The organism is Lysinibacillus sp. TE18511, from assembly GCF_054062295.1.
Window position 1 is genome coordinate 57,672 of record NZ_JBSSFD010000013.1, and the last position, 42,890, is coordinate 100,561.

Here is a 42,890-nt window from a genome sequence, read left to right on the forward strand (position 1 = left end):
GTAGATACCTATAAAAATATCATTATTACGGTAAACTAATACGCGATAAGGAGGAATCAGGCTATGAGTACTACGAAATTGGAGACAAATGATAAGGTTCAAAATCTCGACCCGGTAACATTTGAAGTGTTAAAAAACGGCTTTGTGAACTTAGTCGATCAAATGGCTGAACAAATGCTGCGTACGTGCTACTCGTTTGTTATTTATAATCGAGACTTCAGTTGTGCATTATGCGATGCACAGGGCAATACGGTGATGCAAGGAACACAAGATATTTCCGTACACGTAGGGACATTGCATTTAACTGCAAAGGCGGTATTAGAAGATTTCGCTGATGATATTCATCCAGGAGACGTATTTTTAGTAAATGATCCTTATCGTGGAGGAACGCATTTCAGTGATGTACGTGTAATTTTACCAGTGTTCCATGATGACAAACTGATTGCACTGATGCAAACAAATGGGCACTGGGCGGATGTCGGCGGTTCTAACCCAGGTTCTTTTGATATCACAGCAAAGGAACATTACGGGGAAGGACTACGTATCCCACCTGTCCGTATTTATAGTAAAGGTCAATATTTAACAGATGTTGTGAAAATTATTGTCATGAACATGCGTATTCCGGAAGAACGTATAGGAGATTTACGTTCTCAAGTTGAAGCGGCGAAAGTGGGAGAGAAGCAACTCAAGGAAATGATTGAGAAGTACGGTATTCACACGGTGCTAACAGCTTTTGAAGAAGTCCAAAATTACGTTGAACGATTAATGAGAGCGAAAATTAAAGCTTTACCTAAAGGACAATGGGAGACAGTGGACTATATCGATATGGACCCACAATTAGGAGATGGCCTCATCCCAATTCGTGTGAAAATGACTATTACGGAGGATGAAATAGCTTATGATTTAAGCGATTCACATCCTTATATCAGTTGTTTTTTAAATGCGGGCTTTGGCTCAGCACTTTCTGGTACCTATGCAGGAACCAAAACATTTTTCCCAGATATTCCGCTTAACTCGGGGTTTTATCGTGTTGTGAAAATATTTCTTCCTGAAAACTCTGTCGTCAACGCACCTAGCCCAGTGGCTGTCTCTGGCTATTGTTCAGGCGCATTTGAAAAAATTATGAATGCCTGCTTCGAATTATGGTCAAATATTATGCCGGAACGCGCTATCGCATGTTCATTTAATTTAGAGTATTTACTAATAGGCGGTTATGATCAACGACGAGATAGTAGTGAATATTTTATGTGGTATGACTGGATGGCGGGTGGTCATGGTGGACGTATTGACCGCGATGGTGCGAATACAACGTCACCAGTGTTCGGAGTAGGATTGAGTGTTCAGCCATGTGAGGGGCAAGAGCGTTTGTCACCAGTTGTTACAACAAAGCATGAAATTATTATAGATTCTGCAGGTCCTGGGAAATATCGTGGTGGTTGTGGTGTAGAAAAGGGCGGTATTTTAACAGATGTCAATCAAACCGTGATGTCCTATTGCTGTGATCGTTCTCGCTCTATTACATGGGGGATTATGGGCGGCTTACCTTCTATCGCACAAGGGGCTATTTTAAATCCAAACAAAGAGAGTGAAGAATTTTTAGGCACGATTTTCTCCAATATTGAATTAAAGAAAGGCGATACCTTTACACGTCCTTCAGCTGGAGGAGGCGGTTTAGGCGACCCATTAGCACGAGATGTCAAAGCTGTTTTAGAGGACGTTATTGATGAATATGTTTCGATTGAACGTGCGAAGCTTGATTATGGTGTAATCATCCATGAAATTGACCGCGATTTGGATGCTTTCGAAATTGATATGGCTGCTACATTAAAAGAACGTGATTATATTCGCAAAAATCGTCATAGATGGCTGGGGACAGATCCGATAGAAGTTGAACATATGTACAACAAAGGTGAAATTAATCAAATGGATGTTGTTCGAAAATATGGGGTTATTATGGATTACCAAACAAATAAAGCATTGCCAATTTCAACAGAACAATACCGAGAAGCGATGAAGAAACGTTCTTTGGCATATTGGGGATAGATATAACGTTCTACTGTATTAAGTATCAACTAACTTTATTCAGAAATAAGAGAGTAGTTCACACTACTCTCTCTGTGAAATAAGGGTATACAAATTTTTAATGTCAAGTAATGCATAAACTATGAAAAATATTACGACATATCTTTTAACTGGGTCAACTGACAGTTCGAAATCCTTATGGAACCGTATTTCCTTCGATTTTCCGAAGCCAAATACGTGCCGGTTTCCATAGTGTTGCTTTTAAGTATCTACTAATTTGTAAGTACGTCCGTGAACTGTCTGTGTGAAGCTGTGCTAGCACCTTTAAGCAGTAAACGATTTACTATCCACAAATTGTTAATGTAGCCCCTGTGCAACCTATTTAATTGGTTAATAGCAGTGGTTTTAGCTAATTCCTTATAATCAGCAGTCGTTTTTACTTCCTTTAAAATATTTTTGAATTCTTTATCTGTCACATTTGAAGTAGGAGCTTCTAAACATTTCCTATCTTTCTCACACATCGCAGCTTTTGCATCTATACTATTAAAAGAAAGAGACATAACAATTAATAAAAACGAAAGCAATAAAAGTATATTTTTCTTAATTTTATCATGGTTTACTAAATTCCTCATATTATTCTCTCCTCCTAAAGTTTTTACTAAAGGTAAACGCCATATTTCAATGAAAAATCATTTTTAATTGAATATCTATCTTCTTAAATTTTTTTGGTTATTAAAGTCCCTATTCCTAACAACAAATATATACAGAATAAGTATATTAGAAGTAGATTAGTTTCAATAGACTTTATTCCCATAGCATATAAACAAATTAAAAATATACCACTTAAGATTAAGATCATGTAAAGAGCTACAATTAAATATTTTTGAATTAAGACTATATTACGCTCATCATATTCAGGGACATTACCTTCCCTTTTATGTTTGACCCTAGATAAAACCATAAATATGATGAATGCAAAAATTGCACCTAGAACTATCGGTAACACTACTTCAAATCTAAAATGCCCTGTTTCTGTACCAATTACATAGCTCCCTAAAAACCCACCAATCAACATAGCCCCTATCACTACAAACCAAGTTGTGAATTGTAACTTATGTTCTTTGATGTAGCCTCACCTCCGTTTTTTAAATAAAATTACATGTGCTGCTTATAAGACGGGATTTCTATTAACCTTCTATACTATATTTAACATTACTAGCGTTGTATAAAAACGGAATTTTCTGTCTTTTTAAGGAAGGTTTCTAATCTCTATTTAACTCGTTGTCACTAGTGAAATTAGATATTAATGTAAACTTAAATTTAAAATATTTACCAATATCTTATGTTTTATTCTATCATGCTATCATATCTTCATGACCACAAATAAACCACAATACGGCCACAATATTGTTATCGGTTAGCACTGTGTTTTTTGCGGCTTTATAAATAGAAAAGACACCTGATCATTAGATAATTTACCTTTTATAGCAATCCTATTTTTATAATTTTTTCAACAGCTTCTTTTCTTGAATGTACTTGTAGTTTTTTGAAAATCTTTGTTAAACGATATTCGACTGTGCGTAAACTGACAAATAAATTTTCTGCTATTTCTTTATTTGTTTTTCCAACAGCCACTAATTGAAGCACTGCTAGTTCATTTTTTTTGAGGTCATATTGAATTAACTGATTCATTATTTCCATTTTATTCTTTTGGCTTTCTACTATTTTTAATTGTCGTAATAACTTCACTGGGATTATGGCATTCCCATCTAGAGCGGAGCGTATTGCCGCAATAAGATTTTCCGTAGAGACTGTTTTACTAACAAAGCTAGAAACACCTGATTCTACTAATACATTGAAAAAAGGTTCAATATTATAGCCCGTGTAGATAATTTTGATTACTTCAGGATTCAATTGTTGCACTCTTTTTAGTAATTCTAAATCATTTAAAAAATGCATATTTACGTCAAATAAAAACATATCGAATGTTTGCTGTAAGAGGATATTCAACGTTTCTTCACCAGAATTTACTACAGTAACATGGAGATCGCCTTCTTGTTCTAATAATAATTTTATACCTTCACCAATGGCCTCGTGATCATCTAGTACCAAAATGTTTATCAACTTTCTACCTCCTTGCTTATAATGGACTATTATTTTAAAACGTCAATTATAATGAATTATACCTAATTTTAAGTTGCTAAGGGGATGTTGGTTTGCAAAGCATCATAATTAAGAAAATGCACAACTCTTCTTATAAAAATAGGAGAGTTGTGCATCGAGTTTAAAAGCTATTTCACACTAGGTAATATTTTATTTAAAACGATGGCTACTATAGCAGCAGTTGCTATTGGAGAGCCGAATAAATATTGAACTGTTGTTGGTAATGAGTATAAGAAATCTTTAGGAAGTAATGTTAGGGCTAATGTTAAAATCACTGGTATTGCGATTACATACATTTCCTTTTCACCAATGTGTTCATTTTTCATTACTTGTAAACCACTGATCGCAATAATGCCACAAACGATAACGAATACACCACCGATAACTGCTGATGGAATTGCAGAAATAAGAGCAGCTAATTTACCAGAGAAGCCGAATAACACAAACCAAAAACCTGCAGCAATAAAAACACGGCGACTTGCGATACCTGTGATCGATATCACACCTGCATTTGTTGAATAGCCAGTGACAGGAGTTGAGCCTAGTAAGGAAGCAATGAAACAGCCAATTCCTTCCCCGATAACGCCTCGATTAATTTGTTTATCTGTTAATGGTTTGTCGATGACGTTACTCACTGCAAACCATGTACCTGTTGTTTCTGCCATTAAGACGATATAAATAATAACCATTGTAATGATGGCTGAAAAATTGAACGTAAAGCCGAAATCTGCAAATGGAATTTGAGGCATACTAAACCATTTTGCTTGTGATACCGCTGATAAATCTAAGACACCCATAATATTCGCGGCAATACTACCTGCGATTAAAGCAATGATTACGGAAGTGATACGAAATACGCGACCTTTTTTATGAAAGACTGCACCTAGCATAACGCAAACAATAAGAACGGTAGCTGAAATGAGAGCCAAATAAATGTTTTGGTTAATAGATGCACCCGCTGCGTTAAAAATGTTATTACTTAAACCTACAGGCATTAATGAAAGACCGACAACAAAGATAATTGTCCCTCCGACAAGTGGAGGAATGAAAGTATTGACGATTTTATTGAATATACCTGTATAACCTAAAATAATGACTAAAATGGCGCCGATTAAGCTTGCTCCTAGCACAGTGCTCCAGCCAAGATTTCCACCACCACTTGTAGCATAAATACCTACAATGGCCCCAAGAGGAACATATGAAGGACCTTGTGCTATCGGTAGCTTCATACAAAAATGAGTTTGGATAATCGTTGCGATCCCTGCCGCAATAAATGTCGATTGAATCAATGCGCTTGATTGACCTGATTGTAAACCGATTAACATGGCAATTAAGAAAGGTACTACATAGACGTCCATTGCCATAACGTGCTGTAAACCAAGTAAGGCTGATTGACCGAATGACACCTTTTCATCTGGTAAAACTGTTAATTGCTGAGTTTTCATTTTATCGTTAGCTAATTTGTTCTGTTGCGTTTCCACTAAGATGTACACCTCAAAATTGTAATTTTAGAATTTTTATTTATGCTCTAGCGTGAACCTTATTTCCTTGTACCCAAACTTCACGGATATTTTCTGGGCACACAAGATACATAATTTTTTGGAAGATATCCTGTAAATCTTCCTTGCTATCAAATATAGGAAGTTTTGCAGATGGTAGGTTAGTATCGATGATTTGTACATCCCACGTGTAGTTTTCTTGTAATCGACCAATTGGTAGGCTCAAGCTTTCTCCGCCCCCTGCTGTTGCTAAATAAAATGCTTCATTAATCGTGATACGTGAATTTGGGACACCGCGTTTTTCAGCAGAAAGAGATGGATCGACACCGTCTTCTAGCATTCTAGATGACATGACTGCTTGTCTAGCATTATCGAATAGGCTAGGGGAGAAACCGCCTGAAATATCTGATCCTAATCCGATATCAACGCCTTTTGCATGGAAGTGGGCAATTGGAATGACACTATTTGCAAAATAAGCATTGGAAATTGGACAATGACCAATTGCTGTGCCTGTTTCAGCAAATAACTGGGCATCGTCATCATTTAAAAAATTACAATGTGCCATCACAGATTTATCGCCCAGTAGACCAAAATCATGTAAGGCAAAGGCATCATTTTTCTTAAATCGTTCCTTTACGTAGCCATGCTCCCAATCACTTTCACTACAGTGTGACTGGATATGTGTATCGTATTTAGCAGCTAACTCTCCCAAACCTTTTAAAGCATCGTCTGTACAGCTTGGGATAAAGCGTGGTGTTACAACTGGATAAACACCTTGTTTCGTTGATTTTGCTAATTCTTTTACAGCTACAATAAATTCTTCTGTATCTTTTAATGCAGTTTGCGTAGTTGCATCGCGATAATAGTCTGGATTTTGTTCAGGATCATCCATCACAACTTTCCCAACTAGACCTCGTTGTCCTTTTTCAGCACAAATTTTCGCTAATAGTAGGCTTGCTTCTTTATGGACAGTGGCAAAATAAAGTGATGTAGTAGTTCCATTTGCAAGAAGCGTGCTTACTAAATCTCCATAGACCTCTTGTGCAAACTCTAAATCGGAGAATTTTGATTCGATAGGGAATGTGTATGTATTTAGCCAGTCATAAAGTGGAATATCTAATGCAGTTCCAGCTTGTGCCCATTGCGGTGCATGTACATGCAAATCGACAAAGCCTGGTAAGAAATATTGACCGTCAGCTAATTGATGGAAATTTTCTTGATGTTGATATGTAGTTAGTAGATTTTGATAGTCTGCTTGCTCAGGAGCTACAGCCTTTTCAATCATCCCGTCAGCATTAATGAAGAATAGATGATCCTTTAAAATTTGTACTTCAGTAGGAGACTTACTTGAAAAAGCTGTCCCCTTGAAAATTAACGTATAATCAGTCATAAAAACCACCTTAATGTTCGTGTATTGATGTATGTATGGATTATTATAGGTCATTAAAACTGTTTAGTCTATATAAAAACGAATATTAATGGGGCTGTTATAGGCTTTTTAAATAGATTTAACTATTTTTTTACAGCTTTAACAAGTGTTGAGCTAATCGCTGTAATGTGTGGTTGATTTCTGTTCCGACTGGGCGCTTTGTCGCTTTCGCGCAGATAAAACATCGTTGCTGTCGCTTCGCTTTCGCACAGAGCAAAGCTTCCTGGGGGCGCCCGATGAGCCGCTTGGTCCAAAAGGATGTTGGTCACCTAGGACATGATGCACTTAGCCTTCGTTCTTCTGTTGATGACCCCCGAGGAATCGCCCAGTTTCCGCTCCAATCAACTTATATACAAAGCATACGTTTTAACAAATTTAATACCTAACTTTTGGTAATGAGCAATTGAGATATAGTTAGTTACAAATTTTTGCAAAAAAAGACTACACTTCAATTCGTTGTTGTACAAATTTTGTGTAGTTCAAGCTTTAAAAAATGACTGTTATGAAATGGAGTCATTTACGATGTTAATAAAAGTATTAAAGGTCGAGGAGGTATTTTGTTCATTTTTCCGTGTGCATAGATAAATAGGACGCTGAATGTCGATGTCTTTTATAAAAACTCGGGCTACTTGCTGCCGTTGAATAAAGCTGGAAGATGCTATGGATGGGGCTAGCATCGTACCATATCCAGCAGCAATGGCGTGAATTGATTCATTGATACCATCCAGTTGCAGCCCTACTCTTGGTGGTGGGATTTTATGCACCTTACATAAAGCGTTTAAATATTCTTTTGTAGAGCTACCATCTTCTCGTGAAACAAATGGCTCTTGCATTAATTCCGCTAAAGTCACTTTTTGATCTGCCAACGGATGTCCATATGGGACGATAAACCAATAATCGAGATTCATGAGGAATTGATAATTAATATCTGGATGATGACCGTCCTCTTTTACGATAAAAGCAATATCAGCCTTATAGTGAAGTAATTCTTCAATAACTTGTTGGGAATTAGCCGATTTTATGTGGATATTAGTTGCCGGATAGGCATGCTTATATTTTGCGAGCCATTTCGGTAATAAAAAATGGGATGGAACATGGGTAGAAGCAATTTGTAATTCTTCATTACCGGTGTTTTTTAATTGCTCTAATTTGTGTTCAATATCCAATTCTAAATCAAATAATCGCTGAGCCTGTTGAAATAAAAACTCCCCATTTTGTGTTAAGGTAATTCCTCTACCTTTCGATTCTAAAAGAGTTAAGTCTAGTTCTTTTTCTAAATTTTTAATTTGAATGGTAACGGCAGGCTGACTAATCATTAGAGCTTGTGCTGCCTTTGAAACACTTTTGAGTTCAGCTACTTTTGTGAATAATCTAAGAGCATGTAAATTCATTAAGTATCCACCTTTTATAAAAAATTTTTATCCTTTTATATAAATTATATATTAGATTTATTAATTTTCCCTCTGTATCCTTTTAATTACAAAAAGTTTTTAGGGGGTGGGGACGAGATGAATCGACAGCATGTTGGAATTTTATTTGGAGGGGTGCTATTACTTGTAGTGGCAATGGGGATTAGCCGATTTGCATTCACACCAATTTTGCCATTTATGCGTAATGATGTCGGGTTTTCGTTTGAAGTTGCAGGATTTTTGGCATCAAGTAATTATATTGGCTATTTTATTGGCGCGTTGTGGGCAGGATTTATCAATCGCCAAAAAAAGAACTTTTTATTGTTAAGTGTTATTTTGAATGTCCTTTCTATTGTTCTTATGGGAATCATTGAAATATATAGTGTTTGGCTTGCACTTCGTCTGATTGCAGGCATCACAGGGGGACTTATTTTTGTCTTAACATCGAGCATTATTATGGATTATTTAGCTAAGCATTCCCTTACACGATGGTCAGGCTATTTATTTGGTGGTATTGGATTAGGAATTGCTATTTCAGGTTTATTCGTACCTGCTTTTGAAGCGCGTTTTGCTTGGCAAGGTACATGGATCGGCTTAGGGGTTTTATCTGCTGTGTTTTTAGTGATGACATTTATACTTTGGAGAGATTTGGATGTACAGGATAGTGTGAGGACCGCAAAATCCTCTGATGCAAAAATGACAACGGGCTTTATGCCATGGCTGATTGTCGCATATGGCTTAGAGGGGTTAGGCTATATTATCACAGGTACTTTTTTAGTGGATATCATTCATAATATTCCTTCACTGCAAGAGTACTCTTCGTATAGCTGGGTCATTGTTGGGGTAGCGGCCATACCGTCAGCACCTGTTTGGACTGTATTATTAGAGAAATTCTCAGCAATTAAAATTTTGTTTGTGGCATACATATTGCAAGTTTTAGGTATCTTGTTACCAGTATTTTCACAAACAGCATGGAGCGTATTATTATCGTCCTTTTTATTCGGCTTAACATTTGTAGGAATTGTGACGTTAACAACATCTTATGCACGTCAGCTATTCCCAACGCAAAGCGGTCCAGTAGTATCATTGTTAACAACGTTTTATGCATTTGGACAAATTATTGGTCCTATCATCGCTGGTCAGCTTGTGGCCGTTTATAATAGCTATAAGGCAGCGCTTATCTTTGCGGGAGTCATTGTATTTTTTGCATTGATTGTGATGGTATGTGGAAGATGGATTACTGTTAAACGACAGGCGACTTTAGATCATGCATTGCCTATCAAAACTCAATCTAGTCCTTAAATTAGAAAAGCCAGAAATCCAATCAGGATTTCTGGCTTGAATATTTACCTAAAGATGGCGTGCCTCTATCTACATGATATAAAAAAATAAAATATAAGTCTATATCTTTTTTTACATATATGAAAAAATATTGATGTGCACAAAAGACGTAACGTTACGATTCTATAAAGAAATGAGGAAATAGAATGAAAAGAACAGTAACAACGGAAGAGGCGATTAGACGCTGGAATCAAAATGCAGAAAGGTTTACAGCAGACTATGATGAGCATGGTGGTATTCACCGTGAAGTATTATTGAACCCAGCTATTTTTTCATTATTGGAAGAGGTGAAAGGGAAAAGTCTATTAGATGCAGGATGCGGAGAAGGTTATCTAAGTAGAATACTTGCTCAAAAAGGAGCTATTGTCACAGCTGTTGATTATTCAGAAAATATGCTGGAAATTGCTAGGGCAAGAACACGTGGGGAAGTCACTATACAATATGAATATGGAAATTGTGAAAAACTAAATTTTTTAGCAGATGAACAGTTCGATTGTATTGTTTCCAATATGGTTCTGCAAGATTTAGAGAATTATCAGGCAGCTTTGAGTGAGATGTATCGCCTGTTAAAGCCAAATAGCACATTCATCTTTTCGATTCTTCATCCTTGCTTTATTACGCCTAATAGCGGATGGATCAGAAATGAAAAACTTGACCAACAGTATTGGAAAGTTCAGCGATATTTTTATGAAGGCGTATATGATCAAAAGCTTCCGCTAGATTCTGATGAAAAAATTGTCTTTTATCATCGAACATTAACGAGCTATATGAAAGCAATTATTCAAGCAGGATTTACGATAGAAGACGTTATCGAACCGATGCCTTCAAAAGAGATGCTTACAAAGTATCCACAATTCGAGGAAGATTTACATTGTGCAGATTTTATCGTATTTAAATTAAGAAAATAAAGGAGGGAAACATGTGCGAATATTTCATGTCAGTGAGGAAAATGATATTACAGTGTTTCATCCCCGATTACCTGATCGACTAGATTTAGATCCAGAAAAAGGTCTAGTATGGGCAATCAACGAAAAATGCTTGCCTAATTTCTTAACACCAAGAGATTGTCCCCGAGTTTGTTATCATATTGGTGCTACTACTACGGAACAGGATAAACGAGCTTTTATAGCATCGACACAATGTTCACACGTTATTGTTATTGAAAGCAAGTGGTTTGAGACGATGAAAAATACGAAACTTTACTTATATGAATTTGATCGTAATGGATTCACACTACAAGATCAAAATGCTGGCTACTATGTAAGTGAAACAACACAATTTCCTATTGCTAAATTTGAAGTGGAAAATTTATTTGAGGAACTGTTTAAGCGCAATGTTGAATTGCGAGTAGTCGATAATTTATGGGATATTTATGATGAAATTCAAAAAACATCATTTAACTGGTCGATGTGTAGAATGCGATTTGCACAGCCAAGAAAATAACAGCCAAGCCTCGTAAACGTTACAGTCGCGTTTACGAGGCTTGTTGTATCTAAACAATAATTGTTTGTGCTAATGGAGTAGTAGTCACGTCAATCAATTTACTTTCTTTATATGTAAATATATATTCATAGTTGTTTGTTTCTTCTAGCATTTTCGGTAAGTAATATTTAAGATCTGCTATTCCTACATTTTGAGGGTGGAAAATCCATGAGAGATCTTTCCAATCGAGAATACCTTCTGCGACTTTAATCGGTGTCACATATGAATAGGATTCTGGTAATGCCGCAATAAAGGCATACATGCAGCCAAAGTTGATGGTGCCGTCAGTCCACGTTATTTTTCCTTTGTATGTAATATCCTGAAGTGCAATGCCTGTTTCTTCTTTAATTTCTCGTAATGCACCAGCCAGTGGAGTTTCATTTTTCTCAATCTTTCCCCCTACACCATTCCAAGCCCCCATCCATTCTGGAAAATCCCTATTTAGCAATAATATTTGGTCACCCTTTTTAAGAAAACAGATTGTAAATTCAACCAAGTCTTTTTCCTCCTTTTGAAATGGCAAAGCGAAAATTTCAAGCATCTGAATTTAGTAGATCCCAGTCAGTATGCTTCCTCCATTAATCCGCTTTTTAATAAATCATATTTGCATTTTTGATAACTTCTCGTTTTTGTCATGCATAGTATTACTAGTTCAAAAAATCTAGATAAAGAAATAGTAGCACAAATCAGTGAAATGAATGTGCTACTTAAATAATAAAAGTCATTTAAAAGAATCAATATCGCTTATTAAAAATGAATAGAGGGGCAAGGAAGCAATTTAAGTCATTGTAAGAGCTGTTGACGGAATTTTCTAATGAGTTATAGTGATACTTATACGAAATTGCTAAAAAATGAGGTGCGCACATGATTTTAATAAGCTCCTGCTTAGCAGGATTAAAGGTACGCTATAACGGAACAGATAGTTTAGACGAAAGAATTCAACAGCTTGTGTTAGAAAATAAGGCGGTAACTGTGTGCCCTGAACTTATGGGCGGTTTTTCGACGCCTCGTGAGCCAGCAGAAATAGTTGGCGGAGATGGTGAAGACGTACTTGCTGGAAAAGCGAGAGTGGTTGAAAAATCTGGCAGTGATGTAACGGAGCTTTATTTAAAAGGTGCATATGCAACATTACAGAAAGCACTTGAACTAGGTGCAACTAAGGTTATATTAAAAGAGCATAGTCCATCCTGTGGCAGTGCAATGATTTACAATGGAGATTTCAATGGTACAAAATTAGTTGGCGTAGGCGTAACGACTGCATTGCTAAGAAGAAATAATATTGAAGTCTTTTCTGAAGAAGATTTTTTCTCAGATATCAAATAATTAAATCGTTGTAAAGTTATGAAAAGTTGAATTCCTTTCGATACAAAAAGGAATTCATTTTTTTGAGAGAAATGCAAAGTATTTTCGTTGTATAGGGTGATCTATTGAAATCGTTTGTTTTATCTCCTTACCTGTTCTGGAGGTTGGATTGAATAAATTAAAAGACTAGCTTGATTAATGACAATCCTTATACGAAAATGATTGCCCCCACTACCTAAGTAGATCGGGGGCATTTTTTAGTCAACAAGCAAAATGCGAGGTGAGGTTTTGGCGATTATTTTCGTTATCAGTAAAAAATAAAATTGCTAGTACGGACAAGAGTACATCTTGACCAATGAGGAAAATAGCGTTACATACTTAAAAATCTTATTTCCTTTTTCGATTTGACAGGAGAAAGAACAACGCTATAACTAGGCTTGCATAGATAAATACCCAAGCAAATTGCCAATAAAAGTTGTTCGGTATTGTTTTAATAGAATCCTCTGAACTCATTATTTCCAATGACAGGTGGACAGGTGGAAGCAGCCAAATCAGTCCCTTTATCTGAAGAATCGACTCTTTTAAGGTAGCGATCACAACAGAAACAATTAAGATGCTAAGTACACCCCACCAAGTATTTTGATTGTTTTTGACGAGTTCTCTTGTAAAGATAGCTGAAAGTGCAATGGCTAGTACAGATAAACTAAAATGTGAGAGGATTCCTAGTAATTGATGTAGAAATCTTGGCTCTTCTCCAAAGGCACCGATTAGAGTAGGGTAGATTACTGATACACAGCTTAAGCCTAAACCGATTAGGCCACAGATTATAAAAATCCCTAAATTGTACTGTTTTCGGCTTTTTGCATGAAGCGTGGTAATTACTTTTTGCTCTTCATCTTCTGCGTGAAATAGTGTGATTGTAAACCATCCCATTAGAAAAAAGAGAATGATAGCTGTAAACGAATAGCTATCTAAAATTGGATTTGGGACAAAGGTATAGTTTACAACAAGGCATAAAATGAAAATTGAAAAGGGTGGAACATATTTATAGGTTCTTAAATAATTGATAAATTGATAGCGTAATAAACTAGTCATGTCGGCGTCTATTCTTCCTCATTAAAAATGGGTATAGAATTGTTCCTCCTTTTCATTTATCGGGATTAATTGTTTAATTGAGGCTTTTTTATGTAGTAGCTCTAATAATACTGGGTCTGTATCCTGTGCCTTAATAAAGGTGATTACCTCAAAACAACCGTTGTTTAAAAGACTTTGTTGTTGAATTTCAAGAATAGGTAATAGGTTATCTAATAATTCCTCACTTGAAATTTCAAAAATTAATTTATTTTTCGATGTAATCCTCTTATGTGTTGAATCACTTTGAATGACCTTGTTATTTTGAATAACAAGGACGGTATCAACTAGATGTTGAAGTAATTTTGTTTCATGACAGGTTAAAACGATACTTAACCCTCTGTCCTTTAAAATAGAGAGGGTTTCTTCTAAATCGCTCTGTGCTTTAGGATCGAGTCCTGACAATGGTTCATCTAAGATTAGCAGATCTGTATCTTCAAGCATTGCCTGCATGATCATAACCTTTTGCTTCATACCTTTGGAAAAATTATCAATCCGGATATTCCGTGCATCCTGTAAGTGAAATAATTCAAGTAAGTCATCTATTCTTTGCTGTAGTTGTTTTTTGGTCATACCTCGAATGCTGCCCATATGATAAAGATATTCTTCAGGTGTAAACAGAATATGTGAAGGCGTCACTTCTGGCACATATCCAATTTTTAATGATTGTCGATGTTTCACAATAGAACCACTGTCAGCATCGACTAATTCTGCAATGATCTTTAGAAGGGTACTCTTACCTGACCCATTCTTTCCTACAAGAGCTATTATTTGATTGGCACAAATAGAAAATGTAGCATTCTCTAAAATTTGCTTACCTCTATACTGTTTAGAGATGTTCTTGATTTCCATAATCGTATTCATCTTTACACACCTTTATTTTTAAGCATTCTTATTCTAAATCACTGTTATTTCTATATATGTATACTTACGATGTACAAAGTCCACGACCAATAACTGTAAATTTAGTATAGATGAATAGTAGTTCTATTGCTAATAGAAAGTTGGGGTAATTTTCTATTTTTGTGTGTTTGTGACCTGCCGTCAATACGTGGGGTTGATTTCCGTTCCAGGCTACTCGCTTTCCAGTGGGCGAGCGTCGAGCCGCTTCCTCCGCTAAAGGAACGAAGGCTAAGTACGTCACGTCCTGTGACAATGCCTTCGTGACCAACATCGTGTTGGCCTCAGGGTCTCGCCTGTCTCGCTTTCCCGCGGGAGTCGAGTAGCCTTCCGCTCCAATCAGCAATAGTGTAGAACTTTTATATAATTTATGCATTTTAAAAGTGAACGCTATGGTTACTCAGAATAGACTTATTAAGTTCCAGCTGATTGTACATCTGTTGTTACTAATTCTTTACTTTCGCACAGATAAAATTTTATGTTGAAGTTTCGTATTATTATAATAAAAAGGTTCTGCCCATTTTTGAGCAGAACCCTTTTGATTATAATGATCGATATTTTTTTAGACTTACAATATTTAATGTAATAAACACAAGAGCGAAGGAAGCGAGAATTGCTAAGTCCGGTAAAATGTCACTAAAGGAATATCCTTTATACATAACCCCATTCAACGCGTCAGCTGCATAATATAATGGCATGATTCGACCTATATTTTGTAGCCACTCAACCATATTATCGAGTGGGAAAATACCTGAAAAGAAAATTTGCGGTACAATGACAAGCGGGATAAATTGCATCATTTGAAACTCTGAAGCAGCAAAGCTTGATAAGAGAGCTCCTAATGATAATGAAACAAGCGCAACGATAATATTGATTAGTAGAACGAGCCAGATGGAGCCAACGTGCACGATATCCAGGACATAAATCCCGAATAGAACAATAATAGTCGTTTGAAGTAAGGCAAACGATCCATAACCAATCATATAGCCAGCAACAATTTCAGAACGTTTAATCGGCGTAGCTAGTAAACGTTCCAATGTCCCTGAAGTTCGTTCTTTTAACAAGGCTATACCTGTGATTAAAAAGACGAAGAAGAAAACAAAGAAACCTATAAGCATCGGGCTAAAAATATCAAAAATAGCAGTATTTTCATCGCCGTATACATAGTCAGTCGTCAACTTCATCTTTGAAGATTGCTCTGGCTGCAAAACCTGAGAAAGCTTCATCTTTAAAGCTTTGGCTGTAGATGGATCATCATTTAATAATGTGAGCTTCAATTGAGTTTGATCGAAAGCTAACCAGCCATCATATTCTTCTTCTTTTAAGTTGGTAATAGTAAAATCATTGTTTTCGATGACATGAAAATCTGCAGCCTCAAGTTTTTCAATTAGCTGTACAGGACCATTTGAAACAACTAGTGTTACTTCAGGCTCATCACTATTAAAAACAAAATACATTAGCGAAAGTACAAGAAGTGGTGCCAAAAATAATAAGGCAAGTGTACGTTTATCACGAACCATTTGCTGAAAAATTCTTGTAACAATTGCGTTGATTCTCATAGTGCTTCACCTCCAGCCTTTAAAAACACTTCATCAAAATCTTTTGCTTGATAATGAGCTTTCAAATCAAGTGGTGTTCCATGTGCGATGATGCGGCCATTGCGTAGCATAGCCAACTGGTCGCAGCGCTCTGCTTCATCCATTGCATGTGTCGTTACTAAAATGGTTTTATGCTCATCGTTTTTTAAACGAATTAACTCCTGCCAAATTTCTTTTTTCAATACGGGATCAATACCAACAGTTGGTTCATCTAAAATTAACAACTTTGGATTTTGAATAAGGGCAATTGCAAGGGATAATCTCCGTTTCATCCCTCCAGAATAATTCATCACCTTACTATTTAAATCATCCGTTAAATGAACAAGGTTTGCAGCATAATTTACACGTTCAGCTCGCTCCTTTTTCGATAATCGATATAGCTTTGCAAAAAAATGGAGGTTTTCATGACCTGTTAAGTCTAGATACAGTGCATCAGATTGTGCCATATAGCCAATATCCATCAGCAACTGCTTATGAGGAACGACTAAATCTAATACATGAATACTACCGTTATCCGGTTTGATCATGCCCATAATCATTTTAATCAATGTCGTTTTCCCACAGCCAGAGGGACCAAGTAAACCAATAAGTTGCCCCTTTGGAATTTCTAAGGAAAGCGGGGCAATTACTTGTTTTTGATGAAACTTTTTTTCAATCGAGTTTAGTGAAATTGCGTTGTTTCCCATGTATTCATCTCTCCTTTTACTGAACACAGTGTTGATAACTGAAATTGTAAGGCAATGATTAAGCGATTACAATAAACAGAATAACAAAAAGTGTTCATTGATTACGTTTTCGAGTTAAGAGTAATCATCCCGCCTAACTTAAACAGAAATGGAATAAGCGTTAACAAACTTAAACCTACCAGAATCGTTGAAAATACTAGCTCTGTCCATCCAATTAAATGAGTCTCGAACATCCTATGAATGATTAGGGAGTTGATTGGAATATTAAGTAGTAATGCTGTTACAAGTCCAGGTGCATATTTTTTCATTACTAATGTTGCTAGAAGATGCGGAAAAATAGCATTGATCATCATCGCGCCTAAAAATCCAATGAAAAACCATTTCGCAAAATTAGATTGGGGCAAAAAGATAAAGAAAAATGCCGATAAATAAGCTAAAGCTGTAATCACAAACACTGCGAAATGAAATTCATTTGGCGTCACAGCTTTTTGAAACTTTGAACCGTGCTTTGACCATTGAGGTAACCATATAGCTTCTTCAATATTGTGTAGGGTAATGGCTAAACAAAAGAAAACGGCTAAAGCTTCCATAAATTTTCCTCTCCTTTACTGAACACAGTGTTGATACTAATGAAATTTTACGTTAGCATATTGGCAATTACAATGAACAAGTTGGTATAAAGTGTCAATAGAACGGAGGGTATACATGTCTATCCATAAAATGATGAATTTTGAAACAAAGTCAACTATAAAAAATGCATTAATTATACAAATAGAGGAGGTAGGCTTTGAACGAGTAACCGTTAAAAATCTGGCTTCTACTGCAAACATTAATCGAGGAACGTTTTATTTACATTATAAGGATAAGTTTGAAGTAATGGAGGATTTGCAGCAGGAGCTATTAAATGAACTAGAAAGTTATGTTAAACATGTGCAACCATTAGAAGCCTTCCAAATATTAAAAACTGGGCAGCTTTATCAACCATTTGTTGAAGTCATTACATGCATTAAAGAGCATGCCACAGCTTTTCGAGTTATCTTAGGGGAGCAGGGAAGCCCAGCATTTAGCAAAAGGATGAAGGAAGTCTTTAGTAATCAAATATTAGACAGACTATCCGTTATTGGAGAGGAATTACAAGATTCGGAATTCCGGCAATATTTAAAGGCTTTTTTAGCTTCTGCAATTTTAGGGGTTATTCAGGAATGGCTAGACAGAGGAAATGAGGATGTAAGTGTGGAGGAATTGGCAACAATTCATTCTCGTTTATTGCGATTTATTGGTAATTTAACGCAGTATTGAATGTTAACACAGGTTTCACGTGTATTAGCTATAAAAATCTGCTTGTTCAGAGAAAGCAAGCAGATTTTTACATTATAAATACAAATCCCTTTTAACAAAAACACGAATAGCCAACATATAACATAGCATCCCGATTAAAAATAATGCCCCTAGCATCCAAATGGACGAGCTATCTTGAGCCATTAATTTTTCTGAGTCAAACAACGAATAAATCGTAAAGTACTGAAGCTTTTCTAAAGAGCCCCCCATATTGCCAAGTGCCTCAATTAAGTAAAACAGTATGGGCACTCCGGTACTATACGCGTAAGAAGTTCTTAAATCCTTGCTACTGCACGAAACAAGAAAACAGTAGCCACTAATGGCAAAGTGTAAGAAAAAAAGACCGATATTTAATGTCAGAAAAGCAGTGATATCCAATTCATTTGGAAATAAAATCTCGGAAAATATAATTGTAGCCAAAGTTGTCGTCGAGAGAAGTATAAAGATGCTAGCAACTAGAAAGAAAGTTTGTGTGAAGACAATTTTAAAACGTGTATTCGGTGTTGCAATTAAGTATGCCATAGAACCATTATCGATATAGCCCATTATGAGCTTATTTGCTAACATGATCATGAAAACTAACGGAAGAATTAGTAATAAAAATCCATACAGATAGGTAGATAGAAACTCAATTAATGAATCACCTATATTACTCATACCAAAAGCCGCCATCATTTCGGGCATCGTTGCAGTAAGTTGTTTAAGGGTATTGCTCATTTCAGGGTTATACATATAGACAATACTAATGATATATAGCATTAATACAGCGAGTATAATACTAAATAGTTTTACAGTAGCTAGCATTTCATGTTTTAGCAAAGTAAAGTTCATGATTCTGTACCTCCTTTTTCGTAGTAATGCATGAATATATCTTCAAGAGATTGAGAAATCACATCAAGGTCAATAATTTGATAGTTTGATAATGTTGGAAGTAATGTTTGGACATTACCTTGAACTTTTACAATGGCTTGTGTTGGCCCGATTTGTTCAATTTTAAATGGTTCTTCTAGGAAACGAGATAGCTCCTGCCCGTTGTGAAATTCGATTAAAAACTTTTTTGATTTGCGTTTTTTTAAGTCAGCAATTGTTTCGGTTGCAACAATCTTCCCAGCATTAATTATGCCTACACGGTCACAAGTTTTTTCGATTTCTTCAATCATATGAGAGGACATGAAGATCGTCGTTCCTTTTTCTTTTTCAGCTAAAATAAATTCAATAAATTTTGTTTGCATTAGAGGGTCTAAGCCACTTGTTGGTTCATCTAGAATGACGATCTCAGGGTTATGCATAAACGCACAAACTAAGCCAACTTTTTGTTTCATCCCTTTTGACATTTTTTTTATAAGCCCTGTAGCATTTAATTCAAAGTATTGCATGAGATCATGTGCTCTTGTTAAATCGTTTAATCCTCGCATTTGCGCAATAAATTTAATAAATTGTTGACCCGTCATTTTATCAATAAAAGCTATTTCACCTGGTAAATAGCCAATAAATTTTTGTATTTCAGCCGTAGATTGACGGCAATCTAATCCTTTAATGAAACAACGTCCTTCTGTTGGTTGTAAAAAGCCCATCAAATGCCGGATTGTTGTGGATTTACCTGCACCATTGGGACCTAAAAATCCGAACACCTCACCTTTATTAATTTGTAAGTCCACATTTTGTATGCTATAAAATTCTCCAAATTTTTTAGTCAAATTATTGACCTCAATCATTGTCATACAATTCACCTCTTTGTGTTTTTGTATACTAATTGCTTTAAAAATTGAAAATAATCGTTTGCTTCCTCCATGCATTGTTCTAAAAGTTGGTTAAAGGCCTCACTGTTATCTACATTACTTTTTAATTGTTCTTCATATCGATCACTTATTCCATCCGTAACCCACCGAATGGTATCTATTGCTTTTTTACTATCTATATTTTTATGAAACAAATCGTAATCAATTCCTGCAAACACACTTTCATAGGAACTATTTTGTAAAGTTACATTATATTGATCGAGCTCACTTCTTACTTCTAAACTTGTTTCGATATACGTCTTTTTAAGAAAATCAAATAAAGTATGGTACTGCATAATTAATTCCAATTTTATTTTCATGATTTGTTCATAGCGTTTAAATATGTCAGGCTCTTCTAAATCTAAGCGGCTATTGATTGCATCAATGAAAATCGTTGTAACGTATTCATATAAGTAAAGATATAAATTTTTTTTACTACCAAAATAGTGATATAAAATACCTTTTGAAATTTTGGCATCTTTAATGATCTTATTTGTTGAAGCGGTATCGTAATTATTGATGGAAAATTCTTTGAGTGCAGAGTTGATAATTTTATGTTGTTTTTCAACCTCTAAATTAAGAAATGTTCGATACAAGTTTTTTCTCCCTTCAGTTTATTATAAACACGATTATATATGAGTTGACCATGGTGGTCAATTGAAGAGATGGATATTTTTTCAAAGTGGTTAGGGAATGATCGAATTTTAGGGTGGGGTGCCTTGTGTGTAACAGATAGGGGAGAGAGGGAAGGAAAAAATCGTGATATTCTTCGAAAATAAGGAGAAATGCAGAAGGGGTGACGAGTCCTGTAGTTGAAGTAAACAATTTCCGATACAATGTTTTTCGGGAGACCCCTCAGGTAGGATTAAAAGTAACTGTCACTTCCTATGACAACGCCTTCGTGACCAACATCACGTTACCTGAGGAGGCTCATTATTTTCTTACGAAAAACTTCTGACTGGAATCAAATGTCTTCTAGGTCAAATGCTTTTAAGTATTTAAAGAATGATGATTTGGAAAAAATCATGTGATTTCTAAAGAACAGGTATTTAATTTCCATAATAATTATGCAGTGCTACCTCTAAACGTTCTTCCAGGTGCTTCGAAATATAGCTCAACACAAATTGCTCTTTTTCCATCTCAATTTGTGAGGAGCGGAAAATTTTTGTAAAGAAACTTACCTTGTTTTCCGTAGAAAATTGCTGTAATGCTTCTGTCCGCAATGTCGACACAATTTCATTTTCAATATGACGCTCACGAATTTTTTGGACAATATCCTTTACGCTATCCTCTTGCAGCTCTGAAATTTGCCTTTGTAGATTTTCGTTTTCTTCTTTAAGTTCAGCTGTTTCCTTTTGAATTTCTTCAACTTGAAGACTAGATTCGGAGGATAGTAATTGAAATTTTTGCGCAAGAAAATCTTGATTAATCGTTACTTGTAATGCTCCGTGCTCTTCAGTTGGAAAGATATTAAAGAGTCCTGTTTGTATCATTTGCTGTAGCACGTTTCCGAGAACATCGACTTTGTTGGTTAAATCATCAGTACCTAAAGTTGTTGCAGTTATTTGATGGTTAATGAGTTGAGCATGATCATCAAGACCAAGTAAAAGCTTCAAACCTTTGACGCGGTGTTCATCCTTTAGCAGTAATATCATACGAAGTCTTAAAATGGAAGGAAGGTTCAAACGAATATTGGTGTTTGGGCTATTCGTAGCATTATCAAAAATATATTGTTCAAATGGTCTAATATAATAACGAAGCTTCGCATCAGTTATTTCAAACCAACCAGCGACATCTGAAGTAGAATAATAATTTGATTCCTCAATATGAGCTAAATAGTCGTCATTATAAAGTGTTTCTTCTAGAGGCGGCGTATTTTGTATTACGACAAATAATGGGTCATGTTGCACAATTCTGAGTACCATTTCTTTTGCATCATTTACTTTAAGCATCCTTTCACACCCCACTTTATTTTTCCGTAAATGTTTCTATATAGGTTTCTATTCCATTGGAAGCCATTGTATGCCTATTTTCTTGAGGAAAATATTATTAGAACTAGTGACCTTTTATGACTCTTAAGAAAAAGTTAAGAAATTCCCTCGCAATTCTTTAAGAAATGCTCGGTATATTTAAAACATTCAAATATTACTCATGAGCGGGGAGAAAAATGTAATGCAATTTATAACGTTTCTTACTGAATTTATAAAAAATCCAAAAAATATAGGCGCAATTTCACCTAGTTCTAAAAAATTAGCAAAAAAAATGGTTGAAACGATTTGCTTTGAAAAAGCCCAATGTATTGTTGAACTTGGTCCAGGCACAGGCTCTTTTACGAAAGAGTTAATGAAAAGAAAAGAGCAGTCAACAAAGCTAATTCTTATTGAATATAATGAGATTTTTTGTGAAAGGCTCCGTCAACAATTTGAGCATGAGCCAAGTGTAATCGTTATACATGGATCAGCTGAGAATTTATGCATGTATATGGCAGCATTAAATATCGAAAAAATTGACTATGTCGTATCTGGGTTACCTTTTACATCGTTGAATCCAGCCGTTTCATCACGAATTTTACATAATGTAAAGGATTGCTTAGAGGATGGAGAATTTATTACATTCCAATATTCGCTTATAAGAAAATCCTATATTCAACAATTTTTTGAGAACATTTCACATGAAAAAGTGTGGGTTAATCTTCCGCCAGCTTATGTGTTGAGCTGTAAACTAGGAAATAAGAGGGCTAGCTAATGGGGTTACAGGATCTTTTATCATTTATTGAGCAGTATGGTTATTTTGCTTTGTTTTTTAGCTTATGGCTAGGAATCGTGGGTATGCCGCTTCCTGATGAGATGATCGTTATGAGTGGTGGATTTCTATCATCATTAGAAAAAATGAGTGTGATTAAAGCATTTATATTAACGTATTTAGGTGTAGTGTCAGGACTTTCTTTAGGTTATATCCTAGGTAAAGTATTTGGTCATAAAATACTTGATAAATTGGTGAAGAAGAAAAATGCTAAACATTTATTGAAGTCAAAAGAACTAATAGATAGGTACGGGCATTTTGCTTTAGTCGTAAGCTATTTTATACCATTCGTAAGACATATCATTCCTTACTTAGTGGGTATGAATAACATGTCATTTAAAAAATATGCGATGTATTCCTACACAACAGGTTTTGTTTGGACATTGATTTACTTTACACTTGGTTTGTTCTTTGGAAAACATATGGAATATATTTCTGCGCTAGCTACGAGATATGGAATATATTTTGGGGTTTTCGTCGCTATTGTAGGGTGTTTTTATTATTTTTATATACGAAAATTAAAAAAATAGTTAAAATTAGGAACGGAAATTATTGTAAAGGAAATAGTTTAACAGGTAAAAAGCGCTCAGTCGGAACGGAAATCAACGTTATGGTGATGCGCCTGGTTAACACATTTGATAGTTTAATCTATTTTGAAATTGGTGGGATTAGATGAGTAAAGAAACAATTCTTATTGTGGATGATGAAAAAGATATTAGAAATCTTATTGCTATTTATTTAAAAAACGAAGGCTTTGATGTACTAGAAGCAAGTGATGGAGAGGAAGGCCTTAATCTTTTAAAGAAGCATAAAGTACATTTAATTGTCCTAGATATTATGATGCCAAATGTGGATGGTATTGAGATGTGTATGAAAGTAAGGAAAATAGCCGAGATGCCAATTATTATGCTGTCCGCAAAATCACAAGATATGGATAAAATTACTGGATTAACTTTAGGAGCAGATGACTATGTAACAAAGCCATTTAACCCTTTAGAGCTAATTGCTCGAATAAAATCTCAGCTTCGTAGATACATCAAAATGAATCGACTTGATATGATGGACGAGAATGAGATAGAAATTGGCGATATGCGAATTAATACTGCCACGCATGAAGTAATCGTTAACAATGAAAAAGTGAAGCTTACGCCTAGGGAGTTTTCAGTACTTGAATTACTCGCAAGAAATCAAGGAATGGTCATGAGTGCTGAGCAAATTTATGAAAGGGTTTGGAAGGAAGAAGCTATACAGTCTGAAAATACGGTCATGGTACATATCCGTAAAATTCGAGAAAGAATTGAGACAAATCCAAGAAATCCTCAATATATTAAAACCGTATGGGGAGTAGGTTATAAAATTGAGAAAGATCATTAAGCCATTTAAATACTTACTAAACAAACTTAAAATGCTCATTGTCACTGCTATTACAAAAGTTCGGCAAAGCATTAGAATTCAATTATTGACGACTTTAATTCTTTGCGCATTTTTAGGCTTACTTGGAGCAAGAGCCGCTCTTTCGCTTGCTTTGAATATCGACCAAACAGTAACGATTGATTATAGTCAAGGAATGCAGGAAATAAATGATCAAGCGAAGCGTGCCGCAGATCTAGCTAGCAATGATAATAGTTTAGAAGCTATACAGCAAATGATTGAAACAGAAAATTTAAAATTTGAAATGAAACAGAGTGCATTAAACGTAATAGTTACTGATGAGAACGGAAAGGTTTTATACAAAACAACGCAAGTGGAAGAGGAACAAATCAATTTGCATTATAAGATTCGGACTGTAATGGATTTTGCGATTAATCATCCACTCTATAATTATGACATACCAGCAATCGAGCAATTGAGGCAAGAATTCGTTGCATTTTATCCTTTAACTATAGAAGATAAAAACCTATATTTATTTGTCAGTGGTATTCCCGAGGGTATGGTTATCGCAAGTTCGAATGACGGCCTTATTCCATTATTTAGTGCAATTATTGTATTTACCTTTTCATTCTTCTATATAACGAAACGAAAAATGAAACAAATTGAGGTGTTGGCGGAGGGGGTTAAGGAAATCGCAAAAGGTGATTTAACTTATCGAATTGAAAAAAAGGGGATAGATGAAATAGCTTTATTAACAGAGAACGTCAATCATATGGCCGAAGCAATTATGACGAATATAGAGATGGAACGAAGGATTGAAAAACAAAAAAATGAATTAATTACTAATGTTTCGCATGACCTCCGAACACCACTTACTTCGATTATGGGCTATTTACGACTGTTAAGAGATGAGAGGTATGACACGAAGGAGCAATATGATGAGTATTTAAAGATTGCTTTTTCAAAATCTGAACAATTAAAAAACCTAATTGATGATTTATTTGAGTATACGAAGCTAACGAATGAAAGCATTGTCCTTGTTCAACAAGAGGTATGTATCAATGAGCTTCTCGATCAATTAATTGAGGAGTTAATCCCGCAGGCAGAGGAAAACCATCGTTCATTTAAAAAAAATTTCTCTGAGGAGCGGATCTTTACTACGGTTGATTCCGAAAAAATTGTCAGAGTTTTCGATAACTTATTAATGAATGCCATTAAATATAGTACCGGTGACGGTAAGATTTTTGTTTCTCTTGAAAGACAAGAGGGCAATGTTCGAATCTGTGTTGCAAATGAAAGTGATGAATTTACATCCGAAGAGCTAATGAATTTATTTGAGCGATTTTATAAAAAAGATCAGTCTAGAACAAGCGTAGCGGAAGGTTCAGGACTTGGACTTGCTATTGCAAAGAGTATAGTAGAACTACATGGTGGTAAAATTGATGCAAAATATGCAGATCACTTGCTGAAGTTTTTCATTGAATTACCTGTTACACCTGCTGAATAGTGATCGTGTGATTGGTCAACGTATTGTTAGTAAGCATGTCTTGGATATTAGCTAAAATATATGTGTCTTTTATTAGTATTTGAATTTCTGTTTGTTTGTACTGTCGTTGGAATTCAAAAATATATTCGATTATTATTTGTAAGTTTACACGGTTTTTAATTTCAACCTCAACAAAAAACGGTAATGTTAGTTCGGGAAGTTTTGTACTGCCCCCGCGACGAATCCAAATTGCTTCATTTACGTAATAACGTATAGGTAGTTGACGATTACTGGCGATAAATATATCCATTTAATACTCCTTTGTATAAACCGATTTAATAAAAGCCTATAGGAAATTAGATTAATCGTCAAAAGATATACTATACGAAAACATAAGGTACATGCTCAGGTTCAGCAGGAATTGTATTTGCAGATATAGTAAGCAATCTTGAAAGAATCGGTGACCATGCCTCGAACATAGCAGAAACTGTAATCTCCTAAAAATGAGAGCTGTTCGTCGTTGAACAGCTCTTTGCTTTTAGAATGATAGATAGAACATGCACAGCGACGGATAGTCCACTCAAACTGACGGATAGTCGTATGCATCGATCGTCTCTAAAAAATATTTGAGTGCAGGTGACTGCACTTCGTCATTGCGGTAAATAAACCAAGTAGGGATTTGAGCCTGCTTTGTCGATAAAATGTGCAATGAGAGCGATTGTGTCTCCATATATCTTTGAGCAATTGCACGTGGCAGTAATGTTACACCTAGTCCAGCGGCAACACAGCCAATGATTCCATCAAGAGTGCCAAACTCCATGCGCTTCTGTGGTCGTACATCGTCCTCGTGCAACCAATGCTCTAAAATGGCTCTATATGAGCAACCATGATGAAAAGTAATAAGCGTACTGTCCTCTATATCTCGTAAACTATCAATTCGTTTATGCTTGCTAGATGTGATCACAACAAGCTCTTCACAGATAAATTCTTTTGCAAGGATATTTTCTTTGTAAACGGGTCCCACTACAAATGCACCATCTAATTCATAGTTTTCTAACCGTTCTATATTTTGTAGAGAAGGGCTTGTCAGAATTGTTATATCTACCTGTTCATGTGCTTTATGGAAGGTGGCTAATAGTGCAGGCAAGTGTAGTGCCGCCGTTGTTTCCATTGAACCAATGCGTAGAATTCCTCTATTCCCCTCTGTATCCTGAAGTATTTCAAATGATTTTTCATAGAGATGTAGCATCTTTAATACCATCTCATAAAATTGTTCTCCTTTTGGTGTCAATCGGATGCCTCGATGTCCTCGATAAAAAAAGGTCGTATGATACATGGCCTCAAGATTTTGTATTTTCATAGAGATGTTGGATTGTGTGTAATTAAGCTTTGCAGCAGCCTTAGAGAAGCTACCTGTTTGCACGACCGTCCGAAAAATAGTGAGATCATTAATATTCATATTTTTCCTCCAGACATCAATTTATTTGATACCTATTATAAAGAATTCGTGTTATTTGTGATACCTGGACTTTTGTTATAGTGAGAAGAAGGGGAGGGAAAGTATGAACAAGCAGACGTTTCAATATTTAATAGGGGGTATTTTGGCATTAGTCATCGCCATGAGTATTGGTCGTTTTGCATATACGGTTATCCTACCGTATATGCAAGATACTTTTGCTTTTAGTCGTGCCACAGCAGGTTTTCTAGCAACAAGTAATTATTTAGGATACTTAGTAGGAGCATTAATTGCCGGTCGCTTACAAATAGGAGATAAGCGTATTCCTTTTTTACAAATAGCTCTCGTTATTAGTATTTTGACAACAGCTATGATGGGCTTTACCGATGTCATTATCGCATGGTATGCACTTCGTTTTATTTCAGGGGTTATGAGTGCATTTATCTTTGTAGCTGCTGCTAGTCTTGTGCTCGATCAGTTAGCTGGGAATGGAAAAGCACATTTATCAGGGCTTTTTTATAGCGGGGTAGGTATAGGAATTGCCATAAGTGCGGTTATTGTGTCACCCATACATGCCATGTTGGATTGGAATGGAACATGGATTGCTTTGGCGTTGTTTTGTGCCGTATTGTTTGTATTCATCGTATTATTAATAAAACCAGTTACTCAACAGACACAAGAGAAATCAAGTCAAACCGTAGTACCGCAGAGAGTCCCACCTACGACATGGATGAAGTGGCTAATTCTAGCTTATAGCTTAGAGGGACTTGGCTATATTGTCACTGGAACATTTATCGTATCAATTGCAGAAGAGTCAACAAACTTTCATGGTGATGCTGCCATTGTATGGTTTGTTGTCGGGATTGCAGCGATTCCATCGTGTATTGTTTGGTCAAAGCTTGCTCAGAGATATGGCTATGTGAGAACATTATTTATTTCCATGTTATTTCAAGGGCTTGGCATCGTTTTGCCAGCATTTGCGACAAATACGATGACACTTTATGCAAGTGCATTTATTTTTGGGGCAACCTTTATGGGGATTACAACTGTGGCTACAACGTTAGCAAGACAAATAGTGCCGGTGAACAGTCATCAAATATTAGGTTATCTAACTGCTGGTTATGCTTTAGGTCAAATGCTAGGTCCCTCACTTGCAGGAACATTAGCTAATTATACAAATAGTTATCAGAATGCTTTATTTGGGGCAACAGCTGTTGTAATCGTTGGAGCTTTATGTCTGATTAGCGGATTAAAATATGAAAAAGTGAAAGTAGGAGAGCTACGTTCCATAACGTGAATCTTAAAACTACAATAGAGAAAAAGCTGATCTAATTGCAGTTGAACTATAAATAGCTTTATCCTACATGAAGACCTGCCGCATCCAAGACAAATTCGTGTTGTAATTGAAGATGATGGAATAGGTATGAGTCAAGAAACGAATGAACACTTATTTGATTGATATTAAATAGTACTAACCTTAAAAAAATATCCTCATTGGACGTAATCCAATGAGGATATTTTTTATCAAACATTACTTTTGATTTAGTGAATATCACGTTTTTTGAAGTTACCACCGCGTACTTCTGAAACATCAGAAATGACGACAAAAGCACTTTCATCGATACCTTTAATAATTGAAACAATCTTATTTTCTTCCATACGGTTAATAACACAGTTTAAAATTTCAGTTGGTTCATTTGAAAAACCACCACGACCCTGTGTATAAGTAACACCACGACCTAAACGAGCTTGAATCGCATCTCCAATTTCCTCTGACTTCCCACTAACAACACGAACGTCTTTTGATTTTTCTAAACCATCTTGGATAATATCGATAACGTTTTTCGCAATATAGTACGTTAAAGCTGAATATAATGCGCTCTGCAATCCAAAAATAAAGCTTGCCCCTAAGAAAATAAAGGCATTAATAAATAATATAATATCCCCGACTGAAAATGGAATCTTTCGAGATAGTAGCACAGCTAAAACCTCAGAGCCATCTAAAGCTCCACCGTTACGTAAGACAATCCCAATCCCAACACCAAGTAACATACCACCAGCTAAAACAATTAATAAAGGATCTTCTGGACCTAAAATTGTTTTAACATCGTGTAAAAGGACTGTGGAAACAGATAAAGCTGCTATTCCAGCACAACTCATCAATGCAAAAGTTTTACCTACTTGTTTGTAGCCAATAAAAATAAACGGAATATTTAATACAAAGAGTAGCACGCCTAATGGAATACCAAAGAGATGTGCGCCCATAATACTAATCCCCGTCACACCACCATCAATGACATTGTTCGGTATCAATACCGCCTCTAGTCCATATGCTGCGATGACAGCGCCAATGACAATCAGAATAAATTTTCGTGTGTTTTCAACTAACGTTCTTTTTTTCATTAATCTTCTCCATTTCTGTATGTAAAATAATACTTAAGGTTTTGGAATAATATTTACAGCAATTGTTTTTGTCTCAGTCTCTTCAGTTGAGTCGGCCATATTATAGTATTTAGTTACTAAATTGTTCAATTCATTTTCAAAGTTCTTAAATTGATCATTCGTTAATGACAAGTCAAGAAATGAAAAAGTTGCAAAATCTGCCGTGCTTTCTTTTTCATCAAGTGAATTTAAATAATTTTGATATTGAGATAGTAAAGCTAATTGATAGTAAGAAACATAATTTAATTTTTGTTTGATAGTTAGTTGTGACCAATCCTCCTTACTCAGTTTTGCTGCTCCTTCATTTAATGCATAAAATTTCTCTGTAACAGAACGTACTTTTCGCTCTTTTACAATTTTTATAATGTTTTCATCCACCAAAATTTGGATATGGCGATATAAAGTAGCTTGAGGTACATCTTTAATGACAGTAATCATCTCCAAAGTACTTAAGCCTTCTTCTTTATTCAGAGCTTGTAAAATTTTCATTCTCACAGGGTGCATTAAGACCTCTGCTTTATTACGCATAAAACGATCCTCCTATAGAAAAAATGAGATGATATCAAGGGTAGTAATAAAATGTTATCAATATGAGAACATTCTCAAAAATATAATATATATTTTTAAAAAGGATGTACAGTAAAAAGTAGTGAAATTTTTAAATCATTCTGTTATCATTATTGATAATGATAATGAATGGGGGGTTTTAGTAATGAAATTACACTATGGTATTGATGATTTAAATCAACTGGATTGGGCAAGCATACTTCCAATCATTTTGCCATTTTTATTCGTAGGATTTGTTCTAATCATTGTTGCTTTATTCGATTTATATCGGCACCGAGATACGAGAGAAAACATACTTATGTGGGCAATTATTATTTTATTCTTTAATACGATTGGTTCTGTTCTATACTTCATTATTGGTAGAAAGGATGTAAATAAACGTGCGCTTAGAAATTAAAAATATTACGAAAAAGTTTAAACATAAAACGGCTGTGAATGGTTTTTCAATGGTCATTGATGCTAATGAGTGTGTTGGGTTAATTGGTCCAAATGGAGCAGGGAAATCTACGTTAATTCAAATCATTGCTGACATTTTGTATGCGGATGAAGGGGAAGTTCTTCTTGATGGTCAAAAGAATTCATCTATGAAACATCAAATTGGTTATTTACCTCAGTATCCTAATTTTTTCTCGTGGATGACAGCATTTGAAACATTGTCCTTTATGGGAACACTTTCTGGCATAGCAAAAACCGAATTGCAGAAAGAAATTCCATTGCTTTTAGAAAAGGTAGGCTTAGGGAAAGAAGCACATATCCATGTCGGAACATTTTCAGGTGGTATGAAGCAACGCCTTGGCATCGCACAAGCATTATTGCACAAACCAGCTTTAATGATTATGGATGAACCGGTATCTGCACTAGATCCAATAGGTAGGAGAGAAGTGTTAAATCTATTAAAAGAGATAAAAAAAGAAACGACCATTTTATTATCAACGCATATATTGAGCGATGCAGAAGAAATTTGTGAGCGCTTTGTGGTGATTAAAAATGGTCACAAAATAGAGGATGCTACAAAATCAGAATTGCTTAAGCGCCATCAAGAATCAGCTATCTTTTTAATGATTCGAAAGGAAGATTTTAAGTGGTTAACCATGATTGAACATTTGCCATACGTGAAGAAAGTCGAAAGCTGTGGAAATGGCTTTAAAGTATTTGTAGATTATTTGGAAGGGGATGCCCACCGATTATTACAGCATGGACTCGATGCAAAAGTGTTGTTTACTAAATTTGAAGTGGGTATTCAAGACAATCTAGAAGAAATATTTTTAGAATTGGTGGTGTAAGTGAATGCATGCTTTTATCGCGTTAAGCAAAAAAGAAATAAATCAAATGACAAGAGATTATAAAATAGTTTGGCTCCCAATTGTCTTTATCTTACTAGGGCTAACTCAGCCGATTATGATGTATTATTTACCAGTTATTTTACAATCTGCTGGTGGGGTTGAAGGTATAATGATTGATCCTAACATGGCAAAGCCAGAGGGAGGTGAGGTACTTGCCTCAACATTAAATTCACAATTTGACCAACTAGGCATTATTATTCTGGCAGTTGCCACTATGAGTATTATTCAAGGGGAAAAAGCGAATGGCATGATGGCATTTATCCTAACAAGGCCAGTATCGATATCATCTTATTTAAATAGTAAAATCATTATCCATTATATATTGGCAGTTATATGTATGGCTCTTGGCTATGCAGTGTCTTATGGCTACTCAGCGTATTTATTTACTACTGTTCCTATGACACAAGCTATTTGGGCATTAGTATTCTATTGTGTTTGGCTGTTATTTGTCATAACGTTTGTGGCGATGATGAGTACATTTTTCACTAGTCCTGCATTTATTGCATTAATAAGTATCGTTGTCCTATTCATATGTCGTTTCACTGCGGGGTTACATCCAATTTTAGACGTTATTAATCCTGCTAGTAATAGTTTGTATGCAACAAATATTTTGATGACAGGTAAAGTGGGAACTTGGTATGGCATTAATGTTATCGTAACACTGCTGTTGGTTTTATTGATGATCATGACTATGCAAAGTTTTATTGCTAAAAAGAAATTTTAACTTCTCTCAGCAAATGTCTTTTGTACCGAAAGCATAGCGACAGGTACAGAAGTTTCCATAAGCACAAAGCCGATTCCGGACGCAATTATGCCGAGGCATAATTGATATGAAATGAGGTGGAAAAACTGTTATCAATACAAAATTTACGGAAATCGTATGGACAGCATGAGGTACTAAAGGGAGTAGAGTTAAAAATAGAAAAAGGAGAAATACTGGGGTTTGTTGGTGGAAATGGTGCAGGTAAAACAACGACATTAAATTGTATTACTGGATTAGTTGAGCAAGATTCAGGAAAAATCATGATTAATAATGTGCCAAAATCGCAGTCACTCGACTATAAAAAACAATTCTATTTTATTCCTGATACCATTCATGTATTTCCAAATATAGCTGCATATGATTGGATACATTTCGTTTTAAAGCTATATGAAAAGACTGATGATGAAAAATTACAAAGCTTCATTAACGTCTTTGATATGGAAAAAAGTATTTATAAACCAATCGGAACGTATTCTTATGGAATGCTTCATAAGATGGCGTTGATTACTGCTTTTACAATTAGTCCGCCCATTCTAATCATGGATGAGCCGTTAAATGGTCTGGATCCACTTGCGGTCGTTGCTTTTAAGAAGTGTATGAAGGAGTATGTTGAAAATGGTGGGACCGTATTCTTTTCTACTCATTTGTTAGATGTTGCAGAGAAAATTTGTCAATCAATTTCATTTTTAAAAGATGGAAAGATTGTCTTACATGAGCGTGTTGAGAATTTGCTAGTCGATGGGAGCTTAGAAACTATTTTTATGGAGAAGCAAGCCAATGAAGGATAATAGGCAATTAATTAAATTCTTTTTAACATCTTTTTATGCAAAGCCAAAGCAGCCAGTAATTCAAATACTCCTAATTATTGCATTTATTTATGTAGCGATTCAGTATTTTGCACTTACTCTCATGATCTACTTTATAGCGACCCCAGAGGAGTATTTATTATACAATGTTCTTCTTTCAAATGGTGTGACGTATTTATTGATTTCATATTTTGCCATTTCGGTAGTGTTTAGTCAAAGCGATTTTGCTATTTTTGCTCATTTGCCCATTTCAGCAAAGCGGGTTGTCATGTCGAAAATAATAAGTGGCGTAGCTTTACCGATAATGGTTGTCAGTATCTTAACAATACCGACATTTTTTATATTACTGATAGAGTTTAAGCTAGCTGTTGCTGTAAAATCAATTGTATTTTTACTTGTCATGAACGTTTTAATTGTACTGTTCCTTTTGTTAATGTTATCCATTTTAAATCATTTTCGGAGTGAATTTACCAATACATCCGTGTATTTGCTTGTTAGGATGATTCTTATACTAAGTATTGGAATAAGCCCAATAGTGTACTTTTTAATAAAAAATTATCAAGCAATCAGCATTGTTTTAGCAAAATTAGATGCTTCAACAATATCATCCTTAAGTGCTTCCATTTCAGATTTTCTCGATATAGGTTATCGTTTTGCAATGCAACAGTCATTAGTGGAGACGCTTTTGTCATTAAATACTGTCATAAGTTTTATCTTATTATTCGCACTATGCTATTTATTGTTTAAAGTAACGATAAAAATGATTGCGTCTAAGTATTATGAACATGGCTTGCTTGTCAGCAAAATAAAAAAACCGACTAAAGTTTGGGGGAGAGATATCAAAAGTAGTTGGTTCAATTATTTGCAGCGTGAATATTGGATTATTCAGTCTGAACCGTACTTTAAAATGCAAGCTATTTTGGGGATTGTTTTAACCCCAATCTGTACAATCATTTTTTTAATGCTCGTACAGACAAATATCTTAAGAACTGAATGGATTGTTAACTATGAATCTTTTATTTTTCCATATATGGTTTTGTTGATGAGTTGTATGAACAATATAAGTGGAACTCCTTATTCAAGAGAGGGGAAATACTATGCATCTAGCATAACATTGCCATTTGATACACAAAAAATTTATATGGCAAAAGTCGTGATTTCATCATGCATCAGCACAATATCGGTCGTAATAAGCTATATCATTTACATGCTATTTGGCAGAGGCGATATTATTACGGGACTGCTTTTATTGATTACAATACTATTAGTCATTACTTATAATTTATTGTCTCCTCTTTATGATAGAAGGCATCCATTACTTGAATGGACTAATCCATCGGAGGCAATAAAATCAAATCCTACAGTATTAATAAGCCTGCTATATGGATTACCTTTATTAATTGTTATGGGACTTCTTCATTTTAGCTTACGTACTTTCAATGTTTCTCCATTAATGACAGCCGTAATCATTTTGATTGTTGTAACTCTATGTACGATTACATTAATTTATAAAATATTTGATAAGAAAAATTCGGAATGCCCATCACCATAACGTTGACGAGGTCTATTTTGAGATGACCAAGGATGTATTTAATGAACTATATATAGAAAATACATTCTAACAATAAGAGATGGCATCTGTACTTTACAGAAGTCATCTCTTTCTCTTGGACGACGTTGTTTACCTGCACAATGTTAAATCAAAAACACTGCCACAATGGTTGTAACGACAAGCCCAATTATCACGGGCAATAAATTACGCCTTGCAAGTTCGAAGGGGCTGACGTTACAGATTGCAGCGGCTGGAATTAATGCCCAGGGAATGATTGTTCCGCCTCCAACCCAAATTGCTGTAATTTGCCCAAGTGCTGTTAAAGTTGCTGTACCTCCACCAATAGCATTGCCGAACAAACTACCAACAGAGCCTGCTAAGGAAATACCTGAGAAGCCTGAGCCATCTAATCCTGTAATGGCGCCAACGACTGTTAAAGTAATGACCGCAATTTCCTTTGTTAATGGTACGACAGCAGCTAGACCAACGCCGAGATCGTTGACGATACCATGTGAAGCGGCTGGTAAGTAGTCGCCGATAATTTGTGTGAAGCCAGAGTCTCCTAGATAGAAGAAGGCCGCAATGGGAATAACTGGCCCAAACACTTTAAACCCGAACTGGAATCCTTGAATTAAATAACTTGTTGTCTTTTCAAGGCCTTGGTTTTTATGAGCTACAACACAAAGCAACAATAGGATAAAGACGGATGTTCCACCTATTAAAGCTGTAGCATCTCCACCTTGTAATTTTAAGATGGACATGGCAATGACATCGAGGACAAAGGCAATTGGAATGAGAACTGCGAAAAAGCGTTTTTGTCCAAGTGTCAGCAAGTGTTCAGCAGTTACTTGTTCAGCGTCTTCACTTGTGTTGTTTGTAGCGTTCAAATATAGTGCTCCACGTTTCATATCGCGTCGTAATAAAATATAGGCGACTAATGTTGTGACAACGCCCATCGTAATGACAAGAGGGATACTAGCAGCTACTACCTCACCAACTGGAATACCAGCAGCATCAGCAGTCAGTTTCGGAGCCCCCTGTATAACAAAATCACTCGAAAGAGCAATTCCATGACCAAATAAATTCATCGCCATTGCCACTCCAAGTGCTGGCAGACCTGCGCGTATTGCAACTGGCAAGAGAACTGCCCCTAAAAGCGCCACAGCTGGTGATGGCCAGAAAAACCAGGAAATAAACATCATTAACAGACCAATCGTCCAATAAGCTAGTGCTGGTGTTTTAATGATTTTCGTAAAAGGAGCAATCATGACTTCGTTAATACCTGAAGTCATCAAAACGCGACTCATGGCAACGATAATAGAAATAATTAGAATGGTTGATAAAAGCTCTGTAATCGCATAAATAAAGCTGTTAAAAACACCGCTTATAGATGAAGTTAAATCACCTGTAGCTACGATTGCTAGCATGAAGATGCCAATAATACAAATGAGGGTGGTATCGCGACGTTTAACCATAAAGCCAATGATAAGGACAATAAAAACAACGTAAATCCAATGGAGAGCAGTGAATTCAATCCCCATACGTTTCCCCCTCAAAATTAGGTCTGATTATAGAATATGAAGAGAAAAAAAGTTGGTGATGATTTTGGAGAACTAATTCGATGATTAAGATTTAACTTCTTTCAGCCAATTTTTTTTGTACTGAAAGCGTAGCGGCAGGTACAAAAACTTAAATTGGCTGTTTGGAGAAATATAGAAGGGATTTGTCTGTGGGTGTCGAACTAAACGAGAGTACAAATGGAGAGCAAATCGTGTGCTTTTTTAAATTGTACGGTCTAACGTTAACAATCCATCTTATGAGGAGTGATGTGCTATGTATATCAGAACAATAAGTTATTTTATCGGCAGGGGAAAACTAATTTTGTAGAGAACTCATGACAATGGATTTCTCTACTACTAGGGGGGAATCTGAAATTTGATTAGTTTAAAATCGATTGATCAAAGTAATTGGGAAGCTTGTATTGAACTGAAACCTAAGCAAGAACAGCAAGGGTTTATTGCCTCAAATCTGTATTCAATTGCAGAAAGTAAATTTTTTCCGCGCATGAATATAAAGGCGATTTATTGTGGAGAAAAGCTTCTCGGTTTCGCTATGTACGGGATAGATTCGGATGACGGAAACTATTGGATATACAGATTTATGATTGATGCGCACTATCAAGGGCGTGGACACGGCAAGAGCGCGATGAAGTTAGATGCTGATGTAATAATATTAGATCCTGAAATTTCTAATAAAAGAGCGATTAGATGTTACGAAAAATGTGGATTTTCAAAGGTGAAGAAAATTAATAATGAGAGTAATTTGTTAATGGAAATTAAAATTAATAAAGTCTAACTTTGTATTGTTCTTTTCAACGAACAGGCGCAATTCTTGAACAAGGAATTGTGCCTTTTTCAGCAATAGGGCCTTTTTGTGATGGAACTCTTGTTTTTGAAAACTTATTTAAAATTTAAGGAAATGTTAAAATAAATAAGAACGGGAAATTAAACATTTAACAATTTATACTTACGGAGAATAAAAAATGGGAAGAAAATTAACTGATGAGAACAAATTGATGAATACTCATCCTGAATTGGCGGAAGAATGGCATCCTACCAAAAATAAAAAGGTTACACCCGAAAATATTTCTTTTGGATCTGAAAAATATGTTTGGTGGAAATGTCCGAATGGTCCAGATCATGAGTGGGAGATGATGGTTCTTACTAGAACTAAAGGAGGAAAGTGTCCTTTTTGTATCAATAGAAAGGTATCAGTTACCAATAGTTTAAAAACGCTATATCCTGAAATTGCGTTAGATTGGGATTACAACAAAAATGGAGAATATCTTCCCGAAAATACTTTAGCAGGAACTAATGAAAAAAGATATTGGAAATGTCATGCATGTAACTTTGAATGGATAACTAAAGTATCTAAAAGAACAAAGGAGGGCAGTGGCTGTCCTAAATGTTCAAAAAAGAAGGATAGTAAAGAGTACGCTCTAGTAAATAAGTATCCAGAACTATTAAAGGAATGGAATTATGAAAAAAATAAAGGAATAGATCCGACTCATTTTCATTATACTTCAGCTAAACGCGTTAGTTGGAAGTGTAATGAATGTAGTTATGAATGGGATTGTATGATTAAAAGTAGAACTATTCACGAAGATAAAGGATGCCCTAAATGTAATTCAATTTATACTTTATTCCCTGAATTAACTGAAGAATGGTGTTTTGAAAAAAATACAAACCATTCTATTTTTGAAACAGTACCTGGTTCAGAAAAAAAGGTATGGTGGAAATGCTTAAATGGTCATGAAGACTATAAAACTACACCATATTTAAGAACAAAAAAAGGTTCTGGGTGTCCGAAATGTGGTAATCAAAAAGCTATAAAAAATAGATTGAATACCCTTATGTATAAGCAAGGGGCGCAAACAAGAAATGAAATACAGGTTCAAAAAAATAACACTCTACTTAATAAATATCCAGAAGTAGCTATGGAATGGCATCCTAGGTTAAATGGTAGTTTAAAGCCTGATAATTTAACACCAAAATCTAATAAAAAGGTATGGTGGTTGTGTAGTGTTTGTAAGTATGAGTGGATGAGTACTGTAGGTAGCAGAAGTAGTGGTCGAGGTTGCCCTAATTGTGCTAAGCAAAATAGAATAGAAAGTTTTAAGGAGTATAAATTAAATTCAGGTTCCGCTTTATCGGAAAAATTTCCAGAGTTAGCGAAAGAATGGCATAGTGAAAAAAATGACGGTATAACGCCAGATGCTATTAATTATGGCAGTAACGTAGAGTATTGGTGGAAATGTGAATTCGGGCATGAATGGAAAGCATCTCCGAAATCTCGAAGTTCCAAAGGTACTGGTTGTAGACAATGTAATTTTGAAATGAAAACATCGTTTCCTGAACAAGCTATTTATTTTTATTTAAAAAAGATTTTCAATAAGGTAAAGAATAATTTTATATTACATCGAGACTCTTCAAAAATAGAAATAGATATATTTTTACCTGATTATAATTTTGCTATTGAGTATGATGGTGTTTTTTATCATAAAAATAGAGTACATCAAGACAATAAAAAAAATAAATTATTAAATGAAATGGGTATTAAAGTAATAAGAGTAAGGGAAGAAAAATTGCCGCCTTTAAATGATTTTTTTGGAGTTACTATAAAGTCTGAACCAAAAGCAAAAGAAAATATTTTAAATATTTTAAGTGGAATCATGTTAAGTCTTATTGAGGGAGAAAATCTAAGTGAAATTGAGAAATATAATTGGCATAATTTAAACATTAATTTAGAAGAAGATGAAGCTATAATTAACTCTTTATATATCAGTTCTAGGAAAAAGAATTCTTTGGAAAAGTTATATCCTGATTTGGCAGCTGAATGGCATCCTGAAAAAAATGGCTATTTAAAGCCTTATAGCGTTACTCCAGGGTCTGCTAAAAAGATATGGTGGATATGCTTGATATGTGGAGATGAATGGATAGCACCTGTTTATACCAGAGTAAATGGTATGCATAAATGCAAATGGTGTAATGAAAATAATTTAATTAAAAAGAAACCAGAACTATTAAAAGAATGGGACTTCGAGAAAAATAAAGACATCGATTTTTTACGAATAACAGTTGGTTCTGGTAAATACGTTTGGTGGAAATGTAAAAAGGGCCATGAATGGAAGAGTACAATTGCTAATAGATATAGCGGGAACAATTGTCCTTTCTGTGCTGGAAAAAATCATACAGTTGAACTCTCTCTAGGTATATTAAAGCCGGAAATTTCAGCATTTTGGCATCCTGAAAAAAATGGCGAGTTAACTCCATATGACGTTAAAATTAGCAGTGATTTAGTTGTGTGGTGGTACTGTGAAAAAGGAGTAGCTCACAAGCATGAATGGCAGTGTTCTATAAATAATATGAAACAAGCAATATGTCCATATTGTGCTAATAAAAAAGTAGGATTAGATAATTGTTTAGCCGTCTGTTTTCCTCAACTAGCTGAGGAATGGGATTCTAAATTAAATAACTTATCATCCTTTGATGTTCTGGCAAGTAGTAAGAAAAAATACTGGTGGAGGAATGCATTAGGTGATGTTTGGTTAGAATCTATTGAATCAAGAATTAGGAAATATAAGAACTAATAAAATGTGTATACAGATAATAAAGTTGTTTAATTTTTATTAAATTCATTTATAAAATAATAAAGGTGTATAAAAATTTTTGTTGTTTTATTAAACAATCAGGCGCGATTGTTTAATAAACGTCACTGTTCTTCTTAAACTAACGGGATGCAAGAGTTAAACAAGATGTTGCTGCGGTAGCATCTTGTTTCTTATTGAGCTAACAGAGCAGGTTAGTTTAGGAACTTCCTTCCATTTATAGCGTCGAATTTATAAAATTTATGCAATTAGAGCGATCGCTTCTTGTGCTAACGGAGTAGATTAATGTAAGAAAAGACTGGATGCTCGATTAAGAAACTAATATAAAAACCACCAAGTTTTTATGGTGGCTTAGTTTGTTTGCTTGCTTGTAAGGATTATCGTACAGATGATAATGGTCTCCTCCAAGAAGTACCTTTTGTGTTTCAGCATCTATTACTACAAATTTGTGCCATTCTTCTTTTTCATTTTGGTGAAAAGAACCCATAAAATATACTTGGCGATTGGGATGAATATGAGGCGAGTTTAGGTTATCCATTTTTTCTGTACCGAGTTTAGTTTTCAATTTGAATGTTAGTTCTGTATCTGCTACCTCTTTGAAGGAGATTTTTTTTCTCATACTGAATGCAGCATCTTTATACTCTTCATAGATGTTTTTATCTAATTTGCTATAGAATTCATCTTCTTCGATAAAAGATTTACTTTGATTATCTGGATATTCTAATTTAAGTGTAGAGGTTTCTGAGGCTGACGTTCTTTGGTTTAACGTTTCAGTTGGTAAAAAGGATATAAGAAGGAAACTGGAAAAGACACCCAATGTCAGTAGCATTGTTTTCATTATTTCACCTCCAGTTTTATAAGATAAACATATTATTACCCCAGCATTGTTTATTATGATAATAATTTTACGTTACCAAGATTTAAGTAATTGTTCTCCGACTATAGATTTGTTTATTCAACTAACAGGGGCTATAGTTAAATTTTGATTCACGAAATATCGAACCAAAAAGACAGAATTTAATCTACACGTTTTGTAGATTAAATCTGCCTTTTTGTTTTAAAAGCAACAATCTTTGAGAAAACAGCAAAATAAAAGGAGCTATACTATGAATTTTTATTTATTAAAGGAAAAATCGGACACAAATGTACTCTTCAAGAATAATGGAGAAGATTATGATATCAGGAAATGTGATAAATGTGGCGGGGTGTTATCAACTATAAAAAATCCTTTAAAAGTCCAATTACGAGATGATGAAACTAGTGACTTTTATAAAATGATGGGAAATAATATTATTGGAAGTGGAATTCAAGCTATTCTAATAAGACATAATTTTAAAGGGTTCAAATTATCCCCTATAGAAATTGAAGTTAAAAATGAGAAGCGATTATTAGATAAGGAATTATTTAATTTAGCCCGCATTGAAGCTACAGGTAAAGGTGGTTTTCTCCAAGATCATTTAGGAAATAAAATACCGCATTGTGAGACTTGTGGAGCATTTTTAAATAATTTGCGTATCTCTGAAGGGTTAAGCGTAGATGAAAAAGAGTGGGATGGTAGTGATATTTTCTACTTTAATAACTGGTACGGTAATTTAATTATTACTGAAGCTGTTTACAATGTTTTAAATGAATCCAACACTCAAAACGTTAGGTTTATTAATTTGAGGGAATTTAGTAATGATTATAGAAGGAGGTTGAAATGAAGAGATTAATATAAACATTCAAATAAAGGAAAAAGTTTGTAAAAAAATGTTCTTAAACTCCCATGAAAGAACTTAATCATCTTTCATTTTCTGTGATGTGGCGCTAGTTTTTGCCGCTACATGGATGGCTAACGGGGTGCTTTAGTGCAACAAGCATTTCGAAAATTTTCCCAAACGACGCTTTGGGAATTAATGTTATACTTAAGAATTTTTCGTAATAAAATATAGAATACAACCACGAAATTTATCTATCACTATTGTATCCAACAGTAATTTTTGGGGTTTTTCAGGTAATTTTTTTATTATTGAATATGAAATTATATGGAAAAGCAGGTGTTTAGAATGTATAGAAAAACAAAATTTGTGTTGATATTTTCAGTAATATCTCTTATCTTCTCACTATTGTTGATTTTTACTCTTGAAAAGAAAGACTGGCTTCTTCCTTTTATATGTATTTTTACACTAGGTGCAGGGCTTTTTGCATTTGACACAGAAAGAAAAGCACGTAGATAAGAATAAAGTGTGGGGTAAGGGGGCACTTTTTTTCTTCAACTAACAATACTTTAGTGCAACAAGGACTTATACGCTATACAAAACAATCTTAATAAACTTTCCCAAATAAAAGCTTGGTAACATTTCAAACAGCGACAAACACTGTTAAATCGGTGTTTGTCGCTGTTTTTATAGAAAATAAGACTCTGAGACGCTGCGAAAAATAATTTTAAAGAGGACTGTTCGATCCACTTGTTCTGAATGGCGGTAACATACTAAATAGAATCTCAATGAAATGTTACCAAGGACGATTTGCAAATTAATGTTATACTTAAAACTAAAGATTTTATATAAGTAGAAGATTAAAATCAAGAAGGAAAGGAATTAAGTTAAATGAATACATTTATTGCTATTTTTCCATTGATTTTTTGGTTGGCAATTTTCGGGGGAATCATTTTTGGTGCATATCAACTTGGAAAACGAAAATCAAGAAATCAAGATAAATGATATTAAGTTTACTAACGAGGTGCTTTAGTGTAACAAGGATTTATAATGTATACATAAATGAATCTAATAACGTTCCTAAATAAAAGCTTGGTAACATTTCAAACAGCGACAAACACTGTTAAATCGGTGTTTGTCGCTGTTTTTTATAGAAAATAAGACTCTGAGACGCTGCGAAAAATAATTTTAAAGAAGACTGTTCGATCCACTTGTTCTGAATGGCGGTAACATATAAATAGAATCTCAATGAAATGTTACCCAAGGTGAAGTGACCCCTAAAAGTTAGACACGGTTATTTCATTTAGGCAGCTTGGGTAAATTGCGTTCGGTATTGCACCGGGCTCAATTTTAATTTTGC

At 35.0% G+C, this 42,890-nt stretch carries 45 protein-coding genes and 2 pseudogenes (1 of these 47 only partly in view); 22 read left to right on the forward strand and 25 right to left on the reverse strand.

The features are described 5' to 3' along the window. Together ACVWXS_RS11960 and ACVWXS_RS11965 are read left to right on the forward strand one after the other, a co-directional pair. Positions 1–39, forward strand: partial view of a hydantoinase/oxoprolinase family protein gene (locus ACVWXS_RS11960; protein ID WP_456958364.1) — the 3' end only. 1,986 nt of this gene lie to the left of the window's left edge; 39 of the gene's 2,025 nt are visible here — the last part of the coding sequence; the start codon falls outside the window, past its left edge; it ends in the stop codon at positions 37–39. Positions 40–63: 24 nt separating this feature from the next. Beyond that, positions 64–2,043: a hydantoinase B/oxoprolinase family protein gene (locus tag ACVWXS_RS11965; RefSeq protein WP_456958365.1), complete on the forward strand. Its 1,980-nt coding sequence runs from the start codon at positions 64–66 to the stop codon at positions 2,041–2,043. 175 nt (positions 2,044–2,218) lie between these two features. Here the strand turns inward: ACVWXS_RS11965 and ACVWXS_RS11970 are convergent. The 8 genes and pseudogenes from ACVWXS_RS11970 to ACVWXS_RS12005 all read right to left on the reverse strand — a co-directional run. Further along, positions 2,219–2,362, reverse strand: a pseudogene (locus ACVWXS_RS11970) (IS4 family transposase); the annotation flags it as partial. Then, positions 2,295–2,654, reverse strand: coding sequence for a hypothetical protein (locus ACVWXS_RS11975; RefSeq protein ID WP_456958366.1), 360 nt, complete (start codon positions 2,652–2,654; stop codon positions 2,295–2,297). The pseudogene ACVWXS_RS11970 and the gene ACVWXS_RS11975, both read right to left, overlap by 68 nt. 83 nt (positions 2,655–2,737) lie before the next feature. After that, positions 2,738–3,097, reverse strand: coding sequence for a hypothetical protein (locus ACVWXS_RS11980; RefSeq protein WP_456958367.1), 360 nt, complete (start codon positions 3,095–3,097; stop codon positions 2,738–2,740). Between the two features lie 407 nt (positions 3,098–3,504). Beyond that, a complete protein-coding gene (locus ACVWXS_RS11985; RefSeq protein ID WP_456958368.1) occupies positions 3,505–4,146 on the reverse strand; it encodes a response regulator transcription factor in 642 nt (213 codons plus the stop codon). 167 nt (positions 4,147–4,313) lie between these two features. Then, positions 4,314–5,666, reverse strand: a complete 1,353-nt coding sequence (locus tag ACVWXS_RS11990; RefSeq protein WP_456958369.1) for a uracil-xanthine permease family protein — start codon at positions 5,664–5,666, stop codon at positions 4,314–4,316. 40 nt (positions 5,667–5,706) lie between these two features. Further along, positions 5,707–7,074 carry a guanine deaminase gene (gene guaD / locus ACVWXS_RS11995; RefSeq protein WP_456958370.1) on the reverse strand — a complete coding sequence of 456 codons (1,368 nt, stop codon included), beginning with the start codon at positions 7,072–7,074 and terminating at the stop codon, positions 5,707–5,709. A 122-nt stretch (positions 7,075–7,196) separates the two neighbouring features. Beyond that, on the reverse strand, positions 7,197–7,382 hold the full coding sequence (locus tag ACVWXS_RS12000) for a hypothetical protein (RefSeq protein ID WP_456958371.1): 186 nt from the start codon (positions 7,380–7,382) through the stop codon (positions 7,197–7,199). Between the two features lie 231 nt (positions 7,383–7,613). Further along, positions 7,614–8,504, reverse strand: a complete 891-nt coding sequence (locus tag ACVWXS_RS12005; RefSeq protein ID WP_456958372.1) for a LysR family transcriptional regulator — start codon at positions 8,502–8,504, stop codon at positions 7,614–7,616. A gap of 117 nt (positions 8,505–8,621) precedes the next feature. Between ACVWXS_RS12005 and ACVWXS_RS12010 the strand changes: the two genes are divergently transcribed. The 3 genes from ACVWXS_RS12010 (at position 8,622) to ACVWXS_RS12020 (ending at position 11,306) form a co-directional block, all read left to right on the forward strand. Continuing rightward, positions 8,622–9,824, forward strand: a complete 1,203-nt coding sequence (locus ACVWXS_RS12010; protein ID WP_427419958.1) for a YbfB/YjiJ family MFS transporter — start codon at positions 8,622–8,624, stop codon at positions 9,822–9,824. 185 nt (positions 9,825–10,009) lie between these two features. Beyond that, positions 10,010–10,771: a class I SAM-dependent methyltransferase gene (locus ACVWXS_RS12015; protein ID WP_456958373.1), complete on the forward strand. Its 762-nt coding sequence runs from the start codon at positions 10,010–10,012 to the stop codon at positions 10,769–10,771. Positions 10,772–10,784: 13 nt separating this feature from the next. After that, the gene (locus tag ACVWXS_RS12020) at positions 10,785–11,306 is read left to right on the forward strand and encodes a DUF6886 family protein (RefSeq protein WP_456958374.1); all 522 of its coding nucleotides are present in this window, start codon (positions 10,785–10,787) and stop codon (positions 11,304–11,306) included. A gap of 49 nt (positions 11,307–11,355) precedes the next feature. Here ACVWXS_RS12020 and ACVWXS_RS12025 read toward each other — a convergent pair whose 3' ends face one another. Beyond that, positions 11,356–11,841 (reverse strand): NUDIX hydrolase, encoded by a 486-nt coding sequence (locus ACVWXS_RS12025; RefSeq protein WP_456958375.1) that lies wholly within the window; start codon positions 11,839–11,841, stop codon positions 11,356–11,358. A gap of 368 nt (positions 11,842–12,209) precedes the next feature. Between ACVWXS_RS12025 and ACVWXS_RS12030 the strand changes: the two genes are divergently transcribed. Beyond that, on the forward strand, positions 12,210–12,668 hold the full coding sequence (locus ACVWXS_RS12030) for a DUF523 domain-containing protein (protein ID WP_423490844.1): 459 nt from the start codon (positions 12,210–12,212) through the stop codon (positions 12,666–12,668). A 366-nt stretch (positions 12,669–13,034) separates the two neighbouring features. Here the strand turns inward: ACVWXS_RS12030 and ACVWXS_RS12035 are convergent, their stop codons facing one another. The 6 genes from ACVWXS_RS12035 to ACVWXS_RS12060 all read right to left on the reverse strand — a co-directional run bounded on the left by ACVWXS_RS12035 (position 13,035) and on the right by ACVWXS_RS12060 (position 17,552). Continuing rightward, positions 13,035–13,742, reverse strand: a complete 708-nt coding sequence (locus ACVWXS_RS12035) for an ABC transporter permease (protein WP_456958376.1) — start codon at positions 13,740–13,742, stop codon at positions 13,035–13,037. A 21-nt stretch (positions 13,743–13,763) separates the two neighbouring features. Beyond that, a complete protein-coding gene (locus tag ACVWXS_RS12040; protein WP_456958377.1) occupies positions 13,764–14,642 on the reverse strand; it encodes an ABC transporter ATP-binding protein in 879 nt (292 codons plus the stop codon). 64 nt (positions 14,643–14,706) lie between these two features. Next, a complete protein-coding gene (locus tag ACVWXS_RS12045) occupies positions 14,707–15,054 on the reverse strand; it encodes a hypothetical protein (protein WP_456958378.1) in 348 nt (115 codons plus the stop codon). A 166-nt stretch (positions 15,055–15,220) separates the two neighbouring features. After that, positions 15,221–16,237: an ABC transporter permease gene (locus ACVWXS_RS12050; protein ID WP_456958379.1), complete on the reverse strand. Its 1,017-nt coding sequence runs from the start codon at positions 16,235–16,237 to the stop codon at positions 15,221–15,223. Further along, entirely contained in the window at positions 16,234–16,962 is a 729-nt protein-coding gene (locus tag ACVWXS_RS12055; protein WP_456958380.1) for an ABC transporter ATP-binding protein, read from the reverse strand. The genes ACVWXS_RS12050 and ACVWXS_RS12055 overlap by 4 nt, the downstream gene beginning before the upstream one ends. Before the next feature lie 101 nt (positions 16,963–17,063). Next, the gene (locus ACVWXS_RS12060) at positions 17,064–17,552 is read right to left on the reverse strand and encodes an HXXEE domain-containing protein (protein ID WP_456958381.1); all 489 of its coding nucleotides are present in this window, start codon (positions 17,550–17,552) and stop codon (positions 17,064–17,066) included. 115 nt (positions 17,553–17,667) lie between these two features. On the opposite strand from ACVWXS_RS12060, the gene ACVWXS_RS12065 reads away from it, so the two are divergent. Beyond that, complete coding sequence (locus ACVWXS_RS12065; RefSeq protein WP_456958382.1) at positions 17,668–18,261, forward strand: TetR/AcrR family transcriptional regulator; 594 nt, start codon at positions 17,668–17,670, stop codon at positions 18,259–18,261. 72 nt (positions 18,262–18,333) lie between these two features. Here the strand turns inward: ACVWXS_RS12065 and ACVWXS_RS12070 are convergent, their stop codons facing one another. The 3 genes from ACVWXS_RS12070 to ACVWXS_RS12080 are packed head-to-tail and all read right to left on the reverse strand — an operon-like array spanning position 18,334 to position 20,674. Continuing rightward, positions 18,334–19,131 carry an ABC transporter permease gene (locus tag ACVWXS_RS12070; protein ID WP_456958383.1) on the reverse strand — a complete coding sequence of 266 codons (798 nt, stop codon included), beginning with the start codon at positions 19,129–19,131 and terminating at the stop codon, positions 18,334–18,336. Then, a complete protein-coding gene (locus ACVWXS_RS12075) occupies positions 19,128–20,015 on the reverse strand; it encodes an ABC transporter ATP-binding protein (protein ID WP_456958400.1) in 888 nt (295 codons plus the stop codon). Before ACVWXS_RS12075 ends, ACVWXS_RS12070 begins: the two co-directional genes overlap by 4 nt. 11 nt (positions 20,016–20,026) lie before the next feature. Further along, complete coding sequence (locus ACVWXS_RS12080; protein WP_456958384.1) at positions 20,027–20,674, reverse strand: TetR/AcrR family transcriptional regulator; 648 nt, start codon at positions 20,672–20,674, stop codon at positions 20,027–20,029. Positions 20,675–20,874: 200 nt separating this feature from the next. On the opposite strand from ACVWXS_RS12080, the gene ACVWXS_RS12085 reads away from it, so the two are divergent. Next, positions 20,875–21,036 (forward strand): hypothetical protein, encoded by a 162-nt coding sequence (locus tag ACVWXS_RS12085; protein ID WP_456958385.1) that lies wholly within the window; start codon positions 20,875–20,877, stop codon positions 21,034–21,036. A 91-nt stretch (positions 21,037–21,127) separates the two neighbouring features. Here ACVWXS_RS12085 and ACVWXS_RS12090 read toward each other — a convergent pair whose 3' ends face one another. Next, complete coding sequence (locus ACVWXS_RS12090; protein WP_456958386.1) at positions 21,128–22,030, reverse strand: hypothetical protein; 903 nt, start codon at positions 22,028–22,030, stop codon at positions 21,128–21,130. Between the two features lie 220 nt (positions 22,031–22,250). On the opposite strand from ACVWXS_RS12090, the gene ACVWXS_RS12095 reads away from it, so the two are divergent. The 4 genes from ACVWXS_RS12095 (at position 22,251) to ACVWXS_RS12110 (ending at position 25,758) form a co-directional block, all read left to right on the forward strand. Further along, positions 22,251–22,823 carry a class I SAM-dependent methyltransferase gene (locus ACVWXS_RS12095; protein WP_456958387.1) on the forward strand — a complete coding sequence of 191 codons (573 nt, stop codon included), beginning with the start codon at positions 22,251–22,253 and terminating at the stop codon, positions 22,821–22,823. Continuing rightward, positions 22,823–23,410 (forward strand): DedA family protein, encoded by a 588-nt coding sequence (locus ACVWXS_RS12100; protein ID WP_374963160.1) that lies wholly within the window; start codon positions 22,823–22,825, stop codon positions 23,408–23,410. Before ACVWXS_RS12095 ends, ACVWXS_RS12100 begins: the two co-directional genes overlap by 1 nt. Before the next feature lie 142 nt (positions 23,411–23,552). After that, a complete protein-coding gene (locus tag ACVWXS_RS12105; RefSeq protein WP_374963159.1) occupies positions 23,553–24,254 on the forward strand; it encodes a response regulator transcription factor in 702 nt (233 codons plus the stop codon). Next, on the forward strand, positions 24,238–25,758 hold the full coding sequence (locus ACVWXS_RS12110; RefSeq protein WP_456958388.1) for a sensor histidine kinase: 1,521 nt from the start codon (positions 24,238–24,240) through the stop codon (positions 25,756–25,758). The genes ACVWXS_RS12105 and ACVWXS_RS12110 overlap by 17 nt, the downstream gene beginning before the upstream one ends. On the opposite strand, the gene ACVWXS_RS12115 is transcribed toward ACVWXS_RS12110, so the two are convergent. Beyond that, positions 25,742–26,047, reverse strand: coding sequence for a hypothetical protein (locus ACVWXS_RS12115; protein ID WP_068982935.1), 306 nt, complete (start codon positions 26,045–26,047; stop codon positions 25,742–25,744). The genes ACVWXS_RS12110 and ACVWXS_RS12115 overlap by 17 nt on opposite strands. A gap of 86 nt (positions 26,048–26,133) precedes the next feature. Between ACVWXS_RS12115 and ACVWXS_RS12120 the strand changes: the two are divergent. Next, positions 26,134–26,238: pseudogene (locus ACVWXS_RS12120) on the forward strand (PhoU domain-containing protein); the annotation flags it as partial. A 79-nt stretch (positions 26,239–26,317) separates the two neighbouring features. Here the strand turns inward: ACVWXS_RS12120 and ACVWXS_RS12125 are convergent. Then, positions 26,318–27,196 carry a LysR family transcriptional regulator gene (locus ACVWXS_RS12125; protein WP_456958389.1) on the reverse strand — a complete coding sequence of 293 codons (879 nt, stop codon included), beginning with the start codon at positions 27,194–27,196 and terminating at the stop codon, positions 26,318–26,320. Positions 27,197–27,299: 103 nt separating this feature from the next. Here ACVWXS_RS12125 and ACVWXS_RS12130 point away from each other — a divergent pair, with 103 nt between their 5' ends. Further along, positions 27,300–28,490: a YbfB/YjiJ family MFS transporter gene (locus ACVWXS_RS12130; protein WP_456958390.1), complete on the forward strand. Its 1,191-nt coding sequence runs from the start codon at positions 27,300–27,302 to the stop codon at positions 28,488–28,490. Positions 28,491–28,735: 245 nt separating this feature from the next. Here ACVWXS_RS12130 and ACVWXS_RS12135 read toward each other — a convergent pair whose 3' ends face one another. Both ACVWXS_RS12135 and ACVWXS_RS12140 read right to left on the reverse strand, forming a co-directional pair. Beyond that, a complete protein-coding gene (locus tag ACVWXS_RS12135; RefSeq protein WP_402985185.1) occupies positions 28,736–29,596 on the reverse strand; it encodes a YitT family protein in 861 nt (286 codons plus the stop codon). Between the two features lie 33 nt (positions 29,597–29,629). Further along, positions 29,630–30,163, reverse strand: coding sequence for a transcriptional regulator (locus tag ACVWXS_RS12140; protein WP_368635248.1), 534 nt, complete (start codon positions 30,161–30,163; stop codon positions 29,630–29,632). Positions 30,164–30,347: 184 nt separating this feature from the next. On the opposite strand from ACVWXS_RS12140, the gene ACVWXS_RS12145 reads away from it, so the two are divergent. The 5 genes from ACVWXS_RS12145 to ACVWXS_RS12165 all read left to right on the forward strand — a co-directional run bounded on the left by ACVWXS_RS12145 (position 30,348) and on the right by ACVWXS_RS12165 (position 34,666). Further along, complete coding sequence (locus ACVWXS_RS12145; protein ID WP_368635247.1) at positions 30,348–30,599, forward strand: PLD nuclease N-terminal domain-containing protein; 252 nt, start codon at positions 30,348–30,350, stop codon at positions 30,597–30,599. Beyond that, positions 30,583–31,485: an ABC transporter ATP-binding protein gene (locus ACVWXS_RS12150; protein WP_456958391.1), complete on the forward strand. Its 903-nt coding sequence runs from the start codon at positions 30,583–30,585 to the stop codon at positions 31,483–31,485. Before ACVWXS_RS12145 ends, ACVWXS_RS12150 begins: the two co-directional genes overlap by 17 nt. Positions 31,486–31,489: 4 nt before the next feature. Further along, on the forward strand, positions 31,490–32,269 hold the full coding sequence (locus ACVWXS_RS12155; protein WP_456958392.1) for an ABC transporter permease: 780 nt from the start codon (positions 31,490–31,492) through the stop codon (positions 32,267–32,269). Between the two features lie 116 nt (positions 32,270–32,385). Then, positions 32,386–33,096 carry an ABC transporter ATP-binding protein gene (locus ACVWXS_RS12160; protein WP_456958393.1) on the forward strand — a complete coding sequence of 237 codons (711 nt, stop codon included), beginning with the start codon at positions 32,386–32,388 and terminating at the stop codon, positions 33,094–33,096. Beyond that, entirely contained in the window at positions 33,086–34,666 is a 1,581-nt protein-coding gene (locus ACVWXS_RS12165) for a hypothetical protein (protein WP_456958394.1), read from the forward strand. The genes ACVWXS_RS12160 and ACVWXS_RS12165 overlap by 11 nt, the downstream gene beginning before the upstream one ends. Positions 34,667–34,809: 143 nt before the next feature. Here the strand turns inward: ACVWXS_RS12165 and ACVWXS_RS12170 are convergent, their stop codons facing one another. Beyond that, positions 34,810–36,207 (reverse strand): hypothetical protein, encoded by a 1,398-nt coding sequence (locus tag ACVWXS_RS12170; RefSeq protein WP_456958395.1) that lies wholly within the window; start codon positions 36,205–36,207, stop codon positions 34,810–34,812. A gap of 394 nt (positions 36,208–36,601) precedes the next feature. On the opposite strand from ACVWXS_RS12170, the gene ACVWXS_RS12175 reads away from it, so the two are divergent. Both ACVWXS_RS12175 and ACVWXS_RS12180 read left to right on the forward strand, forming a co-directional pair. After that, positions 36,602–37,021 (forward strand): GNAT family N-acetyltransferase, encoded by a 420-nt coding sequence (locus ACVWXS_RS12175; RefSeq protein ID WP_456958396.1) that lies wholly within the window; start codon positions 36,602–36,604, stop codon positions 37,019–37,021. Positions 37,022–37,208: 187 nt separating this feature from the next. Then, a complete protein-coding gene (locus ACVWXS_RS12180; RefSeq protein ID WP_456958397.1) occupies positions 37,209–39,815 on the forward strand; it encodes a zinc-ribbon domain-containing protein in 2,607 nt (868 codons plus the stop codon). A 328-nt stretch (positions 39,816–40,143) separates the two neighbouring features. Here the strand turns inward: ACVWXS_RS12180 and ACVWXS_RS12185 are convergent, their stop codons facing one another. Then, on the reverse strand, positions 40,144–40,671 hold the full coding sequence (locus ACVWXS_RS12185; protein WP_456958398.1) for a hypothetical protein: 528 nt from the start codon (positions 40,669–40,671) through the stop codon (positions 40,144–40,146). A gap of 268 nt (positions 40,672–40,939) precedes the next feature. Between ACVWXS_RS12185 and ACVWXS_RS12190 the strand changes: the two genes are divergently transcribed. Next, positions 40,940–41,536, forward strand: coding sequence for a hypothetical protein (locus tag ACVWXS_RS12190; protein WP_456958399.1), 597 nt, complete (start codon positions 40,940–40,942; stop codon positions 41,534–41,536). The last annotated feature ends 1,354 nt before the right edge of the window (positions 41,537–42,890 follow it).

Bases quoted from the DNA above. Each gene is read 5' to 3' on its own strand.
- ACVWXS_RS12065 (WP_456958382.1), top strand. From the start codon at position 17,668: ATGTCTATCCATAAAATGATGAATTTTGAAACAAAGTCAACTATAAAA.
- ACVWXS_RS12115 (WP_068982935.1), bottom strand. From the start codon at position 26,047: ATGGATATATTTATCGCCAGTAATCGTCAACTACCTATACGTTATTAC.
- ACVWXS_RS12090 (WP_456958386.1), bottom strand. From the start codon at position 22,030: ATGCTTAAAGTAAATGATGCAAAAGAAATGGTACTCAGAATTGTGCAA.
- ACVWXS_RS12055 (WP_456958380.1), bottom strand. From the start codon at position 16,962: ATGGGAAACAACGCAATTTCACTAAACTCGATTGAAAAAAAGTTTCAT.
- ACVWXS_RS12135 (WP_402985185.1), bottom strand. From the start codon at position 29,596: ATGAAAAAAAGAACGTTAGTTGAAAACACACGAAAATTTATTCTGATT.
- ACVWXS_RS12005 (WP_456958372.1), bottom strand. From the start codon at position 8,504: ATGAATTTACATGCTCTTAGATTATTCACAAAAGTAGCTGAACTCAAA.
- ACVWXS_RS12075 (WP_456958400.1), bottom strand. From the start codon at position 20,015: ATGATTGAGGTCAATAATTTGACTAAAAAATTTGGAGAATTTTATAGC.
- ACVWXS_RS12145 (WP_368635247.1), top strand. From the start codon at position 30,348: ATGAAATTACACTATGGTATTGATGATTTAAATCAACTGGATTGGGCA.
- ACVWXS_RS12095 (WP_456958387.1), top strand. From the start codon at position 22,251: ATGCAATTTATAACGTTTCTTACTGAATTTATAAAAAATCCAAAAAAT.
- ACVWXS_RS11980 (WP_456958367.1), bottom strand. From the start codon at position 3,097: ATGTTGATTGGTGGGTTTTTAGGGAGCTATGTAATTGGTACAGAAACA.
- ACVWXS_RS12180 (WP_456958397.1), top strand. From the start codon at position 37,209: ATGGGAAGAAAATTAACTGATGAGAACAAATTGATGAATACTCATCCT.
- ACVWXS_RS12015 (WP_456958373.1), top strand. From the start codon at position 10,010: ATGAAAAGAACAGTAACAACGGAAGAGGCGATTAGACGCTGGAATCAA.
- ACVWXS_RS12100 (WP_374963160.1), top strand. From the start codon at position 22,823: ATGGGGTTACAGGATCTTTTATCATTTATTGAGCAGTATGGTTATTTT.
- ACVWXS_RS12060 (WP_456958381.1), bottom strand. From the start codon at position 17,552: ATGGAAGCTTTAGCCGTTTTCTTTTGTTTAGCCATTACCCTACACAAT.
- ACVWXS_RS12130 (WP_456958390.1), top strand. From the start codon at position 27,300: ATGAACAAGCAGACGTTTCAATATTTAATAGGGGGTATTTTGGCATTA.
- ACVWXS_RS12125 (WP_456958389.1), bottom strand. From the start codon at position 27,196: ATGAATATTAATGATCTCACTATTTTTCGGACGGTCGTGCAAACAGGT.
- ACVWXS_RS12140 (WP_368635248.1), bottom strand. From the start codon at position 30,163: ATGCGTAATAAAGCAGAGGTCTTAATGCACCCTGTGAGAATGAAAATT.
- ACVWXS_RS12045 (WP_456958378.1), bottom strand. From the start codon at position 15,054: ATGCATAAATTATATAAAAGTTCTACACTATTGCTGATTGGAGCGGAA.
- ACVWXS_RS11975 (WP_456958366.1), bottom strand. From the start codon at position 2,654: ATGAGGAATTTAGTAAACCATGATAAAATTAAGAAAAATATACTTTTA.
- ACVWXS_RS12030 (WP_423490844.1), top strand. From the start codon at position 12,210: ATGATTTTAATAAGCTCCTGCTTAGCAGGATTAAAGGTACGCTATAAC.
- ACVWXS_RS12105 (WP_374963159.1), top strand. From the start codon at position 23,553: ATGAGTAAAGAAACAATTCTTATTGTGGATGATGAAAAAGATATTAGA.
- ACVWXS_RS12165 (WP_456958394.1), top strand. From the start codon at position 33,086: ATGAAGGATAATAGGCAATTAATTAAATTCTTTTTAACATCTTTTTAT.
- ACVWXS_RS11965 (WP_456958365.1), top strand. From the start codon at position 64: ATGAGTACTACGAAATTGGAGACAAATGATAAGGTTCAAAATCTCGAC.
- ACVWXS_RS12170 (WP_456958395.1), bottom strand. From the start codon at position 36,207: ATGGGGATTGAATTCACTGCTCTCCATTGGATTTACGTTGTTTTTATT.
- ACVWXS_RS12010 (WP_427419958.1), top strand. From the start codon at position 8,622: ATGAATCGACAGCATGTTGGAATTTTATTTGGAGGGGTGCTATTACTT.
- ACVWXS_RS12050 (WP_456958379.1), bottom strand. From the start codon at position 16,237: ATGAGAATCAACGCAATTGTTACAAGAATTTTTCAGCAAATGGTTCGT.
- ACVWXS_RS12185 (WP_456958398.1), bottom strand. From the start codon at position 40,671: ATGAAAACAATGCTACTGACATTGGGTGTCTTTTCCAGTTTCCTTCTT.
- guaD (WP_456958370.1), bottom strand. From the start codon at position 7,074: ATGACTGATTATACGTTAATTTTCAAGGGGACAGCTTTTTCAAGTAAG.
- ACVWXS_RS12070 (WP_456958383.1), bottom strand. From the start codon at position 19,131: ATGAACTTTACTTTGCTAAAACATGAAATGCTAGCTACTGTAAAACTA.
- ACVWXS_RS12155 (WP_456958392.1), top strand. From the start codon at position 31,490: ATGCATGCTTTTATCGCGTTAAGCAAAAAAGAAATAAATCAAATGACA.
- ACVWXS_RS12035 (WP_456958376.1), bottom strand. From the start codon at position 13,742: ATGACTAGTTTATTACGCTATCAATTTATCAATTATTTAAGAACCTAT.
- ACVWXS_RS12040 (WP_456958377.1), bottom strand. From the start codon at position 14,642: ATGAATACGATTATGGAAATCAAGAACATCTCTAAACAGTATAGAGGT.
- ACVWXS_RS12190 (WP_456958399.1), top strand. From the start codon at position 40,940: ATGAATTTTTATTTATTAAAGGAAAAATCGGACACAAATGTACTCTTC.